The 56280-nt window shown below is 60.2% G+C and carries 59 protein-coding genes (2 of these 59 running past the window's edge); 50 read left to right on the top strand and 9 right to left on the bottom strand.

Annotation, left to right across the window (positions count from 1 at the left end; translation table 11 throughout):
* The 3 genes from HYN24_RS14290 to HYN24_RS14280 form a co-directional block, all read right to left on the bottom strand.
* Positions 1 to 1202, bottom strand: partial view of an indolepyruvate ferredoxin oxidoreductase family protein gene (locus HYN24_RS14290; RefSeq protein WP_117609878.1) — the start only. The gene continues 2350 nt to the left of window position 1, outside the view; the window shows 1202 of its 3552 coding nt (coding positions 1-1202); the start codon lies at positions 1200 to 1202; its stop codon lies beyond the left edge, outside the window.
* A 391-nt stretch (positions 1203 to 1593) separates the two neighbouring features.
* Positions 1594 to 2133 (bottom strand): antibiotic biosynthesis monooxygenase, encoded by a 540-nt coding sequence (locus HYN24_RS14285; protein WP_117609877.1) that lies wholly within the window; start codon positions 2131 to 2133, stop codon positions 1594 to 1596.
* A complete protein-coding gene (locus tag HYN24_RS14280; protein ID WP_117609876.1) occupies positions 2130 to 3803 on the bottom strand; it encodes a sigma-54-dependent Fis family transcriptional regulator in 1674 nt (557 codons plus the stop codon). The genes HYN24_RS14285 and HYN24_RS14280 overlap by 4 nt, the downstream gene beginning before the upstream one ends.
* Positions 3804 to 4190: 387 nt before the next feature.
* On the opposite strand from HYN24_RS14280, the gene HYN24_RS14275 reads away from it, so the two are divergent.
* The 7 genes from HYN24_RS14275 to HYN24_RS14245 are packed head-to-tail and all read left to right on the top strand — an operon-like array spanning position 4191 to position 9218.
* A complete protein-coding gene (locus tag HYN24_RS14275) occupies positions 4191 to 4466 on the top strand; it encodes a phenol hydroxylase subunit (protein ID WP_117609875.1) in 276 nt (91 codons plus the stop codon).
* Positions 4467 to 4503: 37 nt separating this feature from the next.
* Positions 4504 to 5493 (top strand): aromatic/alkene monooxygenase hydroxylase subunit beta, encoded by a 990-nt coding sequence (locus tag HYN24_RS14270; RefSeq protein WP_117609874.1) that lies wholly within the window; start codon positions 4504 to 4506, stop codon positions 5491 to 5493.
* 8 nt (positions 5494 to 5501) lie between these two features.
* Complete coding sequence (locus tag HYN24_RS14265; RefSeq protein ID WP_117609873.1) at positions 5502 to 5771, top strand: MmoB/DmpM family protein; 270 nt, start codon at positions 5502 to 5504, stop codon at positions 5769 to 5771.
* A 13-nt stretch (positions 5772 to 5784) separates the two neighbouring features.
* Complete coding sequence (locus HYN24_RS14260; RefSeq protein WP_117609872.1) at positions 5785 to 7341, top strand: aromatic/alkene/methane monooxygenase hydroxylase/oxygenase subunit alpha; 1557 nt, start codon at positions 5785 to 5787, stop codon at positions 7339 to 7341.
* Positions 7342 to 7399: 58 nt separating this feature from the next.
* Complete coding sequence (locus HYN24_RS14255; RefSeq protein WP_117609871.1) at positions 7400 to 7756, top strand: phenol hydroxylase subunit P4; 357 nt, start codon at positions 7400 to 7402, stop codon at positions 7754 to 7756.
* Between the two features lie 12 nt (positions 7757 to 7768).
* Positions 7769 to 8830, top strand: a complete 1062-nt coding sequence (locus tag HYN24_RS14250; RefSeq protein WP_117609870.1) for an NADH:ubiquinone reductase (Na(+)-transporting) subunit F — start codon at positions 7769 to 7771, stop codon at positions 8828 to 8830.
* Between the two features lie 19 nt (positions 8831 to 8849).
* Positions 8850 to 9218, top strand: a complete 369-nt coding sequence (locus tag HYN24_RS14245) for a 2Fe-2S iron-sulfur cluster binding domain-containing protein (RefSeq protein WP_117609869.1) — start codon at positions 8850 to 8852, stop codon at positions 9216 to 9218.
* Positions 9219 to 9223: 5 nt separating this feature from the next.
* On the opposite strand, the gene HYN24_RS14240 is transcribed toward HYN24_RS14245, so the two are convergent.
* Positions 9224 to 9937 carry a GntR family transcriptional regulator gene (locus HYN24_RS14240; protein ID WP_117609868.1) on the bottom strand — a complete coding sequence of 238 codons (714 nt, stop codon included), beginning with the start codon at positions 9935 to 9937 and terminating at the stop codon, positions 9224 to 9226.
* A 187-nt stretch (positions 9938 to 10124) separates the two neighbouring features.
* Between HYN24_RS14240 and HYN24_RS14235 the strand changes: the two genes are divergently transcribed.
* The 14 genes from HYN24_RS14235 (at position 10125) to HYN24_RS14170 (ending at position 25427) form a co-directional block, all read left to right on the top strand.
* On the top strand, positions 10125 to 11051 hold the full coding sequence (locus HYN24_RS14235) for a catechol 2,3-dioxygenase (protein WP_117609867.1): 927 nt from the start codon (positions 10125 to 10127) through the stop codon (positions 11049 to 11051).
* On the top strand, positions 11051 to 11473 hold the full coding sequence (locus HYN24_RS14230) for a heme-binding protein (RefSeq protein WP_117609866.1): 423 nt from the start codon (positions 11051 to 11053) through the stop codon (positions 11471 to 11473). Before HYN24_RS14235 ends, HYN24_RS14230 begins: the two co-directional genes overlap by 1 nt.
* Before the next feature lie 31 nt (positions 11474 to 11504).
* Positions 11505 to 12959: a 2-hydroxymuconic semialdehyde dehydrogenase gene (locus HYN24_RS14225; RefSeq protein ID WP_117609865.1), complete on the top strand. Its 1455-nt coding sequence runs from the start codon at positions 11505 to 11507 to the stop codon at positions 12957 to 12959.
* A 10-nt stretch (positions 12960 to 12969) separates the two neighbouring features.
* Positions 12970 to 13806 carry an alpha/beta fold hydrolase gene (locus tag HYN24_RS14220; RefSeq protein WP_117609864.1) on the top strand — a complete coding sequence of 279 codons (837 nt, stop codon included), beginning with the start codon at positions 12970 to 12972 and terminating at the stop codon, positions 13804 to 13806.
* Between the two features lie 23 nt (positions 13807 to 13829).
* Positions 13830 to 14612: a 2-oxopent-4-enoate hydratase gene (dmpE, locus tag HYN24_RS14215; protein WP_117609863.1), complete on the top strand. Its 783-nt coding sequence runs from the start codon at positions 13830 to 13832 to the stop codon at positions 14610 to 14612.
* Positions 14613 to 14622: 10 nt separating this feature from the next.
* Positions 14623 to 15417, top strand: a complete 795-nt coding sequence (locus tag HYN24_RS14210; RefSeq protein WP_117609862.1) for an SDR family NAD(P)-dependent oxidoreductase — start codon at positions 14623 to 14625, stop codon at positions 15415 to 15417.
* A gap of 24 nt (positions 15418 to 15441) precedes the next feature.
* The gene (locus HYN24_RS14205; protein ID WP_117609861.1) at positions 15442 to 16356 is read left to right on the top strand and encodes an acetaldehyde dehydrogenase (acetylating); all 915 of its coding nucleotides are present in this window, start codon (positions 15442 to 15444) and stop codon (positions 16354 to 16356) included.
* 17 nt (positions 16357 to 16373) lie between these two features.
* Positions 16374 to 17405 (top strand): 4-hydroxy-2-oxovalerate aldolase, encoded by a 1032-nt coding sequence (dmpG, locus tag HYN24_RS14200; protein WP_117609860.1) that lies wholly within the window; start codon positions 16374 to 16376, stop codon positions 17403 to 17405.
* On the top strand, positions 17402 to 18190 hold the full coding sequence (gene dmpH / locus HYN24_RS14195; protein ID WP_117609859.1) for a 2-oxo-3-hexenedioate decarboxylase: 789 nt from the start codon (positions 17402 to 17404) through the stop codon (positions 18188 to 18190). The genes dmpG (HYN24_RS14200) and dmpH (HYN24_RS14195) overlap by 4 nt, the downstream gene beginning before the upstream one ends.
* 9 nt (positions 18191 to 18199) lie before the next feature.
* Positions 18200 to 18391, top strand: coding sequence for a 2-hydroxymuconate tautomerase (locus HYN24_RS14190; protein ID WP_117609858.1), 192 nt, complete (start codon positions 18200 to 18202; stop codon positions 18389 to 18391).
* 257 nt (positions 18392 to 18648) lie between these two features.
* Entirely contained in the window at positions 18649 to 19605 is a 957-nt protein-coding gene (locus HYN24_RS14185; RefSeq protein ID WP_240327682.1) for a YCF48-related protein, read from the top strand.
* Positions 19606 to 19625: 20 nt separating this feature from the next.
* A complete protein-coding gene (locus tag HYN24_RS14180) occupies positions 19626 to 22016 on the top strand; it encodes an RND family transporter (RefSeq protein ID WP_117609856.1) in 2391 nt (796 codons plus the stop codon).
* 66 nt (positions 22017 to 22082) lie between these two features.
* Complete coding sequence (locus HYN24_RS14175) at positions 22083 to 24092, top strand: DUF1302 family protein (RefSeq protein WP_117609855.1); 2010 nt, start codon at positions 22083 to 22085, stop codon at positions 24090 to 24092.
* A gap of 21 nt (positions 24093 to 24113) precedes the next feature.
* Complete coding sequence (locus tag HYN24_RS14170) at positions 24114 to 25427, top strand: DUF1329 domain-containing protein (protein ID WP_117609854.1); 1314 nt, start codon at positions 24114 to 24116, stop codon at positions 25425 to 25427.
* A gap of 112 nt (positions 25428 to 25539) precedes the next feature.
* Here HYN24_RS14170 and HYN24_RS14165 read toward each other — a convergent pair whose 3' ends face one another.
* A complete protein-coding gene (locus HYN24_RS14165) occupies positions 25540 to 26436 on the bottom strand; it encodes a LysR substrate-binding domain-containing protein (RefSeq protein WP_117609853.1) in 897 nt (298 codons plus the stop codon).
* Between the two features lie 171 nt (positions 26437 to 26607).
* On the opposite strand from HYN24_RS14165, the gene HYN24_RS14160 reads away from it, so the two are divergent.
* The 15 genes from HYN24_RS14160 (at position 26608) to gstA (ending at position 39035) form a co-directional block, all read left to right on the top strand.
* The gene (locus tag HYN24_RS14160; protein ID WP_117609852.1) at positions 26608 to 27537 is read left to right on the top strand and encodes a catechol 2,3-dioxygenase; all 930 of its coding nucleotides are present in this window, start codon (positions 26608 to 26610) and stop codon (positions 27535 to 27537) included.
* Between the two features lie 88 nt (positions 27538 to 27625).
* Positions 27626 to 28618: an aromatic/alkene monooxygenase hydroxylase subunit beta gene (locus tag HYN24_RS14155; RefSeq protein WP_117609851.1), complete on the top strand. Its 993-nt coding sequence runs from the start codon at positions 27626 to 27628 to the stop codon at positions 28616 to 28618.
* A 9-nt stretch (positions 28619 to 28627) separates the two neighbouring features.
* Positions 28628 to 28897, top strand: a complete 270-nt coding sequence (locus HYN24_RS14150; protein ID WP_117609850.1) for an MmoB/DmpM family protein — start codon at positions 28628 to 28630, stop codon at positions 28895 to 28897.
* Positions 28898 to 28916: 19 nt separating this feature from the next.
* Positions 28917 to 30437, top strand: coding sequence for an aromatic/alkene/methane monooxygenase hydroxylase/oxygenase subunit alpha (locus tag HYN24_RS14145; protein WP_117609849.1), 1521 nt, complete (start codon positions 28917 to 28919; stop codon positions 30435 to 30437).
* Between the two features lie 17 nt (positions 30438 to 30454).
* Positions 30455 to 30808 (top strand): phenol hydroxylase subunit P4, encoded by a 354-nt coding sequence (locus tag HYN24_RS14140; protein ID WP_117609848.1) that lies wholly within the window; start codon positions 30455 to 30457, stop codon positions 30806 to 30808.
* Between the two features lie 319 nt (positions 30809 to 31127).
* Entirely contained in the window at positions 31128 to 32588 is a 1461-nt protein-coding gene (locus HYN24_RS14135) for a 2-hydroxymuconic semialdehyde dehydrogenase (RefSeq protein ID WP_117609847.1), read from the top strand.
* Between the two features lie 9 nt (positions 32589 to 32597).
* On the top strand, positions 32598 to 33395 hold the full coding sequence (dmpE, locus tag HYN24_RS14130; protein WP_117609846.1) for a 2-oxopent-4-enoate hydratase: 798 nt from the start codon (positions 32598 to 32600) through the stop codon (positions 33393 to 33395).
* The gene (gene dmpH, locus HYN24_RS14125) at positions 33392 to 34195 is read left to right on the top strand and encodes a 2-oxo-3-hexenedioate decarboxylase (RefSeq protein ID WP_117609845.1); all 804 of its coding nucleotides are present in this window, start codon (positions 33392 to 33394) and stop codon (positions 34193 to 34195) included. The genes dmpE (HYN24_RS14130) and dmpH (HYN24_RS14125) overlap by 4 nt, the downstream gene beginning before the upstream one ends.
* Positions 34098 to 34433 carry a tautomerase family protein gene (locus HYN24_RS14120; protein WP_256372097.1) on the top strand — a complete coding sequence of 112 codons (336 nt, stop codon included), beginning with the start codon at positions 34098 to 34100 and terminating at the stop codon, positions 34431 to 34433. The genes dmpH (HYN24_RS14125) and HYN24_RS14120 overlap by 98 nt, the downstream gene beginning before the upstream one ends.
* A 17-nt stretch (positions 34434 to 34450) precedes the next feature.
* Positions 34451 to 35368: an acetaldehyde dehydrogenase (acetylating) gene (locus HYN24_RS14115; protein ID WP_117609843.1), complete on the top strand. Its 918-nt coding sequence runs from the start codon at positions 34451 to 34453 to the stop codon at positions 35366 to 35368.
* Positions 35365 to 36420, top strand: a complete 1056-nt coding sequence (gene dmpG / locus HYN24_RS14110) for a 4-hydroxy-2-oxovalerate aldolase (RefSeq protein WP_117609842.1) — start codon at positions 35365 to 35367, stop codon at positions 36418 to 36420. The genes HYN24_RS14115 and dmpG (HYN24_RS14110) overlap by 4 nt, the downstream gene beginning before the upstream one ends.
* 73 nt (positions 36421 to 36493) lie before the next feature.
* Complete coding sequence (locus HYN24_RS14105; RefSeq protein WP_117610402.1) at positions 36494 to 37249, top strand: SDR family oxidoreductase; 756 nt, start codon at positions 36494 to 36496, stop codon at positions 37247 to 37249.
* A gap of 13 nt (positions 37250 to 37262) precedes the next feature.
* Complete coding sequence (locus tag HYN24_RS14100) at positions 37263 to 37700, top strand: tautomerase family protein (RefSeq protein WP_117609841.1); 438 nt, start codon at positions 37263 to 37265, stop codon at positions 37698 to 37700.
* Complete coding sequence (locus HYN24_RS14095) at positions 37701 to 38402, top strand: NAD(P)H-dependent oxidoreductase (RefSeq protein WP_117609840.1); 702 nt, start codon at positions 37701 to 37703, stop codon at positions 38400 to 38402.
* 27 nt (positions 38403 to 38429) lie between these two features.
* On the top strand, positions 38430 to 39035 hold the full coding sequence (gene gstA, locus HYN24_RS14090) for a glutathione transferase GstA (protein WP_117610401.1): 606 nt from the start codon (positions 38430 to 38432) through the stop codon (positions 39033 to 39035).
* 41 nt (positions 39036 to 39076) lie between these two features.
* On the opposite strand, the gene HYN24_RS14085 is transcribed toward gstA, so the two are convergent.
* Positions 39077 to 39874, bottom strand: coding sequence for an aldolase/citrate lyase family protein (locus HYN24_RS14085; RefSeq protein ID WP_117609839.1), 798 nt, complete (start codon positions 39872 to 39874; stop codon positions 39077 to 39079).
* A 185-nt stretch (positions 39875 to 40059) separates the two neighbouring features.
* On the opposite strand from HYN24_RS14085, the gene gluQRS reads away from it, so the two are divergent.
* Positions 40060 to 40974 (top strand): tRNA glutamyl-Q(34) synthetase GluQRS, encoded by a 915-nt coding sequence (gene gluQRS, locus HYN24_RS14080; RefSeq protein ID WP_117610400.1) that lies wholly within the window; start codon positions 40060 to 40062, stop codon positions 40972 to 40974.
* Here the strand turns inward: gluQRS and clsB are convergent.
* Complete coding sequence (gene clsB, locus HYN24_RS14075) at positions 40955 to 42148, bottom strand: cardiolipin synthase ClsB (RefSeq protein WP_117609838.1); 1194 nt, start codon at positions 42146 to 42148, stop codon at positions 40955 to 40957. The genes gluQRS and clsB overlap by 20 nt on opposite strands.
* The gene (locus HYN24_RS14070; protein ID WP_117609837.1) at positions 42138 to 42908 is read right to left on the bottom strand and encodes an endonuclease/exonuclease/phosphatase family protein; all 771 of its coding nucleotides are present in this window, start codon (positions 42906 to 42908) and stop codon (positions 42138 to 42140) included. The genes clsB and HYN24_RS14070 overlap by 11 nt, the downstream gene beginning before the upstream one ends.
* Before the next feature lie 290 nt (positions 42909 to 43198).
* On the opposite strand from HYN24_RS14070, the gene HYN24_RS14065 reads away from it, so the two are divergent.
* A complete protein-coding gene (locus HYN24_RS14065) occupies positions 43199 to 43972 on the top strand; it encodes a formylglycine-generating enzyme family protein (RefSeq protein WP_162888755.1) in 774 nt (257 codons plus the stop codon).
* 15 nt (positions 43973 to 43987) lie between these two features.
* Here HYN24_RS14065 and HYN24_RS14060 read toward each other — a convergent pair whose 3' ends face one another.
* Positions 43988 to 45304 carry a sensor histidine kinase gene (locus HYN24_RS14060; protein WP_162888754.1) on the bottom strand — a complete coding sequence of 439 codons (1317 nt, stop codon included), beginning with the start codon at positions 45302 to 45304 and terminating at the stop codon, positions 43988 to 43990.
* A gap of 320 nt (positions 45305 to 45624) precedes the next feature.
* Between HYN24_RS14060 and HYN24_RS16275 the strand changes: the two genes are divergently transcribed.
* The 12 genes from HYN24_RS16275 to HYN24_RS14000 form a co-directional block, all read left to right on the top strand.
* Positions 45625 to 46320 carry a lytic transglycosylase domain-containing protein gene (locus HYN24_RS16275; RefSeq protein ID WP_305790963.1) on the top strand — a complete coding sequence of 232 codons (696 nt, stop codon included), beginning with the start codon at positions 45625 to 45627 and terminating at the stop codon, positions 46318 to 46320.
* Between the two features lie 330 nt (positions 46321 to 46650).
* Complete coding sequence (locus HYN24_RS14050; protein ID WP_162888753.1) at positions 46651 to 47262, top strand: SCO family protein; 612 nt, start codon at positions 46651 to 46653, stop codon at positions 47260 to 47262.
* Between the two features lie 27 nt (positions 47263 to 47289).
* Positions 47290 to 48126 (top strand): sensor histidine kinase, encoded by an 837-nt coding sequence (locus HYN24_RS14045; protein WP_162888752.1) that lies wholly within the window; start codon positions 47290 to 47292, stop codon positions 48124 to 48126.
* Between the two features lie 23 nt (positions 48127 to 48149).
* Positions 48150 to 48587: a type II secretion system major pseudopilin GspG gene (gene gspG / locus HYN24_RS14040; RefSeq protein ID WP_117609832.1), complete on the top strand. Its 438-nt coding sequence runs from the start codon at positions 48150 to 48152 to the stop codon at positions 48585 to 48587.
* 5 nt (positions 48588 to 48592) lie between these two features.
* Positions 48593 to 49783 (top strand): type II secretion system F family protein, encoded by a 1191-nt coding sequence (locus HYN24_RS14035; RefSeq protein ID WP_117609831.1) that lies wholly within the window; start codon positions 48593 to 48595, stop codon positions 49781 to 49783.
* A gap of 5 nt (positions 49784 to 49788) precedes the next feature.
* On the top strand, positions 49789 to 51462 hold the full coding sequence (locus HYN24_RS14030) for a GspE/PulE family protein (RefSeq protein WP_117609830.1): 1674 nt from the start codon (positions 49789 to 49791) through the stop codon (positions 51460 to 51462).
* Positions 51443 to 52282: a hypothetical protein gene (locus HYN24_RS14025; RefSeq protein WP_162888751.1), complete on the top strand. Its 840-nt coding sequence runs from the start codon at positions 51443 to 51445 to the stop codon at positions 52280 to 52282. The genes HYN24_RS14030 and HYN24_RS14025 overlap by 20 nt, the downstream gene beginning before the upstream one ends.
* The gene (locus tag HYN24_RS14020; RefSeq protein WP_117609828.1) at positions 52279 to 52815 is read left to right on the top strand and encodes a hypothetical protein; all 537 of its coding nucleotides are present in this window, start codon (positions 52279 to 52281) and stop codon (positions 52813 to 52815) included. Before HYN24_RS14025 ends, HYN24_RS14020 begins: the two co-directional genes overlap by 4 nt.
* Positions 52812 to 53360, top strand: a complete 549-nt coding sequence (locus HYN24_RS14015; RefSeq protein WP_117609827.1) for a hypothetical protein — start codon at positions 52812 to 52814, stop codon at positions 53358 to 53360. The genes HYN24_RS14020 and HYN24_RS14015 overlap by 4 nt, the downstream gene beginning before the upstream one ends.
* Positions 53357 to 53881 (top strand): hypothetical protein, encoded by a 525-nt coding sequence (locus tag HYN24_RS15985; protein WP_162888750.1) that lies wholly within the window; start codon positions 53357 to 53359, stop codon positions 53879 to 53881. Before HYN24_RS14015 ends, HYN24_RS15985 begins: the two co-directional genes overlap by 4 nt.
* Positions 53882 to 53907: 26 nt before the next feature.
* A complete protein-coding gene (locus HYN24_RS14005) occupies positions 53908 to 56061 on the top strand; it encodes a secretin N-terminal domain-containing protein (protein WP_117609825.1) in 2154 nt (717 codons plus the stop codon).
* Positions 56058 to 56280, top strand: the 5' portion of a protein-coding gene (locus HYN24_RS14000; RefSeq protein ID WP_117609824.1) for a type II secretion system protein. Its footprint extends 266 nt past the window's final position; only the first 223 of its 489 coding nucleotides appear in the window; its start codon is at positions 56058 to 56060; the stop codon falls past the right edge of the window. The genes HYN24_RS14005 and HYN24_RS14000 overlap by 4 nt, the downstream gene beginning before the upstream one ends.

Here is a 56280-nt window from a genome sequence, read left to right as displayed (position 1 = left end):
CGCGACAGGCGCTTCAACAGGGCGCGGACTATGATGTCGGATTCGAACTCGCCGTAGTGCGGCAGCAACTCCTTCTCTTCCTCATCAAACTTGCCGACGATGCGCGGTGCGTTGGCCATGCCGTAGAGCACCTGCTTGGCGAACATTTCGAGGAAGGGACGCTTCTCTTCGATGACGAAGATTTCCTCAAGGCCCTGGGCGAACTCACGGATGATGGTCGGTTCCATCGGGAAGAGCATGCCCATCTTGAGGACGCGGATACCGTAGTGACGCAGCGCCTGATCGTCGAGGCCCATCTCCAGGAAGGCCTGGTTGAGGTCGTTATAGGTCTTGCCGGCGGTGATGATGCCGATCCACGCATCCGGGTTGGGGAAGACGACGTTATTGAGATTGTTGGCGCGGGCGTAACGCTTCGCCACTTCATGGCGACGGGTGTACAGCGACTGTTCCATCTCGAGCGCCTCGACGCGCACGTTCATGCCGAGGTTCATGTTCGGTGTGAAGGGCTTGCCGTCGAACGTCAGGTCCGGGGTGATGAAGTTCAGGCGATCCGGCGAGATGTTGGCGGTGCCGGTGCCATCAGCCACATTGGTGACGATTTTCATGCCGACCCAGACACCGGCCATACGGGACATGTTGTAGCCGTGCAGACCGTAGTCGAGGATTTCCTGGACGTTGGCCGGGTAGAGCGAGGGAATCCCGACGTGGTAGAGCATCGGCTCGGATTGCGAGCACAGCGACGAACTCTTGCAGCTCGGGTCATCGCCGGCAATGGCGAGCACGCCGCCGTTCTTGCCGATGCCGGTGTAGTTGGCGTGTTTCAGGGCATCGCCCGAGCGGTCCACGCCCGGTGCCTTGCCGAACCACAGGCCGGTGACCCCATCGAATTTCTGCTGGCCAACCGTGTGCAGCATCTGGGTACCCCACACCGCCGTCGCGGCGAGGTCTTCGTTGAGGCCGTCAACGAAGTGAATGTTGTTGGCGAGGAGCGTCTTCTGCTGCTTGAGCAGGGCGTTGTCGAGCATGCCGACCGGTGAACCGCGATAACCCGAGACGAACATCCCAGTCTTCAGGCCGCGCCGGGCATCGGTGCGCACTTGGTCGAGCGTCAGGCGGACCAGGGCGTCAATACCGCCCAGGTGGATGTCGCCTTCTTCCTGGGTGAAGGGGGTGAAAACTTTCTTTTCGTTGTCTGCAGCCATGCCCGCGTGTCTCCGTTTTTATTTGTCGCTCTTTGCTCGCAGGTGAAATGGCCTGCACCGATCACCAAGCTGGAACAGCTTGATCCGGGAAATTCATTAACAAGGAATGTGCCAATGATTCAACCCATTGATTATTGGTATGAATTCATGTTGGCGACGATTTTTGAATGTTAAATCAATTGCCAAATGGTGAATTCATGGGGCGCAAGTTGATCAAATAATCAGTCCGGACGTCAACTTAAATGTCGAGATTGTAGGAAAAAATCGATAAATATTGCGGGTGCGCTGGGTGCGGACCATTCGCCAAAATATGGGCGTCAGGTGAACTGCCAGAAGAGAAATTGCCCATTTTTGTCGTCCAAGGCGAGGGGGCCTTGGGCTTGCCGCGGCGCTACTTTTTAATGAGCCACCACGACATCCAGCGCGACAGCCTGGGCATCACGAGGTACGACATCGCCAAGGCGACCAGTGCCGTAAAGACGGCAGTCCGTATCAGGAAGGGCCAGCTGGCGAGGAGGGGAGTGATCAGCCAGAGCAGTAGCGAGACTGTCGGGAAGATGCCGAGCCAGCTGACTACGGTCATTTTCCACTTGGGGGGTGGGCTGTTGGCTGGAATGACGGTGGGGGCAAACCAGGCATCAAGGCCGGTGAGCAGGCGGTACTCGGGATCGCCTTCGGCGACGGCGCGCAATCTTTCTTGCCAGAGGGTGCGCTGTGATGACGCATTCCAGCGGGCCAGATCATCTTCTGTCGCAAAGCGTTGAAGTATCTGGTATTCGTCGCCGGGTGCTTCGGGCGGCACCAGTTGTGCCGACAGGTAGCCGGGAAACTGGCTGGCGTCGGCGAACATGGCGCGGATCAGCGCCTCGTAGGCTTCTTCGCAGCCCGGCTTGGCCTTGCGCCGGACAACGCGAAGTACGGTTTCAGTCATGGTGTGTTGCGCTTCAGCCGGTATTGCAACTGAGGGCGGGTAATGCCGAGAATGCGGGCGGCGCTGGCCAGATTGCCATCGGCACGGCGGACGGCTTCGTCCAGCAGGCGGGCTTCCAGGTCCTCTAAAGGAATGCCGCTGCCCAGGATGGTTTCGAGCAGGGCGGCTGTGCGGCAGGGCTCGGGCTTGTTTTCAAGGTTGCCGGTCGGTGAAATCTGGCATTCCCAGTTGGCGGACTCGCCGACGTGTGTGAACAGGTGCTCGAGGTCAATCCAGCCGCCTTGCGGGGCGAGGATGACGCCGCGCTCGATCATGTTTTCGAGCTCCCGGATATTGCCCGGCCACTGGTAGCGCTTGATCGCCTGCAGCGTCTTGTCGCTGACGCCAAGCAGTTTCTTTTCGTAGAGCGTACAGAAGCGGGCGAGCATCGAATTAACGAGCAGGGGGATGTCGGCAACCCGTTCGCGCAGCGCCGGGATCTGGATCGGATAGACGTTCAGACGGTAGTAGAGGTCGGAGCGGAAGCGGCCTTCCTTTACGGCACTCTGCAGATCGACGTTGGTTGCCGCCACGATTCGCACATTGATCTTGCGCACGTGGTCGTCGCCCAGTCGCTCGATCTCGCCTTCCTGCAGGACGCGCAGGAGCTTGGCTTGCGCGGCAAGTGGCAGTTCGCCAATTTCATCGAGGAAAATGGTACCGCCGTCGGCCCTTTCGAACTTGCCAATGCGCGAAGTCTGGGCGCCGGTGAAGGCACCTTTTTCAACGCCAAACAGTTCGGATTCGATGAGGTCGTTGGGCAGCGCCGCGCAGTTGATGGCGACGAAAGGCCCCTGCTTGCGCTGGCTCAATTGATGCAGGGTGCGCGCGAAACGCTCCTTGCCGACGCCGGTTTCACCGAGAAGCAGTACCGAAACATGCGTGCCTGCAGCGCGCTGGACGAGATCGTAGGCATGGCGGAAGCCGGTCGAGTTGCCGACCAGACTCGGCGACGCTGTTTGCTGCGAGATGGTCGTGCGCAGGTAATCGACCTGATTGCGCAGCTCCAGCAGGTGGGTGAGCATCGAATCGGATTCGAAATAACTGGCGTGCTCGGCGGCATCCTCCCACTCTTCGAGCGGCTTGCCGAAGATGCGACAGCTATTGTGGCCGCAGGCGACGCACTCCACCTCCTTGAAGAGAATGAAACGGCCCATGAAGGCCGAGGTATAGCCCGAGGCATAGCCGATCTGGGTCCAGCAGACGGGGTCATCCGACTGACCAAACTCGCGCATGTGGACTTCCTGCTCCCAGGAGTTTTCCCAGAGAAATTCGCCGGAGAATTTGCCGGTATTGAAGTCGATTTCAAGGTTTACCGGGCTGACGCGAACGATGCCTTCAAGCATGTGTAGTTGGGGGCCGGTAAAAAACGCGTCCATCATCGACTTGCTGCCACGAATGCGCTTGGCCAGTTCGGCGTCGCGGACGCCGGATGCATAGCCCATGCGGGTCAGGACGCGACGGGTGTGTTCCTTGCCGACAGAACCAATCAGCTCCTTGCGCAGGGCGCCGAGGGCCGAGGTGTGCATCAACACCATGCGGTTGTCGGCAAGCCAGATCGTCCCGTCTTTTTCGGAAAAGCGAACCAGCTCACGCAAGTCATTCGAGGCTGGGTACTGAATAGTCGTCATGTTGTCTCTTTGTCTTCTGCCCGGATGTTGCGCATTACCGGGATGTGCAGGCAACGATTCTACTGCCGCTGGTGGCTGAGCGGATTGCTAAAAGGTTTAGATCGGCCGAAAAATATCGAGATTTTATATTCGTTGGGCGGATTTTGTGGTGGCCTTGATCCCGCCGGCAACATTGGGTCTGCGTTCAAAAGTGCCCTGGTTGTGAATTGATGAATTGATTAACTAATGGGTAACCGATTAATCAAATCATAAGTTATTGCCTGATCGTGGATTCCTTGTTTTGGATTAAATTCAATTTAAACAGTGACTTGATGTTCTGGCACGTTACTTGATTAAGGGTTCTCCTCGACGCCGTACCTGCGGGGTCGTTATCAGGAGGAGCTCAGCATGGTTCAACAGGAAACAAATCGGTCAGCCACGAACCTCGGCGCCATCAGGCGCTACGTCCGTGTATGCCGTCAGCGCTCGGATGGCTTCATCGAGTTCGAGTTCGCGATTGGTGATCCGGAGCTGGCTGTCGAACTGATGCTTCCCGAAGCGGCTTTCCACGAGTTTTGCCTGACCAACGAAGTCATCGTTCTTGATCCCATGGAGCCCGATTCGGGTGACTGGGCGTCGCGCCTGAACGCTATTTCGCGGCGGGATATTTCAGACGCTGTTTGAACATCCCGGTAACGGGAACAATAAGAGGAGACATTACATGCAGATCGATCTGCGTACGGTGGCGATCAAGCCACTGCGCAATACCTTCGACCACCTGGTGGAGCGCTTCGGTGACAAGCCGGCCAGCCGCTATCAGGAAGGCAGCTACAACATCCAGCAGGAAAGCATCTTCCACTATCGTCCGGCATGGGACGCAGACAAGGTTCTGTTCGACAAGAAGCGCACCAAGGTCCAGATGAAGGACTGGTATTTGCTGAAGGATCCGCGCCAGTACTACTACGGTTCCTACACCATCGCCCGCGCCCGGCAGCAGGATGCCGCTGAATCAATCTTCGAGATGGTTGAGGATCGCGGCCTGGCCGAGCTGATTCCGGCCGAGCAGAAGCAGATCGCCCTCGACATTCTGGTGCCGATGCGCCATGCCGAATGGGGTGGCAACATGGGCAACGCCTACATGTCCGCCTACGGCTACGGTACCGTGATCACCCAGGCCTGCCTGTACCACTCCATGGATCACCTCGGCGTCGCCCAGTACCTGACCCGCATCGGCCTCGTGCTCGACGGTCCGGAAGCGCTCGACACGGCCAAGGATGCCTGGATGAACGGCGCCCTGTGGCAGCCGATGCGTCGCCATGTCGAAAACCTGCTGGTGCTTGAGGACTGGTTCGAGATTTTTGTGGCCCAGAACCTGGTGCTTGAAGGTCTTTCCTACCCGCTGTTCTACGATCACCTCGACAGCGAATTCTCGGCCAACGGTGGCACGGCCATCTCGATGATGACCCGCTTCATGAGCGAATGGGCGGGCGAAACCGCCAAGTGGGTTGATGCCCAGATCAAGGTTGCCGCCGCCGAATCGCCGGAGAACAAGGCTGTCCTCAGCGACTGGGTGAAGCAGTACCGCGCCGCCACGCTCGAAGCCCTGACGCCGCTAGCCAATCGCGCCCTGGGCGACAAGGCGGTCGGTGTTCTCGAAGATGTCGTCACCGAATTCAATGCCCGCTGCGCCAAGCTCGGCCTGGCTGTCTAGGAGCTGTCATGTCTACCGTTTTTATCGCCTTTCAAACCAACGAAGACACGCGTCCTATCGTTGAAGCCATCCTTGCTGACAATCAGCACGCCAGCCTCGAAGAGCAGCCCGCCATGGTCAAGATCAACGCCGAAGGCACCCTGGTCATCAAGCGCGAATCGATCGAGGAGCTCATTGGCCGCGATTTCGACCTGCAGGAACTGCAGATCAACCTGATCACCATTTCCGGCCATCTGGATGAAGACGACGATACCTTCACCCTGTCCTGGAAGAATTGAGGAGTAAACCGACATGGATATGAAAGCCAGCAAGAAGAAACTGGGCCTCAAGGAAAAATACGCCCACATGACCCGTGGCCTGGATTGGGAAACGACCTACCAGCCGAAAGAAAAGGTATTCCCGCAAGCCACCTTCGAGGGTATCAAGGTGCACGACTGGGACAAGTGGGAAGACCCCTTCCGCCTGACCATGGACGCCTACTGGAAATACCAGGCCGAGAAGGAGCGCAAGCTGTACGCCGTGCTCGACGCCTTTGCCCAGAACAACGGCCACCTTGGCATCACCGATGCGCGCTACCTGAGTGCCGTCAAGTTGTTCCTGACCGGTATTTCGCCGCTCGAATATATGGCCCACCGCGGTTTCGCTGCGGCCGGCCGTAATTTCCCCGGCGTCGGCCCGCGCGTTGCCTGCCTGATGCAGTCGATCGACGAAGTGCGTCACGCCCAGACCCAGATTCATGCGATGTCGAACTACAACAAGTTCTACGAAGGCTTCCATGCCGGCGCATCGCATCAGATCGAACGCGTCTGGTACCTCTCCGTACCCAAGTCCTTCTTCGACGACGCCTTCAGCGCTGGTCCCTTCGAGTGGATGATCGCCATCGGCTTCAGCTTCGAATACGTCCTGACCAACCTGCTGTTCGTGCCCTTCATGTCCGGCGCTGCCTACAACGGTGACATGGCGACGGTGACCTTCGGTTTCTCGGCCCAGTCCGACGAAGCCCGTCACATGACGCTGGGCCTCGAGTGCATCAAGTTCATGCTCGAGCAGGACCCGGACAACCTGCCCATCGTCCAGAAGTGGATCGACAAGTGGGCCTGGCGCGGCATCCGTGTGTTGAGCCTGGTCGCCACGATGATGGATTACATGCTGCCGAAGCGCGTCATGAGCTGGAAGGAAGCCTGGGAAATCTACTTCGAGCAGAACGGCGGCGCGCTGTTCAACGACCTCGCCAAGTACGGCATCAAGGTGCCGGATTGCATTGCCCAATGCACGGTCGACAAAGAGCACCTCTCGCACCAACTGTGGCTGACCTTGTGTACCCACGGGCACGCCATGGGCCTGCATACCTGGCTGCCGAGCGCCGATGAGATGGACTGGTTGTCGGCAAAATACCCGACCACGTTTGACAAGTACTACCGTCCGCGTTTCGACAAGCTGCGTGAAATGGCTGACAAGGGTGAGCGTTTCTACGCCAATACCCTGCCCATGCTGTGCCAGGTTTGTCAGATTCCGATGCTCTTTACCGAGCCGGATGACCCGACCAAGATCTGCTACCGCGAGTCGGAGCACAAGGGTGAGAAGTACCACACCTGCTCGGATGGCTGTAAGCACATCTTTGACGACGAGCCGGAGAAGTACATCCAGGCCTGGTTGCCGGTGCATCAGGTTTATATGGGCAACTGCTGGCCGGAAGGTACCGATCCGACGGCCGAAGGCTTCCATCCCTTACTCAAGTATCTCGAGTGGTGCCACATCGAGAACGGCAAGGACAACTGCGATTACGAGGGTTCCGGCGATCAGGCGAACTTTGCTGCCTGGCGCGGCGTGGCCGTCCAGAACACCTGATCGATCAATACCAACGGAGGGCGGCTTCGCCCTCCGTACAAAAATTTAGGAGACGAACATGGCTGTCAAAGCCCTCTACGATTATCAATATCCTGCTGCGGATACCCAGGACAAGTTCCATGGCAACCAGCTGCTTTACGTCGGTTGGGATGACCATTTCCTGTTTGCTGCACCCCTCGCTTTTGTGGTGCCGCCGAGTACCAAGTTTTCCGAACTGATCGAGAACACGCTGACCTTTGCTTATAGTCGCCACGCCGACTGGGCGAATATCGACTTCAGCAAGGTCGTTTGGCTCAAGTCTGGCCAACCCTTCCAGCCGGATATGAACAAGACACTCGCCGAGCAGGGTATCAAGCATAAGGATGCATTGCGCTTGCAAACCCCGGGCCTGAACGGCAACGGCACTAACTTCTGATTCGAGGGTGGCATGAGCTACGAACTGACCATTGAACCGCTTGGCCAGACGATTGAAGTCGAGGATGGGCAAACCATCCTCGATGCCGCCCTGCGCGCCGGCATCTATCTGCCCCACGCCTGTTGTCACGGCCTGTGCGCCACCTGCAAGGTGCAGGTGGTGGACGGCGAAGTCGACCATGGCGAAGCCTCGACCTTTGCGCTGATGGATTTCGAGCGTGAAGAAGGCAAGACCCTGGCCTGCTGCTGCCGGCTGGAGTCGGATACGGTGATTGAAGCGGAGATCGAGGAAGACCCCGATTCGCGCAATCTCCCGGTGCAGGACTACGTGGGTGAAGTGGTGCGCATCGAATCGCTGACACCGACGATCAAGGGTATCTGGCTGAAACTGGATCGGACCATGGATTTCCAGGCCGGGCAGTACATCAATCTTGAGATACCGTCGCTGGATGGGCAATCCCGGGCGTTTTCACTGGCCAATTCGCCGCAAAGTGGCGACATCGTCGAACTTAACGTGCGTATTGTCCCGGGCGGTCAGGTCACCACCTGGTTGCACGAAAAGCTGGAAGTGGGCGAAAAGCTCAAGCTGGCCGGGCCGTATGGCCGCTTCTTCGTCAAGAAGTCAGCCAATCTGCCGCTGATTTTTATGGCGGGTGGTTCGGGGCTCTCCAGCCCGAAGTCGATGATCGAGGACATGCTGGCCGACGGCTTCGATAAGCCGATGACCCTGGTGTACGGTCAGCGCAATCGCGACGAGTTGTACTACGACGCCGAGTTCCGTGCTCTCGCCGAGAAGCACGCCAACTTCAGTTACGTCCCGGCCTTGTCGGGTGAGCCGGAGGGGTCTGACTGGAACGGTGCGCGAGGCTTCGTCCATGAGGCGGCCAAAGCTCACTTCGACAATGACTTCCGTGGCCACAAGGCTTATCTGTGCGGGCCCCCGGCCATGATCGAGGCGTGCATCACGACGCTCATGCAGGGACGCCTGTTCGAACGGGATATCTACATGGAGAAGTTCTTCTCCGCGGCCGATGCCTCGCAGCAATTGAAGAGCCCTTTGTTCAAGAACATCTGAACCGGGCCGGGAGCGATCGATGATCTATTACACCGTGCAGATCGAGGAAACCGGCGAGAGCTTTCGCTGTTCGCCGAGCGAATCTCTGCTTGTCGGCATGGAGCGTCTGGGCAAGAAGGGCATTCCGGTCGGCTGTCGCGGCGGTGGCTGCGGCGTCTGCAAGGTCGAGATTACTGCCGGCACCTACGTCAAGCGGGTGATGAGCCGGGAGTACGTGAGCGCCGAGGATGAAGCGGCGGATCGCGTCCTGGCCTGCCGGGTACGGCCAAGCAGCGACATTACCCTCAAGGTGCTGGGAAAAATGGCCAAGAACGTCTGTCGGCCACAGGAGGGGGCGCCCCCTCCTGTCTCTTTGTGGTCGGCGGCAGCGTCTTCTAACGAAGGGTAAGCCGTTCAGGCGGCCAGTTTCTCGTTCAGTTGGTCTTTCGGGATCTGCTGGACGGACTGGAAGGTGAGCAGGATGTGTTCACCGAGGAGGGCGGTGGCCTTGTCGGCATCGCGGGCCATCGCTGCCTGGAGCAGGGCGTCATGTTCGGCGTGGATGTCGCGGGGAATCGGTTTCAGGTAAAGCGACAGGCGGCGATAGCGTTCAGCCTGCTGATAGAGGATGGAGAGAAAGTGTTTGAGCCAGCGCGAAGGACAGGCCGAAATCAGCACCTCGTGAAAGATGCGGTTGCGCTCTTCCCATTCTTCCCGGTCGTCGGTGCCGATGCGCTTTTCCTCGGCCTTGGTCAGGCGATGGAAGGCGGCCAGCAGGTTGGCCTCCCAGGCATCGTCGCCGGCGGCAATCGATTGGCGCAGGGCGTCGCATTCGAGCATGACGCGGGTTTGGGTGATGTCTTCGAAGTCTTCGAGGGACACCGGGGCGACGCGAAAGCCGCGCTGCCCCTGGCTGACCACGAGGGCGTCGGAAATGAGCAGGGAAAGTGCCTCCCGCAAGGTGCCGGCGCCGACCCCGTAGTTGTCCTTGAGGTGCTCGACCCGGAGTTTCTCTCCGGGAGCGAGATGCCCTTCGATGATGTCGCGGCGCAAGGCACGGTAGGCCGATTCGACGAGGGTCTTTGGTTCGGCCGGGCGGCTGTCGTCAGCGGAAGGGCTGTTAGTCATGGCGAGAGGTTCGGTTCAGTGGTTTGACCAGATTCCGAAATTCTACCCTGTTGGGCGATATTTTCGGGGCTCATCAAAAATCTCGAGAAAAAGTATTGACGTCGAGATTGCGTTGCAATATCGTTATAGTAAATCGATTGCATGGATTTTTGTGCAGTTATCACACCTAAAATAAAGGAGCAGACAAATGGCAATGACAGGCGTACTTCGTCCCGGACACGCTCAGATGCGGGTTCTCGACATGGAAGAAAGCGTTGAGTTTTATTCGAAGGTGTTGGGCCTGATCGAAACCGGTCGTGATGCTCAGGGCCGCGTTTATTTCAAGACCTGGGAAGAGCGCGATCACAACAGCGTGATCCTGCGTCAGGCCGATACCGCCGGTATCGACTTCTTCGCGTTCAAGGTCGATAGCGATGCCACGCTGGCCAAGCTGGAGAAGGACCTGAACGCCTACGGCGTTGCCACCAAGCGCATCCCGGCCGGCGAACTGATGGAAACCGGCGAGCGCGTCCGCTTCACCCTGCCGACCGGCCACGACATCGAGCTGTATGCCCAAAAGACCGCCATTGGCAACGAGATGGGCGAACTCAATCCGGAAGCCTGGTGTGCCTCCGCCGAAAAGGGCATCGCCCCGATCCGTCTCGATCACTGCCTGCTCTACGGTCCGGATATCGAAAAGGCCCAGGCCATCTTCCAGGACGTGCTCGGCTTCTATCTGGTCGAACATATCGCGCTCGACGACAACCAGGATCTCGCCATTTGGCTGTCGTGCTCGACCAAAGCCCATGACATCGCCTTCGTCCGCCATCCGGAACCGGGCAAGCTGCACCACGTTTCCTTCCTGCTCGAAACCTGGGAACAAGTGCTGCGCGCCGCCGACTTGATGTCGATGAACCGCGTTTCGATCGACATCGGACCGACGCGTCACGGCGTGACCCGTGGCACGACGATTTACGCCTTCGATCCGAATGGCAACCGTTTCGAAACCTTCTGTGGTGGCAACTATGCCTACCCCGATCAGAAGCCGACGAAGTGGACCATGGACGAAGTCGGTGCGGCGGTGTTCTACCATGACCGCAAGCTCAACGACCGCTTCCTGACCGTCGTGACCTGATGCAGGTTGCCACCACGATCCCCGGTATTTCAGCCGAGGCGGCTGCGGCCGCCTGTGCAGCGGCGGTGGCGCATGCCACCGCTCAGGGCTGGAAGATCAATGTCGCCGTGGTCGATCGCGGCGGCAATCTCATGGCCTTCCTGCGCATGCCCGGGGCCTTCATCCATTCCATCGATCTTGCCATCGACAAAGCCTACACCTCGGCCAGCTTTGGCTTTCCGACCAAGGCGTGGATGGGGGCGATTGGTCACGATGAAGGCATGAAGCTGGGCTTTGCTGCCCAGCCCCGCCTCATTGTCTTTGGTGGCGGTTTGCCGGTGGGCAAGGGTGACTGGCTGGGTGGCATCGGTGTTTCCGGTGCCTCCGAAGCCGAAGATGAAGAATGCGCGCGGGCCGGCCTGGCGGCTATTGGTCTGGCTTGAGCCGCGCAAATAACAAGGGAACAACAAGGGTATGAAACAGATCCTAAATTTCATCAACGGCGAATTCGTCGCCACTGCCAAGCAGTTCGAAAAGCGCACGCCGCTCGATAACTCGATCATCGGCATGGTCCATGAAGCCGGCAAGGCAGAAGTTGATGCCGCCGTCCAGGCTGCCCACGACGCCCTGAAGGGGCCGTGGGGCAAGATGACCGTGGTCGAGCGCACCGACATCCTCAACAAGGTGGCCGACGAGATCACGCGCCGCTTCGATGAGTTCCTCGAAGCCGAATGTGCCGATACCGGCAAGCCGAAGAGCCTCGCCTCGCACATCGACATCCCGCGCGGTGCTGCCAACTTCAAGATTTTCGCCGACGTCATCAAGAATGCACCGACCGAATTCTTCGAAATGGCCACGCCGGATGGCAAGGGTGCGCTGAACTACGCGATCCGCCGCCCGGTCGGTGTCGTCGGTGTGGTTTGTCCGTGGAACCTGCCGCTCCTGCTCATGACCTGGAAGGTCGGCCCGGCCCTGGCATGCGGCAACACGGTTGTCGTCAAGCCGTCGGAAGAAACGCCGTCCACCGCTACGCTACTCGGCGAAGTGATGAATGCCTGTGGCGTGCCCAAGGGCGTCTATAACGTCGTGCATGGTTTCGGCCCGAATTCGGCTGGTGAATTTCTCACCACCAATCAGAAGGTCAATGCCATCACCTTCACCGGTGAAACGCGTACCGGCGAAATCATTAACAAGGCTGCGGCTCATGGTTCGCGTCCGGTGTCGCTGGAAATGGGCGGCAAGAATCCGGGCATCGTCTTTGCCGACGCCGACCTCGATGTCGCCATCGAAGCCACTCTGCGTTCCTGTTTCGCCAATTGCGGCCAGGTCTGCCTGGGTACCGAGCGCGTCTATGTCGAGCGCCCGATTTTTGAAGAATTCGTCGCCCGCATGAAAGTCGGCACCGAGAAGCTCAAGCTCGGTGTGCCGAGCGACCCGGCCACCAATATGGGACCGCTGGTCAGCCAGGAACATCGCGACAAGGTGCTGTCGTATTACAAGAAGGCCGTCGATGAAGGCGCCACCGTTGTCACCGGCGGCGGTATTCCCCAGATGCCGGGCGATCTCGCTAATGGTGCCTGGGTTCAGCCGACCATCTGGACGGGTCTGGATGACAACGCCACGGTTGTTCGGGAAGAAATCTTCGGGCCGTGCACGACCATCATGCCTTTCGATAGCGAAGACGAAGTCATCGCTCGCGCCAACAACACGACCTACGGTCTGGCCGCCTCGGTGTTCACCCAGAACATCAACCGCGCCCACCGTGTCGCGGCGCAGATGGAAGTCGGTCTGGTCTGGGTCAACAGCTGGTTCCTGCGTGATCTGCGTACCCCCTTCGGCGGTGCCAAGCAGTCCGGTATCGGCCGCGAAGGTGGCGTTCATTCACTTGAGTTCTACACCGAACTCAAGAACGTCTGTATCAAGCTGTAAGGCGCTGAGCATGTCGGCAACTTCTCCCGAAATCGGCCGCCGCATTGTGGCGGGCGGTATCGATACCAACTATCACGATGTCGGTGCCGTATCTGGCAATGATCTGCCGGTACTGCTCGTCCACGGCTCCGGGCCGGGCGTCACGGCATGGGCCAACTGGCGTCTGGTCCTGCCCGAACTGGGCAAGACCCGGCGGGCGATTGCCCCCGACATGGTTGGCTTTGGCTACACCGAGCGGCCGGCCGGTATTGAGTACGGTGTCGATGGCTGGGTAAACCACGCCGTCGGCCTGCTCGATGCGCTGGGTATCGAACAGACCGACCTCATCGGTAATTCCTTCGGCGGGGCCATCGCTCTGGCCCTGGCCATCCGCCACCCGCAGCGCGTGCGCAAGCTGGTGCTGATGGGCAGCGTCGGCGTGCCGTTTGAAATTACGCCGGAACTCGATGCGGTGTGGGGTTATGAGCCGTCGCTGGCGGCCATGCGCAGCCTGCTCGACATCTTCGCCCACGATCGCAGCCTGGTGAATGACGAACTCGCCGAGTTGCGCTATCAGGCCAGCATCCGTCCCGGTTTCCAGGAGTCCTTCTCGGCCATGTTCCCCGCCCCGCGCCAGCGCTGGGTGGATGCCATGGCCAGTGCCGAGGCGGACATCAAGGCGATCAAGCACCCGACCCTGGTCATCCACGGCCGCGACGACCGGGTCATCCCGCTCGCCAATTCGCTGACGCTTAATCGCTGGATCGAGGACTCGCAGCTGCATGTCTTCGGGCGCTGCGGGCACTGGGTCCAGATTGAACACAACCGCGATTTCAACTTGCTGGTCAGCAATTTTCTGGCCGGATAACCGAAAAAACACGAGAAAGCATCATGGAACAATCGCAAATCACCCAACTCGGCGACGAACTCTACGAAGCCCTGGTGGCCGGCAAGACGGTCAGCCCGCTGACCTCGCGCGGCTTCGATATCACCATCGAGGATGCCTATCATATCCAGCAGCAGATGCTGTCGCGTCGGCTGGCCAAGGGTGAGCGCGTCATCGGCAAGAAGATCGGCGTCACCAGCAAGCCGGTCATGAACCTGCTCGGCGTGCATCAGCCGGACTTCGGCTACCTGCTCGACGGCATGGTTTACAACGAGGGCGAATCCATCGAGATGAGCACCCTGATCCAGCCGAAAGCCGAAGGTGAAATCGCCTTCCTGCTCAAGAAGGATCTGCAAGGCCCGGGCGTTACCGCTGCCGATGTGCTGGCCGCAACCGAAGGTGTCATGGCCTGTTTCGAGATCGTCGATTCGCGCATCACCGACTGGAAAATCAAGATCCAGGACACCGTCGCCGACAACGCTTCCTGCGGTGTCTTCGTCCTGGGCGATCAACTCGTCGATATCAATGACATCGACCTTGGCCTGTGCGGCATGGTCCTTGAGAAGAATGGCGAAATCGTCGTCACCGGCGCCGGTGCGGCGACCATGGGTCATCCGGTCAATGCCATGGTCTGGTTGACAAACACCCTGGGCAAGCTGGGCATTGCGCTCAAGGCTGGCGACATCGTGTTGTCCGGTGCGATGGGCGCCATGGTCCCTGTCGTCAAGGGCGACAACCTGCGCATGACCATCGGTGGCCTCGGTGGCTGCTCGGTGCGTTTCGTTTAAGCGCCCGGCCATGGACCTGCAAATTTCCGGCAAGCGCGCCCTGGTCAGCGGTTCGACCAAGGGTATCGGCTTCGCCATCGCCTGCGAACTGGCCCGTGAAGGTGCTCAGGTCGTGATCAACGGCCGTACAGTGTCAGCCGTGGCAGATGCTGTGGCTCGCCTCAAGGCGGCCATTCCTGCAGCCGAGGTGCAAGGCATCGCCGCCGATCTGGCGACGGCTGAAGGTTGCCAGAGTTTGTTTGCCGCCTGTCCGCAGGCCGACATCCTGGTCAACAATCTGGGGATTTTCGACCCCGTGCCTTTCGAGGCGATTGCCGACAGCGAGTGGCAACGTTTCTTTGACGTCAATGTGATGAGCGGTGTCCGACTGGCCCGTCATTATCTGCCGGCGATGAAGGTCGCCAACTGGGGGCGCATCGTTTTCATCTCCAGCGAGTCCGGTATCAACACGCCGGGCGAGATGGTTCATTACGGCATGACCAAGTCGGCCCAACTGGCTGTCTCCCGCGGTCTGGCCCAGAGCTGCGCCGGTACCGGTGTCACGGTCAATGCCGTGCTGCCCGGCCCGACCCGTTCGGAAGGTGTCGCTGATTTCTTTGGCAAGCTGGCTGCCGATTCCGGCATCAGCCTCGATGAAATGGAGCGCCGCTTCTTCGCCGAGGGCCGCCCGAGTTCCATTCTCAAACGCATGATCGATCCGGCCGAAGTCGCCGCGCTCGTCGCCTACGTCTGCAGCGCCAGAGCGGCGGCAACGACGGGCGCCGCGCTGCGCGTCGAGGGCGGGATTGTCTCCACCATCTGCTGAACCACGATCAATAAGGAAATATTGATGACCCAAAAAATCAAATGCGCCCTGATCGGCCCAGGCAATATCGGGACCGACCTGCTCTACAAGTTGAAGCGCAGCCCCTTCCTTGACCCGGTCTGGATGATCGGTATCGACCCGGAATCCGAAGGCCTCAAGCGTGCCGCCGAGATGGGCCTGAAGACCTGTTCGACCGGTGTCGACGGCTTCCTGCCGCACGTTCTCGCCGACAACGTGCAGATCGCCTTCGACGCGACTTCCGCCTACGTCCATGCCGAGAACAGCCGCAAGCTGAACGCCCTGGGCGTCCTCATGATCGACCTGACGCCGGCCGCCATCGGCCCCTACTGCGTGCCGCCGGTCAATCTCATCGAACACGTTGGCAAGCGTGAAATGAACGTCAACATGGTCACCTGCGGTGGCCAGGCCACCATTCCGATGGTCGCTGCGGTTTCCCGCGTCCAGTCGGTCGCCTACGGCGAAATCGTCGCCACGGTGTCTTCCAAGTCTGCCGGTCCCGGTACCCGCAAGAACATCGACGAATTCACCCGCACCACCGCCGGTGCGGTTGAGAAGGTCGGGGGCGCCAAGAAGGGCAAGGCCATCATCATCATCAACCCGGCCGAACCGCCGCTCGTCATGCGCGACACCGTACATTGCCTGACCGAGACCGAACCCGACCAGGCCAAGATCACCGAATCGATCCACGCCATGATCAAGGAAGTCCAGAAGTACGTGCCGGGCTACCGCCTGGTCAATGGCCCGGTCTTTGATGGCAAGCGTGTCTCGGTTTACATGGAAGTCACGGGTCTGGGCGACTTCCTGCCGACCTACGCCGGCAACCTCGACATCATGACTGCCGCTGGTGCGCGCACCGCCGAGATGTTCGCCGAAGAAATGATCAAGGGCACGCTCAAGCTTGAGCCCGTCGTCGCCTAAGGAATAAGGAGAAAAACATGACCCTACGCGGCAAGAAAATTACCGTCCATGACATGACCCTGCGCGATGGCATGCATCCCAAGCGTCACCTCATGACGCTGGACCAGATGGTCAGCATCGCCACCGGCCTCGACGAAGCCGGCATTCCGCTCATCGAAGTCACCCACGGTGACGGCCTCGGTGGTTCCTCGGTCAACTACGGCTTCCCGGCCCATACCGATGAGGAATACCTCGGCACCGTCATCCCCAAGATGAAGAAGGCCAAGGTCTCGGCCCTGCTCCTGCCCGGCATCGGCACGGTCGATCACCTCAAGATGGCGCGTGACCTGGGTGTGAACACCATCCGCGTCGCCACCCACTGTACCGAGGCAGACGTCTCCGAGCAGCACATCACCATGGCGCGCAAGCTCGAGATGGACACCGTCGGCTTCCTGATGATGGCCCACATGAACAGTGCCGAAGGTCTGGTCACCCAGGCCAAGCTGATGGAAGGCTACGGCGCCAACTGTATCTACGTTACCGATTCGGCCGGCCATCTGCTGCCGGAAGGCGTCAAGGAACGCCTCGGCGCCGTGCGTGCGGCGCTCAAGCCGGAAACCGAACTCGGCTTCCACGGCCACCACAACCTGGCCATGGGTGTCGCCAACTCCATCGCCGCCATTGAAGTCGGGGCCAACCGCATTGACGCCGCCGCCGCTGGTCTGGGTGCCGGTGCTGGCAATACGCCGATGGAAGTGCTGATCGCCGTGTGCAGCCTGATGGGTATCGAAACGGGCGTTGATGTCGCCAAGATCACCGACGTCGCCGAAGACCTCGTCGTGCCGATGATGGACTTCCCGATCCGTATCGACCGTGATGCCCTGACCCTCGGCTATGCCGGCGTCTATGGCTCCTTCCTGTTGTTCGCCAAGCGGGCCTCCGTCAAGTACGGCGTGCCGGCCCGCGACATCCTGGTCGAACTGGGCCGTCGCGGCATGGTTGGCGGGCAGGAAGACATGATTGAAGACACTGCCATGAGCATGGCGCGTGAAAGAGGACTGCTGAAATGAAACTGAACCAACAAACCATCGCCCAGCTCGCCGAGCTGCTCGAAAATGCCGAACTGCAGGCCCATGACGTCGTCAAGATTACCGATGCCCATCCCGAGATGGACTGGGATGACGCCTACGCCATCCAGGCCGAAATCCTGCGTCGCAAGCTGGCTCGTGGCAACAAGGTCGTTGGCCTCAAGGCCGGCCTGACCTCGCATGCCAAGATGAAGCAAATGGGCGTCGAGACCCCGTGTTTCGGCTTCCTGGTCGATTACTTCAGCGTCGCCGATGGTGGCGAAATCAAGATTGATCAATTGATCCACCCCAAGGTCGAGCCGGAAATCGTGTTCGTCCTCAAGAAGGCGCTCAAGGGCCCCGGTTGCCATATTGGTGCCGTCCTTGCTGCTACCGATTTCATCATGCCGGGCATCGAGATCATCGATTCGCGCTACCGCGACTTCAAGTTCGATCTCAAGAGCGTCATCGCCGACAACTGCTCGTCGTCGCGTTTTGTCCTCGGCGGCCAGATGACCCCGGTGGCCGGTCTCGATTTGCGCACTCTGGGTGTGGTCATGGAGAAGAACGGTGAGCCGGTTGCCATCGGTGCCGGCGCTGCCGTGCTCGGTCACCCGGCGGCTGCCATCGCCATGCTGGCCAATCATCTTGGCGCCCGCGGCGAGGAAATCCCGGCCGGCACGATGATCCTCTCTGGTGGTGTCACCGAGGCTGTGGCGGTCAAGGCCGGCGATCACGTCAATCTGCGCATTCAGGCGCTGGGCGGCGTCAGCTGCCGTTTCATCTAAGGAGACACCATGCCGTTCGCACAAATTTACATGGTTGAAGGCCGGACCGACGAACAGAAGAAAGCCGTCATCGAGAAGGTGACCGCGGCGCTGGTCGAAGCGGTTGGTGCACCCATCGAAAACGTTCGCGTGTGGATTCACGATGTGCCGAAAGCCCAGTGGGGTATTGCCGGCAAGACAGCCAAGGAACTCGGACGCTGAAGTCTGACTGACGGGGTGCGGGGAAGGCTTCCCGTGCCCGCGTTGCTCCGTATTCAATGCACTAACGCCCGGTTTTCAATGCGAAAAGTCTGATACCTAAAGGGTATTCAAGTTCGCGTTAATTGGTATTGGACGGTATTGTATGGGGTGTTGCATAGTCTGAACAAGGCAAAGAGTCATTCGCTTTTTAAACGAAACATGACGGAAAAAAGTGCCACCCAAAAAGGCACGGATAACTGGAGGAATGGATGGACTGGGTGAAGAAAATATCGTGGCTGCCGCTGGGCGCCACCATTGCGTGCGGGGCGCTTACTGCCTGCTCGCAAGGCCCGGACATGTCTGGGATTGCCGCCGAGCGTTTGCGCCCGGTGCAGCGCTATGACATCAGTCAGGCGATGGCGAGCAATGGCAAGGTCATTGTCGCCGGCACCCAAAGTGGTGCTGTGCTGGTCTCTGAAGATCAGGGCAAGAGCTGGAAACGGACGGTGCTTGGCAATACCTCGCTGGTCGACATGACGGTCTGCGGCGATCAGGGCTTTGTCGCCATCGATCACTATCACAAGGTCTGGTCGGCCGATGCCGATGGCACCAACTGGAAGTCGGTTCCCCTCGAAATGCCGCGTACGCCGCTGGCGGTGACCTGCGACAAGCAGGGTGGCTGGTGGGTGGCGGGCGTCAATTCGGTGATCTCCGGCAGTGCGGATCGTGGCGCCACCTGGAAGACCACCGATCTGGGCGAAGACACCCAGATCACGACGATCCAGTTTCTGGATGAGAAAAATGGCATCGCCCTCGGTGAATTCGGCCTGACGGTGATGACCGAGGACGGCGGTGCGACCTGGAAGAAGGGTCCCAAGATGCCGGGCGAGTTCTATCCCTACGCATCCCTGTTTGCTTCGCGCAGCGAAGGCTGGGTGGCCGGTGTGGCTGGCCAGATGCTGCACACCACCGATGGCGGCAAGACCTGGAGCAAGCAGGTCAATACCACGCGCGCCGCGCTCAATCGGCTGTTCATGCATGAAGGCAAGCCCTTCGGCGTCGGTGCCGGTGGCGTCATTGCCCAGCTTGAAGGCAACAGCTGGCGCGCCGTGCCCTATACCGACGCGGTGCCGGTCTTCCTGGGTGGCGGCGCTTCCCTGCCCGGCCAGTCGGCCATCGTGATCGGCGGCCCCGGCGGGCTGCTCCGTGCGGTCAGCACGCACGCCAAACAATAAGCCAGGGAGAGAACAACACCATGGTTGCAAAAACACGTCACGCCATTACCCACGCCCTGCATCAGGGCGAGGAATGGATTTTCCGTAATCCCAAGATCGTGCTGTCGCTGGTTCTGCTCGTCACCTGCCTGTTCGGCATGGCCCTACCCAGCCTGCGCGTCTTCACGGATTTTGCCGATCTGCTGCCGCAGAATCACGGCTACATCAAGGTCTACAACCGTCTGAAGGAGAACTTCGGCGGCGCCAACATGATCGTCATGTCGGTCGAAGTCGACAAGGGCACCATCTTCAACGATGAAACCCTCAAGCTGATTCACGAAGCGACCCAGGGCGTGGACAATCTGCCCAGCGTTAACCACAACCTGGTCAGCAGCCTGACGCACCGCACGGCGCGCAAGGTCTTCCTCGATGACCAGGGCGGCTTCGCGTCCGAGTCCTACTACGACCCGCTCAAGCCGACCCGTACCGTAGCCGAACTCGAGCAGTTGAAGAACGACGTCATCGCCAACCCGACCATCTACGGCCTGCTCGTTTCGCCGGATATGAAGGCGGCGCTGATCAAGGCCCAGATGAACGAGGGCTCGATCGACTATCCGGCGACTTTCGCCGCCCTGCAGCAGGTGCGCGAGACCCTGGCCAAGCCGGGGCACAAGATTTATGTGACCGGTAACCCGGTGCTCACCGGCTGGGTCTATACCTATCTCAACCAGATCGTCGAGATTATGATGTGGACGCTGCTCCTGCTGTCCGCCCTCCTGATTCTCTACTTCCGACGTTTTTACGGTGTGGCGTTGCCGCTGCTCGGCATTGCGCTGTCGTCAATCTGGGGCCTTGGCTTCATGGCGGCGATGGGCATCAACCTCGAGCCGCTTTCCCTGCCGATTCCCTTCCTGATTGCCGCCCGTGCCACGTCACATGGTGTGCAGCTGGTGGTGCGTTATTACGAGGAACTGGCCATTGTCCATGACGGCAAGAAGGCCGCCCGCAATGCGCTCGATGCCTTGTTCCGTCCCGGTTCGCTGGCCATCATCGTCGATGCGGTTGGTATTGCCGTCCTCATGCTCGGTGCCGCGCCCTTCAACTTCAAGCTCGGCCTGGCTGCTGGTTTCTGGGGTTTCTCGGTGATCTTCACGGTGCACTTCATGGTCCCGCTGGCCCTGACCATCCTGCCGGCGCCGAAGAACCACCACAACGGTAACGAAGGCATCCGTGCCTTCCTCGGCAAGGCCATGGCCCTGACCGGCGGTACCGATGGTGGCGCCCGCTCCATCCTGATCCTGACCCTGATCGGCGCCATTGGTGGCACCTACTTCGTGAGCAAGGTGCAACTTGGTGAATCCGAGCCGGGCTCGCCGCTGCTGCACCTGAGCCACGACTACAACGTATCGACCAAGGCAATCAACACGCGCTTCCCGGGTTCCGAGGAACTGCACGTCGCGGCACGGGTTGAGGAGAAGGGCGGCATCAAGCGTCCGGAAGTCATGGCCGCCATCGAGCGTTTCCAGGCCCACATGCTGTCCGACCCGACGCTGGGTGGCACCAAGGCCATGCCGGGCGTTCTGCGCGTGGTCAACAAGCTGACCCACAACGACGATCCGCGCTGGATGCAATTGCCTGACACGGCCGACGAAATCGGCGGTCTGATGTTCGCCTACATGGCCTCCAGCCCGATTCCCGGTGCCTTGAAGGAATTCGTTACTTCCGACGAAAACGAAGCCAACATGGTCTTCTACTACAAGGACCACCAGGCCGAGACGATCAACCGCATCGTCGCCCTGGCTGAAGAAGGCATCAAGCAGATCGAGAAGGACGTCCCCGGTCTGCACATCGAACTCGGAGGCGGCATCATCGGCGTCACGGCGGCCGGCAACCAGGCCCTGCATACCGACCACATGATCATCATCCCGGCGGTCATGCTGCTCGCCTTCTTTATCGTCATGGTCTATTACAGCTCGCTGCACGCCGGCTGGCTGATGATCCTGCCGATGCTGTTCTCGACGCTGATGACCTACGCCTACATGGGTGCCCTGAACATTGGGATCAGCGTGAACACCGTGCCGGTCATCGCCGTCGGCGTCGGGGTCGGTATCGACTACGCCGTCTATTTCATGGACCGCATCCGCGAGGAGTACGCCGTGATGCGCGACATGAAGAAGGCCGTCATCACCGCTGTCGCCACCACCGGTTACGCCGTCAGCTTCACGGCGGTGACGCTGATCGCCGGTGTCGTCATGTGGATCTTCATGTCCGACCTGCGCTTCCAGTCGGACGCCGCGATCCTTCTTTCTTTCATGCTCATCGTCAACGCGATCGCTGCCGTACTGATCGTGCCGTCATGGTGCGTCGTCTTCAAACCCAAGTTTGTGACGGCCGTGCATTACGACGAAGACGGTGTTCTGGAAAACGATTAATAACACTCCGGAAGACCGGAGGGGAACAGCAAACTTTTTTTAACAACACCATTGGGGGTTTGATCCATGGAGACAAAACAAAACACTGGAAGGCGTCTGACGCTCATCGCGGCCGCGCTCTCCGCCACTTTCGCATCACAGGCCTGGGCAGCTGATCTGCCGTCCATGGGCGAAGAATCTTCGCCCTGGCAGGTCGATGTGACCTATGAAAACCATACGGCACATCGCGAGCACACCGGTCTTGCCAAGTTCCGCAACACGCTGCAGGTTGAAGCGGACAAGAAAGCCGGAAATGGCTGGGGTATCCACAGCATTCTGCGCGGTAGCTATGACGGCGTTTATCGCATGAACAGCAGCGAGTATGGCAAGAATGCTGGTGGGCCAATTGTTCTAGAGAACGTCGCTGGGCCGGGCTTGCCGCCTGCCCCGACCAACGCCGGAACGCCATTGAATCTGCCCTATGTGCCTCACGGTGGTGGTGTCAATAACCCGATTGGTGTTGCTCTGGGCCTGCCGGGAACCAATGCTTTTGGTTTTAATCTGACCCAAAACCCTAACGAGGGTATGCGTGTTCTTGGCGACCGTTGGCATGCAACCGAGGGTGGCGTGGCATTTGGCGTCCCGGTCCGTCCGTGCGATGTCGATAGCCGTGGCTGCCGAGACTTTGGTGGCTATGGTGACAAGAAGCTGTCCGAACTGGAAATGCCGGAATTCAATAAGCGCCTCGACTTCGTTCGCGAGTTGTACGCCAAGAAGACTTTCGATCTCGGCGATGGCAAGGAACTGTTCCTCAAGGTGGGTAAGCAGCAGGTGGTGTGGGGCCGTACGGACCTATTCCGCGTGCTCGATGTGATCAACCCGGTTGATTATTCGCGTAACAACATATACGACGAACTGTCCGACATCCGTATCCCGATGTGGATCGCCCAGGGCGAATATCGCATGGGGGCCAGCGAGTCGATGCAGGATCGTAACTTCCAGGTGGTTTGGAACTTTGATCAATTCCGCGCCAACAACCTGGGCCAGTGCGGTACGCCGAACGTGATTCTGGATGCGGGCTGTTTCTTCCGCGGTATGGCTAATCTGTGGGATAACGGTGGCACGGTGTCGAACTTCGCCGGCGGTGGCACGGTGGCAACCGATTTCGGACCGCATCAGATTGGTATCCGTACGGTTCATCTTCCGAACTGGACGCTGTCCAACACCCAACTGGGTGGCAAGTTTGAAGGCGTGACTGCGAACGGTTTGTCCTTCTCGCTCAATGCCCTGACTTATCGTTCGCAACTGCCGTCGCTGCATTCGATCAATGGTAATGGTACGGTCAATCCCTTCACCGGTGGCAATGGGAATATTCCTGGCGTTGGGCCGGTCAAGAGCCTGATCGCCTTTGATATGTACTTCCCGCGCGTTAACCTGATTGGTGGCTCGATGGACTTCCAGCTTCCGTCTATCGGCGCTGCAGTTCGTATGGAAGGTGCCTATACCAGCGGTGAGGAATTCGCCAATACGGCGCGGACCGAGTTGTACTCGAAGAACAATGTGTTCCGTTCGGTCATCGGTCTCGATCGTCCGACCTTTGTTCCGTTCATCAGCGAGACCTCGGCCACGCTGTTCTCCGGTCAGTTGTTCTACCAGCACATCTTCAATCACGAGTATAACCAAGGTCCTCTCGGCCCGGTCGGTATGCCTGACTGGAAGGACAACTTCATCGCTACCCTGCTGATCAAGGCCTTCCTGCGCAATGGCACGCTCAGCCCGCAGATCATCTTCGCCCATGACTTCCAGGCCCAGGCTTCGGCAATTGCGCCGCAGATCGAGTGGAATGCGACGAACGATCTGAAGGTGACCCTCGGTGCCAACTACAAACTGGCTGAAGGTCGTTCGCGCTGGAAGTTCGATGACTGCCGTTCCTGTAATCCGTACGAGCCCTTCACCAGCTACAACGCAGGCGTTCAGGGTGTTGGCCAGTCCTATGGTCTGGGCGGCATGGAACCCCTCGGTCGCTTCCGCGCCGGCCCGATTGGCGCCGCGTTCAAGGAAAACGACATCTTCGTTCGTGTTAACTACAAGTTCTAACTTCTACCCGGAGACAAACACATGAAAAAAGCCATGATTTCCCTGCTGCCCCTCGTGGCAGCAGGATTTGTCGGCTCGGCATTCGCTGCGACGGAAGCTGATGTCGAAAACACCTTTAATCCCTACAAGGCCGGCATGCCCAGCGTTGCCGGTGTGACGCCGGGTACGGTGATCAACAAGGCCAATGCCGACCAGTTCAAGGAAGTTCTTTCGGTCGGTCTGCACAAGCTGATCAAGGATGGTGCTTTCGAAATGAAAGTCGGTGCCACCACCCAGTTCATGATCAACAGTGGCTACATCAACGCCACCAAGGCCAATCTGAACAAGACCAAGCTGGGTGCCAAGCCGGGCGACAATCTGACCGGCTACGTGGCCGGCCGTCCGTTCCCGGAAGAGCCGGATCTGAAAGATCCGCGCGCTGGCGAAAAGCTGGCCTGGAACTACAAGTACGGTGTGAACTGGGGTGACGGTGCCGTCATCTCGCCGTTCTACTGGCGTTATCGCAACATGACCACCGGGCAGATTGAGAAGACCATCAAGTATGACTTCCACTTCCTGAACTTCATGCATCGCACCAACAATGCGCCGATTCCGGAAATCACCCCGAATCCGTCGGGCATCTACCGCGCCATTTACGTCAAGGCCAACGAGCCGCAGGATCTGAAGAACACTCAGCTCCTCATCCAGCGTTTCGAAGACGACAGCAAGCTTGACGATGCCTACCTGTATCTCGGCTTCCAGCGTCGCGTCCGTCGTCTGGCCCAGGGCCAGGTGACCGACTCCTTCCTCGGCTCCGATCTGATGATTGAAGACTTCGAAGGCTACAACGGTCGCGTTTCCGACATGAAGTGGACCTACAAGGGCACCAAGAACATGCTGTTGCCGATGTGGAACCACAACGAACTCAAGCTCTCCGACGAGTTCAAGGAAGCCGACGGTTACAAGTTCGTGAACTACGGTGGTCAGGGCGGTTGCTTCCCGGATGCCACCTGGCAGCTGCGCAAGGTCTATGTGCTCGAAGCGGCTCCGGTCAATCCGAACCATCCGATTAGCAAGCGGACTTTCTACATGGATGCCCAGTTGCAGAACGTGAATGGCGCCATCGACATTTACGACCGCAAGGGCGAACTGTGGAAGGCCTTCAGCGTTGGCAAGTCGCATCCTGACCATCACCTGCCGGTCAACAAGGGTTCCGGTATCGGTATCGATGATGGCGTGATCATGGTTGACGTCCAGGCCAAGCATTGCACGACCGCCCAGTTCAAGGGCCAGGTCGATCCGAAGAAGGCTCCTCCGGGCCTCTTCCAGGTGCAGAACCTGCGCGGTGGTGACTGATCGCGTTGTAAGGTTTTAATTGTCTCTGCGGGCGAGGGCGTTCCTTTGGAAACCCTCTCTCCCTCCTTTGGGAGGCCTTCTGGCCTCCCATTTTTTGCCTGGATTTTGCCGGCTAATTGGTCGGCGATTCCCGGAATTTCTGCACGCTGGCCAGGAAGGCCTGCAAGATTGGCGAATGGTCGTCGCTGCGGTAAATGCAGCTGAGATCGACGGTGGCCGAGATCGCATCACGAAATGGCCGGCAGACAATGCCCGGCAGGCTGATGGTGGTCGCCGACTTGGGTACGATGGTCATGCCGAAGCCACCGGCGACCAGCGCCATGCCGGTCACGGCATCGCCCACCACCTGAGAAATCTGCGGCGTGACGCCCATGTTCTGGCAGAGCTGGATGATGCGGTCGACAAAGTTGGGCCGCGCCCCCGAGGGGAAAAGGACCAGCGGATATTTCGATACTTCCACGAAAGGCACTGATTCGAGTCGGGCCAGCGGGTGATCGGCATTGATGACCAGATAAAGCGGCTCACGCATGATCAGTTCGGTCGTGATATCGGGCAGCGGCCCCAGCATGCGGTTGAAGCCGATGGTAATGCGGCGCTGGCGCAAGGCTTCGATCTGTTCCGACTTTGACATGGTGTGCAGCGAGACGACGACATCCGGATTGGTGTCGCGGAAAAGCTGCAGCAGGCTGGGGATGGTGCCCAGGATGCCGGTGCCGAAAATGCCGATATCGAGCCGCCCGAGCTTGCCCTGGCCGGCCCGCTTGGTGCGCTCGATGGCCTGTTCGACGAGGGCGCGGATGTTGCTGGCTTCCTCGTAGAACATCTCGCCGGCCTGGGTCAGTTCAACGCCGCGTGGTGTGCGGATGAACAGCTGGACCCCGAGTTCTTCTTCCAGTTGCTGAATCTGGCGGGTCAGCGGCGGCTGCGAGATGCACAGCCGCAGCGCGGCCCGGCCGATGTTGAGTTCTTCGGCGACAGCGATGAAGTATTTGAGGTGACGCAGGTCCATGGTCTGTCCCCTGGTGCTTGTCCAAAAAGGTATGGCGTTGTGCCAAATCTGGTATTGGACAGTATAGCTCAGGCTTTTTAATCTGCTTCTGGCGACAAGACATTTCCAAAAAACAGGATGTCGTTTGCAGCAATGATTTGAAGTCATTAACGAGAAAGAGGAGACTAGACAATGGCACTCACAGGCGTACTACGTCCTGGGCACGCGCAGGTTCGCGTGCTGGATCTGGAAGAAGCAATCACTTTTTACCGCGATGTACTCGGTCTGGTCGAAACCGGCCGTGACGCCCAGGGTCGCGTCTATTTCAAATGCTGGGACGAGCGTGACCACCACAGTTACGTCATCCGACAGGCTGACCGGGCCGGCCTCGATTTCTTCGCCTTCCGCGTCCTCGACAAGGCGACGCTGGACAAATTTGACGCCGATCTGCAGGCCTACGGTCTGAAGACCGAACGAATTCCGGCCGGTGAAATGCTGGAAACTGGCGAGCGCGTGCGCTTCACGCTGCCCTCCGGCCATGTCATGGAGTTGTTTGCCGAGAAGACCAAGGTCGGCAACGGCATTCCTCTGATCAATCCAGCGCCGTGGAGCAAGGCACGCGACAACGGCATTGCGCCGACGCGCCTCGACCACGCCCTGCTCTACGGGCCGAATGTCGCCGAAGTGCAGAAGATATTTACCGAAGTCCTCGGCTTCTACCTCGTCGAACGTGTGCTGACGCCGGATGGCAATGGCAACGCGGCGATCTGGCTGTCCTGCGGGCAGAAGGTCCATGACATCGCCTTCGCCGAATATCCGGAACCGGGCAAGTTGCATCACTGCTCCTTCCTCATGGAAAGCTGGGAACAGGTCCTGCGCGGTGGCGACATCATGTCGATGAATGCTGTCCCGGTCGATATCGGCCCGACCCGCCACGGCGTCACGCGTGGCTGCACCATCTATGCCTGGGATCCGTCGGGCAACCGTTTCGAGACCTTCTTCGGGGGTCATCTGCCTTACCCCGACTACGAAACCATGACATGGACCTTCGACAACTTCGGTCAGGGCCTCGATTACCCGCAGCGCAAACTGCACGAAACCTTCCTGACTGTCGTCAGCTGATCTTTGCCGCCACGTCGTTCGCCGTTGCGGCGAACGACGTGGGCGCCTGCCTGGCGCGGTTCAAATAAATCAAAAAGGAGAAAGAACGATGCAAATCGATCTTCGCACCGTCAGCATCAAACAGCAGCGCAATACCTTCGATCATCTGGCGCGCCGTTTCGGCGACAAGCCGGCCTCGCGCTACCAGGAAGCCAGCTACGACATCCAGGCGACTGAAAACCTGCACTACCGCCCGACCTGGGATCCGGATCAACTGATCTACGATGCCTCGATCACCAAGATCGTCATGGCCGACTGGTATGCGCTGAAAGACCCACGCCAGTATTTCTACAACAACTACACGCTGGCCCGTGCCCGCCAGCAGGAAACCGCGGAAGCGAATTTCACATTTGTCGAAAGCCGTGGTCTGGTCGAGATGTTGCCGGAAGAACTCAAGCGTCTCGCGCTCGATGTGCTGGTGCCGCTGCGTCACGCCGCCTGGGGCGCCAACATGCACAATTCCTTCATTTCAGGTTACGGCTATGCTGCGATCTTCACCCAGGCGTGCATGTTCCACGCCATGGACAACCTTGGCATTGCCCAATATCTGTCGCGCCTTGGCTTGCTGCTCGGCGATCAGGAGGCCCTGACCGAAGGCAAGACCGCCTGGATGGACGACGAAGCCTGGCAGCCGATGCGCCGCTATGTTGAAGACTGCCTGGTCGTGCGCGATCCCTTCGAATTGTTTGTCGCCCAGAACGTGGCTCTCGATGGCCTGCTCTATCCGCTCGTCTATGAACGCATCGTCGACGGCACCCTGTCGACCCAGGGCGCCTCGTCTGTCGCTATGCTCTGCCAGTTCATGAGCGACTGGTTCGACGAAACCCGCAAGTGGGTCGATGCCGTGATGAAGGTGGCTGCAGCCGAGTCCGAGCATAACCGCCTCATTCTTCAGGAGTGGACCGACAAGTGGAGCCAGCGCGCTGCCGCCGCCCTGTTGCCGGTTGCCCGCAAAGCGCTGGCCGCGGATGCCGAGGAGGCTGTCGCTGAAGAGGTCGATTCCTTCAAGGGGCGCCTGAAGAAAATCGGTGTGGAAATCTGAGGAGCCGCCATGTCGACTGTATTCATTGCCCTGCAAGCCAACGAAGACACCCGTCCGATCATCGATGCCATCGTCCAGGACAACCCCGCGGCCATCGTCAATCGCGAACCAGCCATGGTCAAGATTGACGCGCCCGGTTCGATGATCATCCGTCGCGAAACGATAGAAGAGCACATCGGCCGCACCTACGACCTGCAGGAGCTGCAGATCAACCTGATTACCCTCTCCGGCCATGTCGATGAGGATGAAGACCAATTCACCCTGCGCTGGAATAGCTAAGCGCCAGAAGGAGACCGCAATGGACATGCAAGTTGCCAAGAAAAAACTCAGCCTGAAAGAAAAGTACAAGCTGATGACCCGCGACCTCGGCTGGGATACGACGTATCACACCAAGGATGAAGTTTTTCCCTATGTAAAGTACGAAGGCATCAAGATTCACGACTGGGACAAGTGGGAAGATCCCTTCCGACTGACCATGGATTCGTACTGGAAATACCAGGGAGAGAAGGAGCGCAAGTTCTACGCGATCATCGATGCCCACGCCCAGAACAACGGCCACCTCAACATCACCGACGCCAGCTACCTGAGCGCCCTGAAGATTTTCCTGCAGGCCATCAGTCCGGGCGAATACGCTGCCGGAAAGGGCTTTGCCCGTATGGGCCGGGAATTTCCGGGGGTCGGCACGCAGGTTGCCTGCCAGATGCAGTCAATCGACGAAATTCGCCACGCCCAGACGCAGATTCACGCCCTGTCGAACTACAACAAGTTCTACAACGGCTTCCACGCCTTTGCCGACGCCCGCGACCGCATGTGGTACTGCACCCTGCCGCGCTCCTTCTTCGACGATGCCCTGTCGGCAGGTCCCTTCGAATTCATGATCGCCATCGGTTTCAGCTTCGAATACGTGCTGACCAACCTGCTGTTCGTGCCCTTCATGTCCGGTGCTGCGTACAACGGCGACATGGCGACGGTGACCTTCGGTTTCTCGGCGCAGTCCGACGAAGCCCGTCACATGACGCTGGGCCTCGAGTGCATCAAGTTCATGCTCGAGCAGGACCCGGACAACCTGCCCATCGTCCAGGGCTGGATCGACAAGTGGTTCTGGCGCGGCTTCCGTCTGCTCGGCGTGGTCGGCACGATGATGGATTACATGCTGCCGAAGCGCGTCATGAGTTGGAAGGAGGCGTGGGGAATCTACGGCGTCGAGAACGGTGGCGCCCTGTTCCGTGACCTCGCCCGCTATGGCATCCGTCCGCCCAAGGGTTGGGATGATGCAGACAAGGCCATCGACCACATGTCGCACCAGTTCATGCTGGCGCTTTACCAGTACAACTTCGGGACGGCCTTCCATAGCTGGATTCCGTCTGAAGACGACATGGCATGGCTGTCGAAGAAATATCCCGATACCTTCGACAAGTACTATCGCCCGCGCTGGAATCACCTGACCAAGTTGAAGGAAGCCGGTACCCCCTTCGCCAACATGGGCCTCGCCAAGCTCTGCCAGACCTGCCAGATTCCGACGGTATTCACCGAGCCGGACGATCCGACCTCGATCTGCCAGCGCGAAACGGAATACAAGGGCGAGAAATACCACTTCTGCTCCGATGGCTGCCAGCACATCTTCGAGAACGAACCGGAAAAGTACATCCAGGCCTGGCTGCCCATGCAGCAGCTGTTCCAGGCGCCGATCAGCGGCGATCTGGGGGCGTGGATGAACTGGGTCAGCCTGATTCCGGGCAAGGATAACGGCGATTACGACGGTTCCGAGGATCAGCGCAATTTCGAAGCCTGGCGCAAGCAGGCCACGAGCAACCAATGAAAATCAGGAGAAATTAAATGGCCGTGACCTCAACCAAACCCTACGTCGCCGTCCCGCGCGACCTGGTACAAAACTTCAATGGCAAGCAGATCGTCTATGTTTGCTGGGATCATCACATGCTGTTCGCGACGCCCTTGATGCTCGTTGTCGAGCCGGGCATGCTGCTCGGCGACTTGTTGCAGAACGTCGTCAAGCCACTGATCGGGCCTGATCCAGATGCGGCAGCCGTTGATCTGACGCAGGTTGCCTGGATGAAGTCCGGGCAGCCGTGGAAGCCTAATCTGGCTGCCAGTCTGGCCGACAACGGCATTGTCCACAAGGAGCAGTTACGCTTCAGCACGCCGGGGCTGAATTCTTTGCTGGCAGCGTAATTGGCTTTTTAGTCGGCTGATTGGCATGAGGTTCCGCCTTGCTGGCGTGCGTGCTTTCTTCATGTTTCGCCAAGTAGAAAGTAGCCAAAGAAGAAGGCGAAGCCAAGCCAATTGACCGGGAAAGCCCCCGATAAAACGTCCAGCAAGCCAGAGGAATCAGCCAATCCAAAAACATACCTTGTTGGTATAGGAAATCAGAAAACAAGGTATTGGACGGTATAGCCAAGCCACCCCTAGACTGATTTTCATTCGGCCAAAGCCGATGCTCAAACAATATTCCTGCTTGCCCCAAGGGTGAGCAGCCAAGCCAGGAGAAACCGTGCAACTGATCAAGAATTTCATCAACGGTGCATTTGTCGAAGGAAGCGAAGGCAAGACTTTCGAGAAGCGTTCGCCGCTCGATAACCAAGTCATCGCGCAGGTCTCCGAGGCCGGCAAGGCCGATGTCGATGCCGCCGTGCGTGCCGCCCATGCCGCCCGTCATGGTGTCTGGGGTGGCCTGACCACCGACCAGCGCGTCGATCTGCTCTACGGTGTGGCCGATGAAATCACGCGTCGTTTCGAGGATTTCGTTGCTGCGGAAATGGCCGATACCGGTCAGCCAAATCACGTCATGCGCCATGTCTTCATTCCGCGTGGCGCTGCGAATTTCAAGGTCTTCGCCGATGTCGTCAAGAATGTGCCGAGCGAGTCCTTTCAGATGCCGACACCGGATGGTGCCGGGGCGCTGAACTATGCTATCCGCGTCCCCAAGGGTGTGGTCGGGGTGATTTCGCCGTGGAATGCGCCCTTCCTGCTCATGACCTGGAAAGTCGGCCCGGCACTGGCCTGCGGCAATACCGTCGTCGTCAAACCGTCGGAAGAAACGCCGCTGACCACCACGCTGCTGGGCGAAGTGATGAATTCGGTGGGTATTCCGCCCGGTGTCTTCAACGTCATCCACGGTTTTGGCCCCGACTCGGCCGGCGAGTTCCTGACCCAGCATCCGCTCGTCGATGCCATCACCTTCACGGGCGAAACGCGCACCGGCACGGCGATCATGAAGGCGGCCGCCGAAGGCATGCGCGATGTGTCCTTCGAGCTGGGTGGCAAGAATGCCGGCATTGTCTTTGCCGATGCCGATTTCAATGCGGCAGTTGACGGCATTTTCCGTTCGGCCTTCCTCAATTCCGGCCAGGTCTGCCTGGGCACCGAACGCGTCTATGTCGAGCGGCCGATTTTCGACAAGTTTGTTCAAGCACTGAAGGTGAAGGCAGAGGCCGTCAAATTCGGTCGGCCCGACGACAAGGACGCCAACTACGGCCCGCTGATCAGTGCCGAGCACAAGCAGAAGGTCATGTCCTACTACGCCAAGGCGGCGGCCGAAGGGGCCAACGTCGTGACCGGCGGTGGTGTGCCCACCATGCCAGCCGATCTGGCCGATGGCCACTGGGTGCAGCCGACGATCTGGACCGGCCTGCCGGAAACCGCCACGGTCGTGCGCGAGGAAATCTTCGGACCGTGCTGCCACATCAGTCCCTTCGACAGCGAAGACGAAGTCATCAACAAGGCCAACGCTAACGACTACGGCCTGTCGACGACGATCTGGACGACCAACCTGGCGCGCGCCCACCGGGTTGCGGCCCGCGTTGAAGTCGGTATCACCTGGATCAACAGCTGGTTTCTGCGTGACCTGCGCACGGCCTTTGGCGGCTCCAAGCAATCCGGCATTGGCCGCGAAGGTGGCGTCCATTCGCTCGAGTTCTATACCGAGACGCGAAATATTTGCGTCAAGCTCTGAGGCCAAAAAATGGACCAAACCAAAATCGCCGCCTACGGCGACGAGCTTTACGAAGCCTGGCTCGCTTGTCGCCCGGTGCGTCCGCTCCTCGAGCGCGAGCCGGACATCACCATCGAGGACGCCTACCAGATTCAGGAACGCTTCGTCGCTCGCCGCGTCCAGGCTGGCGAAACGATCATCGGCAAGAAGATCGGCGCGACCAGCAAGCCGGTGCAGGATTTTCTCGGCGTCTATCAGCCCGATTTCGGCATGCTGCTTTCCGGCATGGTCTATCAGGAAGGCGACACCATCGATCTCGCCACGCTGATCCAGCCGAAGGCCGAGGCCGAACTGGCGTTTGTCCTCAAGGAAGACCTCAAGGGGCCGGGCATTACGGCGATGGACGTCATTCGTGCCACCGACTATGTGCTGCCCTGCTTCGAGATCGTCGATTCGCGCATCACTGACTGGAAGATCAAGATCCAGGATACGGTCGCCGATAACGCTTCCTGCGGCGTCTATGTGTTGGGCAAGACCCAGGGCGATCCGCGCAAGCTCGACATCACGCTGGCCGGCATGGTGCTGGAGAAGAACGGCGAACTGTTCTCGACCGGCGTCGGTGCTGCCGTGCAGGGGTCGCCGGCCAATGCGGTCGCCTGGCTGGCCAATACGCTGGGCGAACTGGGCATTCCCTTCAAGGCCGGCGAGGTGATTCTCTCCGGATCGCAATCGGCCCTCGTCCCGGTGGTTGATGGCGATGAACTGGTGGCGACCGTCGGTGGCCTTGGTACCTGCAGTGTCAAGTTTTCCGGAAGGAGCAAGGCATGAGCATGACTGTCACCCTTAATCGCGAAGATGTCGTTCGTCTGTGCGAGCGCATCGAAGGCGCCCAGACGCGGGCCTATGCGATCCCCAAGTTGACCGACGAATATCCGGGCATGACCATCGGTGATGGCTACGCCGTGCAACTCGAACTGCGTCGTCGTTTCCTGGCTGCCGGCCACAAGCAGGTCGGCTGGAAGGCTGGCCTGACCTCGAAGGCCAAGATGATCCAGATGGGCGTCAATGTGCCCTCCATCGGCTTCCTCACCGACCGCATGGCGCGTCCGGAAAATTCGGCGATCAAGACTTCTGATCTGGTTCATCCGCGTGTCGAGTGTGAAGTCGCCTTCGTCATGAAGAAGACCCTCAAAGGCCCGAACTGCACCCGGCAGGATGTGCTGGACGCCACTGATTACGTGCTGCCGGCGGTCGAGATCATCGACTCGCGTTTCTCCGGCTTCAAGTTCGATCTGGAAAGCGTCGTCGCCGACAACGGTTCTTCGGCGCGTTACGTCGGTGGCGGCCGCGCCCGTTATCCGGCCGACATTGATCTGCGCACGCTTGGCGTCGTCATGGAGAAAAACGGCGAAATCGTCACCCTCGGCGCTTCGGCTGCCGTCCTCGGCCACCCGGCCGAAGCGATTGCCATGCTGGTCAATATCCTCGCCGAACTGGGCGAAGAACTGCCGGCCGGCAGCTTCGTCATGAGTGGCGGCATTACCGAGGCCGTTCCGGTCAAACCGGGCGACAGCATCGTGGCGCGCTTCCAGGAGCTGGGCAGCGTGTCGATGCGGTTCATCGAATAAAAAACAGGAGGAGACAAGGATGCCGATCATCGAAATGCACCTCATGCAGGGCCGCAGCATCGAACAGAAACGGGCTGTGGCCGAAGCCGTGGCGGAAGCAGTGACGCGCACCCTGGGGGTTGGCCCGGAGCAGGTCCGTCTGCTCATTACCGAGCATAGCTGTGAAGAATTTTCGGTCGGCGGGGTAACCGCCGGACGACGTCAGGAGTTAGCCGCCAACGCGGCCGAAAAATCGTAGTTTTGGAGAAAAGCACCATGAAGAAAATCAGATGCGCCCTGATCGGCTCGGGCAATATCGGCACCGACCTGATCTACAAGATCCAGCGCAGCCCGGTCCTCGAGCCGGTGTGGATGGTCGGTATCGACCCCGAATCAGAAGGCCTCGCTCGCGCCCGTGAGATGGGCTTGAAGACCACCGCTGCCGGCGTCGACGGCCTGTTGCCGCATGTGCTGGAAGACAATATCCAGATCGCCTTCGATGCGACCAGCGCTTACGTGCATGCCGAAAACTCGCGCAAGCTCAATGAGCTCGGCGTCATGATGATCGACCTGACACCGGCGGCCATCGGCCCTTTGTGCGTGCCACCGGTCAATCTCAAGTCGCATGCCGAAAAAGTCGAGATGAACGTGAACATGATTTCCTGCGCCGGGCAGGCGACGATCCCCATCGTCTTTGCCGTGTCGCGCATCCAGGCTGTCGGCTATGGCGAAATCGTCGCCAGCCTCGCCTCGAAATCGATTGGCCCGGGCACCCGCGCCAATCTCGATGAGTTCACCTACACCACCTCGAACGCCATCGAGATCGTCGGCGGCGCGCGCAAGGGCAAGGCGCTGGCCATCATCAACCCGGCCGAGCCGCCGATGATGATGCGCAACACCATCTCGTGCCTGACCGATGAAGAGCCGGATCAGGCCCGTATCACCGAGTCGGTACTGGAGATGATCAAGGAAGTGCAGAAATATGTGCCGGGCTATCGCCTGGTCAACGGCCCGCTGTTTGATGGCAAGCGCGTCACCGTTTTCATGGAAGTCGCCGGTCTCGGCGATTACCTGCCGAAGTACGCCGGCAATCTCGACATCATGACCGCCGCTGCGACCCGCACGGCGGAAATGTTCGCCCATGAAATCATCGCTGGGACCATCCAGCTCAAGTCACCGGAGGTTACAGCATGAGCGCCGAGCAAAGTCTCAAGGGTCGCCCGATCATCATTCACGACATGTCGCTGCGCGACGGCATGCATGCCAAGCGCGAGCAGATGAGCATCGAACAGATGGTCAGCATTGCCACCGCTCTCGACGAGGCCGGCGTGCCGCTGATTCAAGTTACGCACGGGGCTGGCATGGGTGGCAATTCGCTGCAACATGGTTTCGCGCCACACAGCAACGAGGAATACATCACCGCCGTGGCGGCCAAAATGAAGCAGGCCAAGGTCTCGGTGCTGCTCATCCCCGGCCTGGGTACGATGAAGGAACTGAAGTCGGCCTACGACTGTGGTGCGCGCAGCGTGCACGTCGCCACCCACTGCACCGAAGCCGACACCTCGCCACAGCACATCGCTTTTGCCCGCAAGCTGGACATGGACACCTCGGGCTTCCTCATGATGGCCCATCTCAATACGCCGGAAGGCCTCGCCCAGCAAGGCAAGCTCATGGAGTCCTATGGGGCGCAGACGGTGTACATCACCGACTCGGCCGGCTACATGCTGCCGGCTGACGTCAAGGCGCGGGTCGGTGCCCTGCGCGCTGTCCTCAAGCCGGAAACCGAAATCGGCTTCCATGGCCACCACAACATGGGCATGGGCATCGCCAATTCCATCGCGGCGATTGAGGAAGGTGCGACGCGCATCGACGCTTCTGTCGCCGGCCTCGGCGCCGGCGCCGGCAATACGCCGCTGGAAGTCTTTGTGGCCGTGTGCGAACGCATGGGCATTGTCACCGGTTGCGACCTGTTCAAGCTCATGGACATGGCCGAAGACCTCATCGTGCCGCTCATGGACCACATGGTGCGGGTTGACCGTTCGTCCCTGACGCTCGGTTTTGCCGGTGTCTATTCGACCTTCCTGTTGCACGCCAAGCGTGCCGCCGAACGTTTTGGCGTGCCGGCCCGCGATATTCTGGTCGAATTGGGCCGCAAGAAGATGATCGGCGGTCAGGAGGATATGATTGTCGATACGGCCATGACCATGGCCAAGGAGCGTGGCTTGCTCAAGGACGCCGCCACCTGATTTCAGGGGGTAGTCGTTTGAGACGGGAATGGTTTCGGCCATTCCCGAATTCTTTCATCAGGAGACACGGGCAATGGCAGCAACAAAGGAATGGGTCGTCGTCGTGGGTGCCACCGGCGCCTTTGGGTCGGTCATGGTCGAGCGTTTTCTGGCGCGCGGTCTGGGGGTGCTCGCCGTGGCGCGCAGTGCCTCGTCGCTGGCCGAGCTGGCCGCCAAGCATCCAGGGCTGGTGCCCTGTGCGGCAGATATTTCGGATGATGCCTCAATCGCCGTGATCAAGGCGGCGCTGCCCGGCCCGGTGCGCATGGTGGTGCACGGTCCCGGCGTCGCGGTGGGCGGTGGCGTGCTGACCATCGATACCAGGGCACTGGTCGATGCGGTCAATATCAAGGTCGGTGGCTTCCTGCGGCTGGTCCGGGCAGTTGACGGCCATCTGCAGGCCAATTCGCGGCTGGTTGCCATCGGCGGCCATTACGGTTTCGAGCCGACGGCTTACGCGGCCGCAGCCGGCGTCGGCAATGCCGCACTGGTCAATGTCGTGCGCCAGATGAGTCTGGCCTACGGCGAGCGCGGCATCACGGCTCACCTCGTCGCTCCCGGCCCGGCCGATACCGAGCGCTTGCGGCGGGTGGCGGCAGACCGCGCCAAGATGCTCGGCACCACGGTCGAGGCGGTGATGGACAGCATGCGTGCCGAATCGTCGATTGGCGCTTTCACGGAACCCGGACAAGTTGCCTGGGCACTGGAAATGCTGCTCGCACCGGAAGCGTCGGCGATGACTGGCTCGTCATTGATGCTCGATTCAGGCCGTCGTCGCGGTCTGCCTTAACTAGGAGGTCCACATGCCTGTTCTCAATTTTCATCTGGTCGAGGGCCAGCACGAAGCAGCCCGGATCGAGACACTTCTGCTCAAGGCCAGCGCATTGTTTGCCGAAGTGCTGGCCTGTCCGATTGACCGGGTTCGTGTTTTTGCCACCGAACATGCGCCGCAGCGCGCCTGTATTGGCGGCAAGATGGCCAGTCAGGGCGCGCCGGTTGCGCCGTACTTTTCCTTTATCGTGCTCGAAGGCCGTTCGCAGGAAGATCGCCAGCGCCTGCTCAGCGGTTTCACCGATCTCGTCGTCGACATTCTCGGTGCGCCGCGTGCCAATGTGCGCGGTGGCATCGTGCCGGTCGCACCGTCCGACTGGAGCATCGGCGGCACCCTGGCCAGCGAATTGCGTCAGGCCGAAATCGAAGCCCGTCGCCTGGCAGCGACCACAAAAACTTTGGAAAAATAGATGAAGGTCCTCATCATTCATGCCCATTACGAGGCCAAATCCTTCAACAGTGCACTGAAAGACCTCGCGGTCAAAACCCTGACCGAGGCCGGCCACGCGGTGCAAGTCTCCGACCTCTATGCGATGAACTGGAACCCGGTGGCGTCCACGGCCGATTTCGCCGCGCCGAGCAACCCGGATTACTGCGTCTATGCGCTGGAACAACGCAAGGGCTACGAATCCGGCAGCATCGCCCCGGATATCCGGGGCGAAATCGCCAAGGTCGACTGGTGCGATCTGCTGATCTTCAATTTTCCGGTTTTCTGGTTCTCGGTGCCGGCCATCCTCAAGGGCTGGATCGACCGTGTCTTCGTCTCCGGCCACTTCTACGGCGGCAAGCGTTTCTACGATCAGGGTGGCATGGCCGGCAAGAAAGCCATGCTCAGTCTGTCGCTCGGTGGTCAGCCGCACATGTTCGGCGCGGATGCCATACACGGTGAAATGGACACCCTGCTCCGCCCCGTCATGCGGGGCGCGCTGGCCTATTGCGGCTTTACGGTTCTGCCGCCCTACGTTGCCTACCATGTCCCCTACGTCACGCCGGAGGCGCGCCAAACCATGCTTGATGATTATCGGGAACGTCTGCTGCATCTGGATGATCTGACCCCTATCGTCTTTCCCCGTCTGGGTGATTTTGACGACCGGCTTTATCCCAAAAAATAGCTGTTGCTGTTTAATCAAGGAGAAGACATAAAGCTTTATTACGCCACTGGCGCCTGTTCCCTGTCACCGCACATCGTGCTGTGCGAACTTGGCTTGCCGCATGACCTGGTCAAGGTCGAACTGTCTACCCATCTCACTGCGACCGGCGAGGATTTCACGGCGATCAATCCCAAGGGCTACGTGCCGGCCCTGCAACTCGACGACGGCCAGTTGCTCACCGAAGGCCCGGCCATCGTCCAGTACCTGGCCGACCTGAAGCCGGCTGCCGGCCTGCTGCCGCCCGCCGGTACGCTGGAGCGGGCTCGCGTGCAGGAATGGCTGACCTTCATTGGCACCGAACTGCACAAGAATTTCAGTCCGCTGTTCAATCCGGCTGCCTCGGTCGACTGGAAAGCGGCGGCGCTGGCCAATATCGAACGGCGTTTCGGCTTTGTCGAGAAGGCGCTGGCCGGGCGTGACTACCTGACCGGCCGGGCTTTCTGCGTGGCCGATGCGTATCTGTTCACGGTGGTGAACTGGACGCGCTTTGTCAAAATCGATCTCGCCCCGTGGCCGACGCTGGCGGCTTTCCATCAGCGGGTGCTGGCGCGGCCGGGGGTGCAGGCAGCGATGAAGGCAGAGGGGCTGGTTTAGGCTTTTTCGGGCGGCAAAGCGCCGCTCGTTGTTGGCCAGGATCAGTAGTTGGCGGCGCTTTTGCCGCCCGGCTCCGGCCGGTACACCCGGCGCAGTTCGGTGGTGGCGGCGGCGAGCAGCAGGGCGTCCACCCCGACGGCGATGAAGCGTGCACCGGCTGCGAAGTAGCGTTCGACAATGGCCTTGTCGCCACAGAGAACGCCGCCGCTCTTGCCGGCAGCGCGGGTCTTTTTGAGGCCGGCCTCGATGGCCTCGACGATGCTCGGATGATTGGCCTGGCCGAGCAGGCCGTAGGAGGCGGCGAGGTCGGCGGCGCCAAAGAAAATGCCGTCGACTCCGTCGACGGCGAGAATTTCGTCGAGGTTCTCATAACCGAGTTTTGTCTCAACTTGCAGCAATAGGCACATCTGCTCGTTGGCCAGGGCGCTGTAATCGTCGATTCGGCCCCAGCGAGAGGCACGGGCCAGCGCCGCGCCAACGCCACGTATGCCGGCCGGCGGATAGCGCATGGCGCGGACAAGGCCGGCCGCTTGCTCGGCCGTTTCGACCATCGGGATGAGCAGGGTCTGGACGCCGGTTTCGAGCAGTTGCTTGATCAGCACATGGTCGCCCTGCGGCGGACGGACGATGGCATGCGAGGGATAGGGTTCGATCGCCTGCAACTGGGCGAGGATGCTGCGCAGGTCGTTCGGGCCATGTTCGCCATCGATGAGCAGCCAGTCGAAGCCGGCCCCGGCGCAGATTTCGGCGCTGAAGGTTTCGCTCAGGCCCAGCCACAGGCCGAGCAGGGTTTCGCCCTGGCGCAGGTCGATCTTGAATTGGTTGCAGGGAATTTTCATGGTGGCAGGCTTCCAGTGTTTGGCGGGCAATACACGCCAGATCTTGGAGAAATACTATGGCCGGCCCATCGCAGCCCGTCCAATACAAATTTATGAGGTCGGCCATACCGGGCCGGTATGCGAGCCACTAAAATTGGCGCTTCTCCAGGCTTGCCTGATTGCGCTTCCGCCCCGATCTCTCTGTCATGTCCCCAACCCTTCCCTATCGCGGCCGCTTCGCCCCGTCGCCAACCGGCCCGCTGCATTTCGGCTCGCTGGTCGCTGGCGTTGGCAGCTATCTCGATGCCCGGACGCAGGGCGGCGAATGGCTGGTCCGCATGGAGGATGTCGATACGCCGCGCAATGTGCCGGGGGCGGCGGATGCCATCCTGAAAACCCTGGAAGCTTTTGGCTTTGCCTGGGATGGCCCGGTCATTTACCAGAGCCGCCGAGGCGACGCCTATGCCGAGGCGCTGGCGCGCTTGCAGCAGGCCGGTCTGGCCTACGGCTGCGCCTGCTCACGCAAGGAAATTGCCGATTCGGCGACGCGCCCGGCCATTGATGGCGGGCTGGCCTATCCCGGGACCTGCCGTATGGGTTTGCCGGACGGGCGGGAGGTGCGGGCCTGGCGTCTGCGCGTCAATGACGAGGCGACTGCTTTCGACGATCGGCTGCAGGGACGGGTCGTCCAGCATCTCGGCAGCGATGTCGGTGACTTTATCCTGCGCCGGGCCGATGGATTGTTCGCCTACCAGTTGGCGGTGGTGGTCGACGACGATTTTCAGGGCATTTCGCAGATTGTTCGCGGCGCTGACCTGCTCGCTTCGACGCCTCGCCAGATCTGGCTGCAGCGTTGCCTGGGTTTTTCCACGCCGACCTATGCCCATTTGCCGGTGGCGGCCAATGCGGCGGGGGAGAAACTGTCGAAGCAGACACTGGCCCGTGCCCTGGCGACCGATCAGGCGGCGGCCGAACTGCTCCGGGCGCTCAAGTTTCTCGGTCAGGCAGTGCCCGGCGAGCTGGCCTCGGCAACGGTCGCCGAGGTCTGGGCCTGGGCACTGGCCAACTGGGATTTCAGCGCGACTCCGCACGGCCCGCTCATCATTGTTCCTCAGGCGTAGTTTCCGAGGTGCTCCAGTGGCGTTCGCTGTAGCCGGCAATGCCGACCATCGCCCGGACCACCCCGTAAGCCAGCCAGCGCAGAAAGCGCGAGTACAGCGGTTGTTGCGACAACTCGGCGGCCAGTAGTTCGCGGGCACCGACGGCCATGGCCTGGTGGACACTGGCCGCGAGTTGGCCGGCAAATGCCGCGTCGCGCACGACGAGATTGGCTTCCTTGGCCAGCAGCAGGCTGAATGGGTCAATGTTCGATGAACCGACCGTGGCCCACTGCCCGTCAATGACTGCGACCTTGGCATGCATGAAGCTCTTCTCGTACTCGAAGATACGGATGCCGGCGGCCAGTGCCGTGGCGTACAGGGTCTGGGTGGCGTAGCGGAACAGGAGGTGGTCGCTCTTGCCCTGAAGCAGCACGGTAATCCGTACCCCCCGCTTGGCCGCCGCATAGAGGGCCCGACCAAAGCGGAGGCCGGGCAGGAAATAGGCGTTGGCGATCAGGATGTCGTCCTTGGCCGCGTCGATGGCTCCCAGATAGGCATTGAGGATGTCGTTGCGATGGCGGATGTTGTCGCGGATCAGGAAGGCGGCGCGCTGGTCGCCGGCCAACTGGCAAACCGGCGTGGCGACCGGGGCGAGGCGGTAGCGCCGCTTGAAATTGACCCACGAGACGGTTTCCCACATCCGCCGCGCCGCGTGGTGAACCTGCTGCAAGACCGGCCCTTCAACCTGCACCGCATAGTCGTAGTGCGGGCGCATGTCGACCGGCGCATTGTTGTCGTCGATGATATTGATACCGCCGACGAAGGCGATCCGCGCATCGATCACCACCAACTTGCGATGGAGGCGACGCAGGCGGTGGCGCTTGAAATGGTAGCGCCCGATTTCCTGCCGGTAGAACATGGCGCGGACGCCGGCGGCACTCAGCCGGTCGAGAAAGTCAGCCGTGAAGTTGTGGGCGCCGAAGCCGTCCACCGTGACATTGACCTGCACCCCGCGGCTGGCAGCGCGACACAACGCATTGGCCACCTCGTGGCCGATCTCGTCATTGGCGAAGATGTAACTTTCAAGGTAAATCTCGATCCCGGCGGCATCGATCGCGGCGAGCAGGGCCGGGAAGTATTCAGTGCCCGAATTGAGCAGGGTCAGCCGGTTGCCCGGCACAAACTCAGCGGCCATGCCAGGTCAGATGCGCCGATAGGGCGGCGTGGTCGGAAATGGCCGACCACGGCATGCCGTGATGGACTTCGGTGTGGCGGACGTTGAAACCGCGCACGTAGATGCGGTCCAGGCGAAACATCGGCAGGGCGGCGGGAAAGCTGCGCACGGGCCGGCCTGACACTCCGCCGAAGACTTCCTGCAGCCCCAGTCGCCGCGTCAGGTCTTCGCCGACCCGGTTGCGCCAGTCGTTGAAATCGCCAGCGACGATCAGTGGGGCATCGGGTTCGGCCAGATCGTCGAGATAGTCGGCCAGCGCCGACATCTGCTTGCGCCGCGAATAGCCGAAAAGCGACAGATGTACGCAGACGCAATGCACCGCCGGCGCATTCGGCAGATCGATCCGGCAATGCAGCATGCCGCGTTTCTCGAACTGCAGGTGGGTGACATCCTGGTTGTGGGCGTGCAGGATGGGGAAGCGGGAGAGGATGGCGTTGCCGTGGTGGCCATGGTCGTAGGCCATGTTGTGACCATAGGCCGAGGCTGCCCAGACGTCCTCGGCGAGGAATTCGTGCTGGGGTGAATCCGGCCAGTCGGCATGGTTCTCGGCATGCCCCAGGTGGAGGCCCTGGACTTCCTGGAGAAAGACGATATCGGGGTTGAGATGGCGCAGTCGCTCGCGCAACTCATGCACCATCATCCGCCGGTTGAATTGCGAAAATCCCTTGTGGATGTTGTAGGTCGTGACATGCAGCTCAGGCCGGGCGGCTTGGTCGGTCAATGGTTCACTCCGTCGAATTCCTTGTGGTGACACAATGTCGTGGACTTGCGATGGCGGCAATGGTGGCGCAGCCGAATGATCCTGTATGACGCAGTTTAATTCATGTTCCACTCCCGATGCCGCCAGAACAACTCGGCATTCCCGCCTCACTTCGGTAAAATCAGCTCAGAGGCGGCTTGGCGTTCCGGAATAGAGTCGTCACAAGAGCATGGACATTAATCATCATGGCGCAGATACGCCGTTCGCAGCTACTTTGATCGTGAACGGATTTTGCTCCGCAGGGGGATAGCGTGAATTCAAAGCGACTCGTGGTAGCGATGGCAATGATGGCCGGCCTGTCGATGGCGGCAGGCGTTCGGGCGGATGATTCTGTACCTGCGCCGGTTCCGAATTGGTCAGATCCGACGACCGGGATGGATTTCGTGTGGATTCCGCCAGGCTGCTTCCAGATGGGCAGTGGCGATGGCGATGCGGCGGAACAGCCGGTGCACAAGGTCTGTGTCAAAGGTTTCTTCCTCGGCAAATACGAGGTTACCCAGCGGCAGTTCAACAGGCTGGTTGATGGTCACATTGGCAGTTATCGGGGGCGCAGCCTGCCGGTCGATCAGGTGAGCTGGGACGATGCGATGGCGATGGCGCAGGAGTTGAGCGCACGCAGCAAGGCCAAGTTGAGGCTGCCGACGGAAGCCGAGTGGGAGTATGCCTGTCGGGCCGGTGGCGTGCATGATGCCTACTGCGGGTCCGGTTCCCTTGGTGCTTTCGCCTGGGGGAGCAAGGCCCCCGGTGGCCTGCATGCGGTGGGCGATCTGCGCCCGAATGCGTGGGGTCTCCATGACATGAGCGGCAATGTCCGTGAGTGGACGCTCGATTGCTGGCATGACAACTATCAGGGGGCACCGGCCGATGGCTCGGCATGGCTGGCTGGTGGCGACTGCGCCAAGCGCGTCGAGCGTGGCGGTAGCTGGAAGGGGGCGACCAGCAACCTGCGCGCGGCCAAACGCTCGCGCACGGGGGCTGCCCTGCAGGTCAATTACATCGGTTTCCGCCTGGTCCGCGAACCCTGAGTCAGAGGGCGAGGCTCAGGCCAGCCACGAGGCGCTGAGGGTCACGCCGCCTTCGTCGTTGGCGACCAACGAGAATTTTCCGCCGGAGAGCTGCATCTTGTCGAAAATCGACTGATACGGCGAGTCCTCGTTGTCGAGCACCAGGCTGTCGTCGCGGATAGTCAGCGTAATCGCCCCGTTGATTTTTTCCAGCAACACGCCAATGCGGCCGAGGGCTTCTTCTGCGGTCAGTGTGGTCAGCGCGTCGGCGAATACCCGGTAGACGATATTGTTGAGGGATGAGGGAATGTCCTGGTTGGTCAAGCTCAGGCTTTCCTCGACATCGATATGCGGATGTCGCTCGCGGAATTCGTTGAGGCGCATGTGCAGGGTCGTCACCAGGCCGAAGTCCTCTAGGCTGCCCGGGTGGATTTCGGTGGCCACATGGCGTACATCCTGTGTCGCTGCATGCAGTACCGGTACCAGCTTGTTCAGTGCCACCTGCGGGTCGACGCCCCGGCGATAGGCCAACATTGCAGCTTCGATTTCCATCTTGGCGGCAGCCAGTGTCTGGGCGATGCGCTCGTGCAGTTCGGCGGCAACCTGTTTCTTTTCCGCCTCGTGCGAGTCGATCATCCGTCGCGACACGGCAGCCAGCAGGTTTGAGCGCTCGGCGAGTTCGACCTGTTGCTGGTCGATGACGCTTTCAATGCGCTTGACGATGATCAGCAGCGAAAAATACAACATCAGCATGATGATCAATGCGGTCGAAATGAACAGGGCTTGCGACAGCGCACTCCGGTCGGCCATGGCTGAAATATCGGTGGATAGCAGTATGGCGCCGATCACTTTGTCGCTCTGGTTGGCGCGGAGTGGATAGTAAGTGTGGGCCAGGTTTTCTTCGCCGGACGGGGCGATATAGACATTGAGGATGTCCCGGTAGGCGACCTTGGTGACGATTTTTCCGGTCATCGCCTGAAGGAAGTTGGCGTCGCCGGAAAATTCCCGCTGGCGGTCTTGGGCGCGGCTCGCAAAGAGCACGCGCCCCGAACTGTCGATCAGGATGAGCCGGCGCAGGCTGCTGTGCCCCTCCAGTTCTCGCAAATAAGCCTGGGGGCCTTCTGTTGTTGGTGAAGGGCTGCCCGCTTCCCGCTCGTTTTGTCGGCGCAGGGGAGGGGTCATGATTTCCGCAAGCTCGGCTTCGATCGCGATGACATTGGCTGTTTCGCTTTGTTGCTGGATGTCGGCGATTGAGATGTAGCGGAAGCCCATCGTCATGAGGGTGGCGGCGATAACGATGGCGATAAGGCTGATCAGAGAAAACGAACGCAGCCCGGTAAATGAGTGCCGCATGACGCCTGACTGGCGCGACGCGCTCGCAACCTCGCCTTTCAGCGGGGATTTGGTGCCTTGCGGCCCATAAACAAAGCGACTTGGATTCTCATTGACCATGTGGCTATCACTTTAGTCGGGGGAGGGGGGGCGCTGTCAATGCGCTGGCGACAAATTGGGGGAATATTGAAGGGTTGAGTAGGGTTGCCCCTACCGCGATTTGCGCTTGGCGCATACCGATAAGCAGGGACTTACCCCGCTGCCTTCGGGGGCGCCTGATGCCATACTCGATCCGATTGCTAATTTCCGGCCTGTCCGGACCTGATACGGGAAAGATATTGATGTTGTCGAGGCGACTTGCTGTTGCTGCTGGATGCTGGAGGCTGAAGCTGGCCGGCGTCGGCGCGCGCCTCGTGGTCGCCGTTGGGCTGTTTTTTTCCACCCAGTGGGCGATGGCCGGAAACACCATATTCATCCACGCCAGTGCCGATGGCGCCATCGAAATCAGCGATGCCCAGGAGACCGTGGATTTTCGAGTGCTGCTTTCGGCTGCCGATTTGCAGACGGTGCCTGTCGATGTACTGGTGCCCCGGAGTGGTCGCGTCAAAGGCAGTGGCCAGCTGTTTCTCGCCCAGGGCGTTGAGCGTTTTCGGGCCGAGGTTGCCGAGGCATCGCGTCAGGCGAGAGTTGATGCGCGCCTGGTACATGCCGTCATGGCTGTCGAGTCCGGCTTCAATCCCAATGCGGTTTCTCGTGCCGGGGCGATCGGATTGATGCAGTTGATGCCTGGTACGGCGCGTCGATTCGGTGTTCGTGACAGTCGCGATCCGGCCCAAAACATCATCGGTGGAGCCCGCTACCTGAGCTATCTGCTCGACTTCTTCAAAAATGACATGACCCTCGCGCTGGCCGCCTATAACGCCGGTGAGGGGGCTGTTCTTGGGGCTGGGCGCAAGATTCCGGCTTTCCGGGAAACCATCGCTTACGTGCCGAAGGTTCTCGAAATATACCGTCGCCTCGAGTCTGTCCGAATCTAGTCAAACCCGACCATTTTCACGACTGCGATGCCGGCGCTTCTGCACTGGCGAAAAATTGATCGGCGCCAGACCGCTACGCTGGCACCGGCGTTTCCCCCTGTCTCCTGACTGGGCGGTATCTTCCTGTCCGTAATTTATGCGAAATGTGATATGTTTCACACGCATATTTAACATTGTTTCTCTATGATTCAGTCCGTTGAGCGGATGTTGTTCGCTCACGTCTTTTTCATTTTGAGCATTGGCTGGCTTCGGGGGATATACATGAAAGCAGGGATAACCGTTGGGCGTGGCGACGTTCGCCATGGTCGTCAACTAATTACCAGATTTTGCTTGGTTGCCAGCCTGGCATTGGCCTCAACCGTCGCGCTGTCAGCCGACGAGAAGGCAATGGACGAGCACCATCACCATCATCACCACCACGACCATGGTGCCGCCGCTCCCGGTTCCTCCCCTGTGGTGCGCAGCCAGGTTGCCTATGAGCTGCCGGCCGTGAAGCTGGTTCGTCATGATGGACAAAGCGTCAGCCTGACCAAGGAGCTTGACGATGGTCGTCCGGTCATCCTGAATTTCATTTACACGTCCTGTACGGCAATTTGCCCGGTGTCGAGCCAGATCATGTCCTCGGTCCAGTCGCAAATGGCCAAATTGTCGCTCAATGCGCATCTGGTTTCCTTTTCCATTGATCCGGAGTTCGATACGCCGGATCGTCTCCGGAAGTATGCGAAATCGTACGATGCGAAATCGCAATGGCATTTTTATACCGGCTCGGCACAGTCCAGCATCGCCGTCCAGAAGGCCTTTGATGCCTATCGTGGCGACAAGATGAATCACCTTCCCGTGACATTCATTCGTCAGGCGCCGGGTAAGCCTTGGGTCCGCCTGGAGGGGTTTGCCACTCCCGAGCGGATTGTTCAGGAATATCAGGCGCTGGTCGGAGGCTAAGTTTCAATGCCAGAAAGCGGCGCCGCGATGCCGGATCCTCACGCCTACCAGCGCCCGCCGGGCATGGTGGCTGATGTCCGGCGGCCGGGTGCCGAGGATGAGATTTGTCAGCTTTACCAGCTCCTCCGCGAAGCGAAATCCGAGTTGCAGATGGTCTCTGCCGAAATGGTTGCGGCCCAGGAACTCGAACGCAAGCGGATCGCTACAGAATTGCACGATAGTATCGGATCGTCGCTCGGTTCCATTGGCTTCGGCATGGGCGCTGCGCTGGCCCGGGCCAAGCTGGCCAAGGATCCGGAGCTGACGGGGCTGCTTGACCTTATTTCCGTCCAGATCAAATCGGCCTTGACCGAAGTCCGGCGAATCTCCCAGGGGCTGCGCCCCGCCTCGCTCGACGACCTGGGTTTGATCAGTACCTTGAGCTGGCTGGTCAGGGAGTTTCGTGCGGTTCACCCGTCGATTACCCTCGTGGCTGATATTGCGCTGACCGAGAGCGAGATCCAGCCAGCCTTGCGTACGCCGATGTTTCGTATTGTCCAGGAGGCGCTGAACAATGCCGTCAAGTACGCCAAGGCTGCGAAGATCGGTATTTCCCTTGGCCGCTCCGAGTATGAAATCTGTCTTGAAATCTACGATGACGGCGTTGGTTTTGATCCGCAGGAAATAGAAAGAAGAGAAAGCATTTCGGGTATTGGGCTGCGCGGGATGGCTGACCGGATCACCATTTCTGGTGGAGACTTCCGGTTGAGCAGTTCGCCGGGGAATGGCACCCGAGTTCTCGCCTGCTGGCCGGTGGCATCATGCGCAGCGGATGAGCCAGGTAGCAGTCATCACCACGTGGCTGGTCGAAACTCAGCCGCGTGACTTGAATCATGAAAGCGACACAGATGAAAAACAGGAATCAGGGCTTCATGGCCCGTGTGCAGGCTGGCTTTACCTTGCTCGAATTGCTTGTCGTCATGGTCATTATCGGCCTCCTCGTGGGTTATGTCGGGCCGATGTATTTCAAACAGGTGGGCAAGTCCGAGATCAAGGCGGCGCGGGCGCAGATTGACGCTTTTGGCAAGGCCTTCGATCAATACCGGCTGGATACGGGTCACTACCCGACCACGGAGCAGGGCATGGCAGCACTGGTTACCAAGCCGGCCAACGAAGCGAAATGGGATGGGCCTTACCTGAAGAAGGCGGTTCCCCTCGATCCCTGGGGGACGGCCTACGTTTACAAACGTCCCGGCGATCATGGCGAATACGACCTTCTCTCCTACGGCAAGGACGGCGTTCCTGGCGGGTCCGGCGAAGACGCGGATATCGGTAACTGGGAGTAGGGGCGATGCGTTTTGAAATGCGCTGTCTGGGCGAGGGGGGTGAAATCACCACCATCGTTCAGGAGGCCTCAAATATGGAGGCGGCGCAAAGCCAGGCCAGGCAGCAGGGCTATCGTGTCCTCAAAACAACGGTCCGGCGCGAATGGGGCGGCTTTCGCTGGGGCGGCGCGCAAAAATTTCCGCTCGGACAGTTCAGCCAGGAGTTGTTGACCCTGCTCGAGGCAGGCCTGTCGATTGTCGAGTCGATCGAAACCCTCAAGGAAAAGGAAGGGCGGGCCGAACATCAGCGCCTGCTTGGCCTGATCGTCGATGCGCTGTACGAAGGGCAGTCCTTTTCCCAGGCGCTGGAGGGATTTCCCCAGACCTTTACGCCGCTCTATGTGGCCACCATCCGCGCCAGCGAACGGACCGGCGACCTTCCGGAGTCACTGTCGCGCTATGTCGCCTATCAGGCGCAACTCGATATCGTGCGCAAGAAGATCGTCGCTGCGGCGATTTATCCGGTGCTGCTGGCCGCTGTCGGCAGCCTCGTCATCGTCTTCCTGCTGGTTTACGTGGTGCCGCGTTTCGCTCGGATTTTCGAGGACATGGGGGGGCGGGTTCCCTTCATGTCGCAATTGCTCATCCGCTGGGGGGCGCTGGTGCATGACCATGGCTGGCTGATGCTGTTCGGGATGACGGCTTTTTGCACCCTGATGGGCTTCTGGCTGACCCGGCCGTCGGTGCAGCGCGCCATCTTCGACTGGGTTTCCTCGCTGCCGGCCATTGGCGAACGTTTTCGCATGTACGAACTGGCGCGTTTCTACCGTACGGTCGGCATGCTGCTGCGCGGCGGTATGCCCATCATGGTGTCGCTGGTGATGACCGGTGACCTGTTGCGCGGGCCGCTTCGCCAGCGGCTGTCCACGGCCTCGGCGAGCGTGCGGGAAGGGGTGCCGCTGTCGGTGGCGATGGCCGCCTCGGGGTTGACCACGCCGGTCTCCTTGCGCATGCTGCGGGTTGGTGAGCGAACCGGGCAGATGGGCGAGATGATGGAGCGTATCGCCCGCTTTTACGATGATGAGGTGGCGCGCTGGGTCGAGTGGTTTGTTCGCCTGTTCGAGCCGCTGCTGATGGCTTTCATCGGTCTGGCCATTGGTGTCATCGTGGTCCTCATGTATTTTCCGATTTTTGAACTGGCAGGGAGCATCCAGTGAGCGTAATGGCGGGAACCGCATTTTCTCCGGCTGACGTTGAACTGGCGCGCACACAGGCCCGCCAGGAGAAACGCCGCATGGTCGACGTGCTGGCCGAATCCTCGGGCGGTGTTGACGCGTCCTTCCTGGCGCGCCTGGGCCAGATGTTTGGCTATCCGACCATCGAGATGGCCGAGTTGCACGCCGGTAAGCCGGCGCTTGATCTGCTCGAATTTCAGGATTTCGTCCGCCGCGAAGTGCTCCTCATGCGCCTGCCTGAAGGCGGCCTGACGCTGATCCTGAGCGACCCCTTCGATACGGCCCTGATGGCCTGGGCCGATGCCAGCATTCATGGCGAATTTTCCATCCGCCTGTCCTCGGCCGAGGATATTTCGGCCTGGTTGTCCCTGCACGAAGCCGGCGTCAGCGCCATGGATTCGGCCCTGGTCGGCGCCGGTGCCGGTCTGGCCCAGTCGTCTGCCGTTGAAGAACTGAGCTATCGGGCCATCAACGAAGATGCCAGCCCGGTCGTTCGCCTCGTCAATTCGACGGTTTATGATGCCTTGCGGGCCGATGCCAGTGACATTCACCTCGAATCGACAGCGGTCGGCATGCAGATCAAATACCGCATCGACGGCGTGCTCATGCAGGTCGGCTCGGTCAACGCGGTCAATCTGGCCGAACAGACCATTTCCCGCATCAAGGTCATGTCCGAACTGGATATTGCCGAACGGCGCGTTCCCCAGGATGGTCGCTTCCGGGTCAGCCTCAATGGTCGCGAGATCGACTTGCGGGTGTCGATCATGCCGAGCATCCACGGCGAGGATGCCGTGCTGCGGATTCTCGACAAGCAGTCGCTGACCGACCAGATGAAGGGTCTGTCGCTGAGCAGCCTGGGCTTCGACGAATCGATTGCCAAACTGCTCCGGCGGCTGGCCGGCGAGCCGTACGGCATGCTGCTGGTGACCGGGCCGACGGGGAGCGGCAAGACCACCACCCTCTATGCGGCGATTACCGAGATCAACCATGGCCGCGACAAGATCGTCACCATTGAAGATCCGGTCGAATACCAGCTGCCCGGCGTCCTGCAAATCCCGGTCAACGAGAAAAAGGGCCTGACCTTCGCACGCGGCCTGCGCTCGATTCTCCGGCACGACCCGGACAAGATCATGGTCGGTGAAATCCGCGACTCGGAAACCGCCCAGATCGCCATTCAGTCGGCACTGACCGGCCACCTCGTGTTCACCACGGTGCACGCCAACAACGTGTTCGATGTGCTCGGTCGCTTCATGCACATGGGGGTCGATCCCTACAGCTTTGTCTCGGCTCTCAACGGTGTGCTCGCCCAGCGTCTGGTGCGGGTCAATTGTCCGGCATGTGCTGCCGATTTCCAGCCCGATGAAGCGCTACTGACCGATTCCGGGCTGACGCAGGCCGACGTCGCCGATTTCAATTTCCGCGCAGGGAAGGGCTGCGGCCAGTGCCGCGGTAGCGGCTACCGTGGCCGGAAATCAATTGCCGAGGTCTTGCACCTCAATGATGAAATTCGCGAACTGATCGTCGCCCGCGCCCCGATCCGTGCCATCAAGGATGCCGCGCAGCGTAACGGCACCCAGTTCCTGCGCGCCTCGGCGCTTGAGCTGGTCAAGCGCGGGGAAACGACTTTGGAAGAAATCAATCGTGTCACTTTTGTCGCCTGAAGCGCTCACTGCCTATATCGGCCCCGGCGATGTCGTGGTCGTGCACCGCCGTGGCTGGCGCCGCACCATCGCCGGCGGACATATCCTGGCCTGCGCCGCTGCCGAGGCCAACGGCAAATCGGACAAACCCGCCTACATCGCCGTTGCTGCCGCCCTGCGCGGCATTCTGGCCGAAACCGGCGCGCGCCGGCTCGACATTGTGGTGTCCAACCACTGGGTGCACTACATGGTGCATGCCTGGCGCGACGACGCGGCTGACAACGAAGAGCAAAGCCTTCTGGCCCGCATGCGTTTCACCGAGATTTACGGCCCGGTGGCTGACAACTGGCAGGTGGTGATGAGCGACGAAGCCCCTGGTCGCCCGCGTCTCGCCGCCGCCATCGACGGCATGCTGCTGGGCATGCTCAACGATGTCGCGACGGAGTCCGGCGTGACGCTCAATAGGGTTCAGCCCTTGCTGATCGGCATCGCCAATGCGGCGCTGGGCCAATATGGACAGCGCGGCCAGAAATGGATTGCCGTACATGAGTCCGGGCGGCTGACCCTGGCCCTGCTTGATGGCGCTACCTGGGTATGGACGCGCAGCCAGCGCGTCGCTGTCGACTGGACCAACAACTTTGCCGGCCTGCTGGCCCAGGAAGCCCTGCTCGCCGGTCAGGACGAGAGCACCGAAGCCATCATTTTTGCGCCGCTGGTCAGCGGCAAGGCGATTGCCGCGCGCCCCGGCCAACTGGCCCACCTGCTCGCCGCGCCTCCCTTTGTCGGCGACGGACTGGGTCGTCCGGACCCGCGTTTCGGCTATCCGCTGGTGTTCCCATGAGCGTCCCCTTCCATCTCGATTTTGTCCGCTCCCGTCGTCCCGCCGGGATGCCCGGGATCATTCTCCTGGTCGCCGGCATTGTTGCCTTGTCGGGTATCGTTGCCTATGACCTGGCCGATCTGCAACCGACCCAGGAAGCCTTGCAGCAGAAAGTCGCAGAGAGCCAGCAACTTCTCAATGCCCGGCATCCCGAACCGCCCAAAGGTGAACTCGCCCGTTTCGAGAGCGACCGGAAAGAGGCCGACAAGGCAAGCATGGCCCTCAATCGTCCCTGGAAGGCCTTGCTCGATACCCTCGAGTCGCTGGCTGATCGGCCGGTTGCCCTCCTCACGCTTGAGCCGGATGCCATCAAGGGAGAGATTGCCCTGTCGGCCGAAGCGCGCAATCTCGAAGCGATGAGCGCCTATTACCGCGATATCCAGCGCCTCGACGGTTTCTCGGAAGTGGTCCTGCGCACCCACCAGACCAATTTTCAGGATCCGGACAAGCCGGTTCGCTTCCGCATCACCCTCAAGTGGAACGTCCAGCCATGAACGCCGCCCAACTCTACCGGCTGGTGGTCCATCAACTCCTGCGCCTTGGCGTGCCGGGCGGCCTTGGCATTGTCCTGCTGATGGCTGCCGTGGCGTGGTCGGTCCTGGTTCATCAGCCGGATATCCAGCGTATTGAAAGCCTCCAGAACAAGGTCGCCCGACTCGAAGCGAAGCTTGCCGAACCGCAGGTGGACGAACCTGCTTCGCCGGTCGAGAAATTGCAGGCCTTCTATAAGTCGATCCCTGAGCGGGACAAGATTCCGGACCGCCTCAACGAACTTTTCAAACTCGCCAGTGAGACGGGGTTGTCCCTCGATATCGGCGATTACACCCTGGTGCACGAAGTGTCGGGGCGGCTCGACCGCTTCCAGATAACCTTCCCGGTCAAGGGCGGTTATCCGAAATTGCGCCAGTTCATCTTTGCGGCGATTGAAGTTACGCCGGGACTGGCCCTCGAAAGCATCGCCTTCAAGCGCGAACGCATTGGCGATGGCGAGGTGGAAGCGCGGCTGTCCTTCCTGCTCTTCGTGGAGAAAGCCAAATGACGCCGCGCCGCCGAGGACTCCTCCTTGCTCTGGCCCTCGTCGCCACGGTGTTCATGGTCTGGTTCGTGACGCCGGATGGTGGCGAATCGGTCGGGCCGGTAAAGCGCCGGGCGCCAGCGGACAGTGTTGCCCTGAGCAAACCGGCCGAGGCAGCCGCCGGGGAAAAAGCGCCGGGTGATCCGGCGGAAGATGCCGATGCCGAGAAGGAAGCGCCCAAACCGGTCGATCTTTTTGCCTCGAATACCTGGTATATCCCGCCGCCGCCACCACCACCACCACCACCGCCTCCCCCGCCGCCGCCGCCCCAGCCGCCGGCGCTGCCCTTTACCTTTGTCGGCCAGTACATTGAAGGCGGCAAGCCGCTATTCCTGCTCGGTCGCGGCAATCGGGTGGTGTCGGCCTATGCCGGCGATGTGCTGGAACAAAATTACCGTGTCGAAGGTATGGTCAACGGGCAGCTGACGTTTACCTATCTGCCCATGGATGCGATACAAACGCTCAACACGGGGAACACCCAGTGACGAATTCGGAATCAAGGAATATTGCCATGCACCTTCGGCCCAAGACAGGGGTCCGCTCCGCGGTCACCCTCATCACCCTCTGTATTGCCACGCTGTTTGCCGGTTGCGCCAGCGACCTGCATCACTATCAGGGCATCTCGCTGACCGACGAAGGTCATTACGAGGAAGGCCTGGCTAAGCTCGATCTGGCCCGCCAGGAAGCACCCAAGGACGTCAAGAAGCAACAGGCCTACATCCAGCAGCGCGATCTGGTCATTAAGAAATTGCTGGCGCTGGCTAGCTCGGCGCGCGCCGTCGAGGATTACGAGAAGGCCGAGAGCCAGTACCTGCGCGTTCTCAATCTTGATTCGAACAACATGGCCGCCCGTCAGGGCTTGGCCGCCATCGAAGCCGAGCAGCGCCACGCCCGGATGTTTGCCGAGGCGCAGGCCGCCTTCAAGCGCGGCGATATGGTCAGCGCCCAGGCGACGGTGCGGGCGCTCCTCGTCGAGAACCCCGGTCACGTCAAGGGCAACCAGTTGCGCTACCAGATCGGCGAGTCCACGCTTAAGGAGGACATCGCCGGACCGACGCTCAACATCAAGGGGCGCAAGCCGGTCTCCCTGCAGTTTCGCGAAACCAACCTGAAGATGGTCTTCGAAGCCATTTCGCGCGCCACCGGCGTCAATATCCTGGTCGACAAGGATGTTCGCAACGACCTCAAGGTCACCCTTTTCATCCGCGATACCCCGGTCGACGAAACGCTCGACCTGGTGTTGATGCAGAATCAGCTGGAAAAGCGCGTGCTGGGCGAAAACACAGTCCTCATCTATCCGCAGACGGCGGCCAAGATGAAGGATTATCAGGAACTCAAGGTCCGTCGCTTCTCACTGACCAATGCTGATCCCAAGCATGTCCAGAGCATGATCAAGGCGATCCTTAAAACCAAGGATGTCTTCCTCGACGAAAAGACCAACGCCGTGATCATCCGCGATTCGGCCCAGGCGATCCGCCTGGCCGAGCGCCTGGTCGCCTCGATGGACCAGCCGGAGCCGGAAGTCCTGCTCGAAGTTGAGCTGATGGACGTCAATCGCAACAAGACCATCGACCTCGGTGTTAACTGGCCGACCTCGATCTCCTGGGCTTTTGCAAAGGTGCCGGTGGTACAGACTGACGGATCAACCAAGGCCAATTCTGGCCCGATTACGATCAATGACTGGCGCGGTCGTACCGGCCAGAACATTACGCTCAATGTTGGAAACGGCTTCGGCGTTGCGGTGAAGGCCCTGCAGAACGACGGCGATACCCGCGTTCTGGCTACGCCGCGCATCCGGGTGCGCAATCACGAGAAGGCCAAGACCATGGTCGGTAGCCGGACGCCGGTTATTTCCAGCGCCGCGACGACGACGCAGGGGGCCGCCTCGTCAGTCTACAACACCAACATCCAGTACCTTGAGACGGGTATCAAGCTCGAGGTCGAACCGACCATTTATCTTGATGGCGATGTCGCCATCAAGATTTCGGTCGAAGTCAGTGACCTCGGCGACAAATACGAAAATGCCACGACCGGGACGCTGGCCTACTCGACCACCACCAATAACGCCTCGACCGTGCTTCGGCTCAAGGATGGTGAAACCCAGTTGCTCGCTGGTTTGTTGCGCGGTATGACGGCCAATAATGGCAGCGGCAAGATCCCGGGTCTGGGCGATATTCCCATCGCCGGACGCCTGTTTGGCATCCAGTCCGATCAGTGGCAGAACCGCGAAATCGTTCTGGCGATTACGCCGCGCATCATCCGCAACAACCAGATTGCCGAAGGTGATCTGATCGAAATGTGGTCGGGTACCGAGTCCGCGCTGCGCTACGGCAATACCAAGATTCGTATTCCGGCCAATTCCGGCATCGTCAGTCCGACCGCCGTACCGACGCTGGCGCCGCCCCCGGCCCCAGCTCCGGTGGCACCAGTGCCAGCGGCTATGCCGGTAGCACCGCAGCCGGCTCCGGCCACGACCGTTGTGCCGGCTGAAATGCCCCCCGCGGTGCCACCTCCGGCAGCCGCCGCCGAAGCACCGGCTCCAACGTTGGTGACCATCTCGCGACCAGGCTTTAGCCCCACGGTCCGTCTGGTCACGCCGCAGGTTCCGCTCGTTCCGCCATCTGAAACGCCGGCCGCAGCGGCCACCAATGCCCCGGCTCAATGATCCTGCGTCGGCGCCTTTCCGGGGGATTCACCCTCATCGAGTTGCTGGTCACGGTCGCCCTGGTCGGCCTGATCGCCTCGATGGCCTTTCCCTTTGCCGAACTGAGTGTGGCCCGTGCGCGTGAACGCGACCTGCGCGATGCCCTGCAGCAGATTCGCACCGGTATCGATGCCTATAAGCAGGCCTTCGACGAAGGCCGTATCCAGCAGAAGGTCGGGC

Source organism: Dechloromonas sp. HYN0024, assembly GCF_003441615.1.
Lineage (GTDB): Bacteria > Pseudomonadota > Gammaproteobacteria > Burkholderiales > Rhodocyclaceae > Azonexus.
The sequence above is the reverse complement of the archived record's forward strand: the minus strand, read 5'-3'. Positions and strand labels throughout refer to the sequence as shown.

Bases quoted from the DNA above. Each gene is read 5' to 3' on its own strand.
- HYN24_RS14240 (WP_117609868.1), bottom strand. From the start codon at position 9,937: ATGACTAACAGCCCTTCCGCTGACGACAGCCGCCCGGCCGAACCAAAG.
- dmpE (WP_117609863.1), top strand. From the start codon at position 13,830: ATGGAACAATCGCAAATCACCCAACTCGGCGACGAACTCTACGAAGCC.
- HYN24_RS14210 (WP_117609862.1), top strand. From the start codon at position 14,623: ATGGACCTGCAAATTTCCGGCAAGCGCGCCCTGGTCAGCGGTTCGACC.
- HYN24_RS14170 (WP_117609854.1), top strand. From the start codon at position 24,114: ATGAAAAAAGCCATGATTTCCCTGCTGCCCCTCGTGGCAGCAGGATTT.
- HYN24_RS16275 (WP_305790963.1), top strand. From the start codon at position 45,625: ATGTTGTCGAGGCGACTTGCTGTTGCTGCTGGATGCTGGAGGCTGAAG.
- HYN24_RS14145 (WP_117609849.1), top strand. From the start codon at position 28,917: ATGGACATGCAAGTTGCCAAGAAAAAACTCAGCCTGAAAGAAAAGTAC.
- HYN24_RS14190 (WP_117609858.1), top strand. From the start codon at position 18,200: ATGCCGTTCGCACAAATTTACATGGTTGAAGGCCGGACCGACGAACAG.
- HYN24_RS15985 (WP_162888750.1), top strand. From the start codon at position 53,357: ATGACGCCGCGCCGCCGAGGACTCCTCCTTGCTCTGGCCCTCGTCGCC.
- HYN24_RS14030 (WP_117609830.1), top strand. From the start codon at position 49,789: ATGGCGGGAACCGCATTTTCTCCGGCTGACGTTGAACTGGCGCGCACA.
- dmpG (WP_117609860.1), top strand. From the start codon at position 16,374: ATGACCCTACGCGGCAAGAAAATTACCGTCCATGACATGACCCTGCGC.
- HYN24_RS14115 (WP_117609843.1), top strand. From the start codon at position 34,451: ATGAAGAAAATCAGATGCGCCCTGATCGGCTCGGGCAATATCGGCACC.
- HYN24_RS14260 (WP_117609872.1), top strand. From the start codon at position 5,785: ATGGATATGAAAGCCAGCAAGAAGAAACTGGGCCTCAAGGAAAAATAC.
- HYN24_RS14265 (WP_117609873.1), top strand. From the start codon at position 5,502: ATGTCTACCGTTTTTATCGCCTTTCAAACCAACGAAGACACGCGTCCT.
- HYN24_RS14020 (WP_117609828.1), top strand. From the start codon at position 52,279: ATGAGCGTCCCCTTCCATCTCGATTTTGTCCGCTCCCGTCGTCCCGCC.
- HYN24_RS14270 (WP_117609874.1), top strand. From the start codon at position 4,504: ATGCAGATCGATCTGCGTACGGTGGCGATCAAGCCACTGCGCAATACC.
- HYN24_RS14005 (WP_117609825.1), top strand. From the start codon at position 53,908: ATGCACCTTCGGCCCAAGACAGGGGTCCGCTCCGCGGTCACCCTCATC.
- HYN24_RS14150 (WP_117609850.1), top strand. From the start codon at position 28,628: ATGTCGACTGTATTCATTGCCCTGCAAGCCAACGAAGACACCCGTCCG.
- HYN24_RS14160 (WP_117609852.1), top strand. From the start codon at position 26,608: ATGGCACTCACAGGCGTACTACGTCCTGGGCACGCGCAGGTTCGCGTG.
- HYN24_RS14085 (WP_117609839.1), bottom strand. From the start codon at position 39,874: ATGAAAATTCCCTGCAACCAATTCAAGATCGACCTGCGCCAGGGCGAA.
- HYN24_RS14060 (WP_162888754.1), bottom strand. From the start codon at position 45,304: ATGCGGCACTCATTTACCGGGCTGCGTTCGTTTTCTCTGATCAGCCTT.
- HYN24_RS14035 (WP_117609831.1), top strand. From the start codon at position 48,593: ATGCGTTTTGAAATGCGCTGTCTGGGCGAGGGGGGTGAAATCACCACC.
- HYN24_RS14015 (WP_117609827.1), top strand. From the start codon at position 52,812: ATGAACGCCGCCCAACTCTACCGGCTGGTGGTCCATCAACTCCTGCGC.
- gluQRS (WP_117610400.1), top strand. From the start codon at position 40,060: ATGTCCCCAACCCTTCCCTATCGCGGCCGCTTCGCCCCGTCGCCAACC.
- HYN24_RS14285 (WP_117609877.1), bottom strand. From the start codon at position 2,133: ATGACTGAAACCGTACTTCGCGTTGTCCGGCGCAAGGCCAAGCCGGGC.
- HYN24_RS14220 (WP_117609864.1), top strand. From the start codon at position 12,970: ATGTCGGCAACTTCTCCCGAAATCGGCCGCCGCATTGTGGCGGGCGGT.
- gspG (WP_117609832.1), top strand. From the start codon at position 48,150: ATGAAAAACAGGAATCAGGGCTTCATGGCCCGTGTGCAGGCTGGCTTT.
- dmpG (WP_117609842.1), top strand. From the start codon at position 35,365: ATGAGCGCCGAGCAAAGTCTCAAGGGTCGCCCGATCATCATTCACGAC.
- HYN24_RS14230 (WP_117609866.1), top strand. From the start codon at position 11,051: ATGCAGGTTGCCACCACGATCCCCGGTATTTCAGCCGAGGCGGCTGCG.
- HYN24_RS14140 (WP_117609848.1), top strand. From the start codon at position 30,455: ATGGCCGTGACCTCAACCAAACCCTACGTCGCCGTCCCGCGCGACCTG.
- HYN24_RS14155 (WP_117609851.1), top strand. From the start codon at position 27,626: ATGCAAATCGATCTTCGCACCGTCAGCATCAAACAGCAGCGCAATACC.
- HYN24_RS14250 (WP_117609870.1), top strand. From the start codon at position 7,769: ATGAGCTACGAACTGACCATTGAACCGCTTGGCCAGACGATTGAAGTC.
- HYN24_RS14100 (WP_117609841.1), top strand. From the start codon at position 37,263: ATGCCTGTTCTCAATTTTCATCTGGTCGAGGGCCAGCACGAAGCAGCC.
- dmpH (WP_117609859.1), top strand. From the start codon at position 17,402: ATGAAACTGAACCAACAAACCATCGCCCAGCTCGCCGAGCTGCTCGAA.
- HYN24_RS14255 (WP_117609871.1), top strand. From the start codon at position 7,400: ATGGCTGTCAAAGCCCTCTACGATTATCAATATCCTGCTGCGGATACC.
- HYN24_RS14225 (WP_117609865.1), top strand. From the start codon at position 11,505: ATGAAACAGATCCTAAATTTCATCAACGGCGAATTCGTCGCCACTGCC.
- HYN24_RS14165 (WP_117609853.1), bottom strand. From the start codon at position 26,436: ATGGACCTGCGTCACCTCAAATACTTCATCGCTGTCGCCGAAGAACTC.
- HYN24_RS14105 (WP_117610402.1), top strand. From the start codon at position 36,494: ATGGCAGCAACAAAGGAATGGGTCGTCGTCGTGGGTGCCACCGGCGCC.
- dmpH (WP_117609845.1), top strand. From the start codon at position 33,392: ATGAGCATGACTGTCACCCTTAATCGCGAAGATGTCGTTCGTCTGTGC.
- HYN24_RS14045 (WP_162888752.1), top strand. From the start codon at position 47,290: ATGCCGGATCCTCACGCCTACCAGCGCCCGCCGGGCATGGTGGCTGAT.
- HYN24_RS14275 (WP_117609875.1), top strand. From the start codon at position 4,191: ATGGTTCAACAGGAAACAAATCGGTCAGCCACGAACCTCGGCGCCATC.
- HYN24_RS14175 (WP_117609855.1), top strand. From the start codon at position 22,083: ATGGAGACAAAACAAAACACTGGAAGGCGTCTGACGCTCATCGCGGCC.
- HYN24_RS14245 (WP_117609869.1), top strand. From the start codon at position 8,850: ATGATCTATTACACCGTGCAGATCGAGGAAACCGGCGAGAGCTTTCGC.
- HYN24_RS14280 (WP_117609876.1), bottom strand. From the start codon at position 3,803: ATGACGACTATTCAGTACCCAGCCTCGAATGACTTGCGTGAGCTGGTT.
- HYN24_RS14235 (WP_117609867.1), top strand. From the start codon at position 10,125: ATGGCAATGACAGGCGTACTTCGTCCCGGACACGCTCAGATGCGGGTT.
- clsB (WP_117609838.1), bottom strand. From the start codon at position 42,148: ATGGCCGCTGAGTTTGTGCCGGGCAACCGGCTGACCCTGCTCAATTCG.
- HYN24_RS14205 (WP_117609861.1), top strand. From the start codon at position 15,442: ATGACCCAAAAAATCAAATGCGCCCTGATCGGCCCAGGCAATATCGGG.
- dmpE (WP_117609846.1), top strand. From the start codon at position 32,598: ATGGACCAAACCAAAATCGCCGCCTACGGCGACGAGCTTTACGAAGCC.
- HYN24_RS14180 (WP_117609856.1), top strand. From the start codon at position 19,626: ATGGTTGCAAAAACACGTCACGCCATTACCCACGCCCTGCATCAGGGC.
- HYN24_RS14095 (WP_117609840.1), top strand. From the start codon at position 37,701: ATGAAGGTCCTCATCATTCATGCCCATTACGAGGCCAAATCCTTCAAC.